This is a genomic window from Streptococcus sp. 2020WUSS084 (genome assembly GCF_044427445.1).
Classification (GTDB): domain Bacteria; phylum Bacillota; class Bacilli; order Lactobacillales; family Streptococcaceae; genus Streptococcus; species Streptococcus suis.
The window spans coordinates 1-57,671 of sequence record NZ_JAOTGC010000012.1; the positions used below are offsets into that span (position 1 = coordinate 1).

Genomic DNA, 57,671 nt, shown 5'->3' on the forward strand with positions numbered 1-57,671 from the left:
AGAGTAGAACAATTTCTAGTTTCTCAGAGACAGACTTTGGACTTCTTTTGGACATAATAAAACTCCCTTTATAGTTTCTAGTGAAAATTTTTGTTTTTTCACTGTCCACTATAAGGGGAGTATATCACAGCGCTACAGGTATTTTGTTTACTATACTTGTTCTTCTAAACTTGGAAGGGAGATGGTCCGTTTGACCCCATCCTTATCTACAAGTCGAACAACTTTACTTGTTGCATCATATTCGAAAGCTTCAAAAGAAACTTTGTAACGGTCTGAGAGCGTGACCAGACTTTGTTCAAAGGTTTTGAAGTCCATGCCAAACTCTTCTGCTCTTCGTTTTAATTCTTCTGTGAACTCGTCAATTTCCTCAGTTTCTTCAGAAATAATTTCTTCATCACTTTCTTCCGTCTCTGTTTCTTCTGTTGATTCAGATGGTGTATTTGGTGTAAATACTCCCCAGCCATCGTCTGAAACAGGGCGTTCTTGTGGATTAGTCATGTAGTATTTAACCGTTGCTAGGAAATCTTCTAGACTATACCCTTCAGGACTTCTTGCACTACCTTGATCAAACCATTTAAAGGATACATAGTGATAGTGATCTTGATGCGGAATCACTAGAGTCCCGTTGCGTACTTCGGTCGCATAGCCAGCATTGTAGGTCAGTGCTTCGAAAGGAACGACTTTCTTCGCTTCAACTCGGTTGTAAATTTCCTCTGCTGTTTCTTTGGCAACTTGTGGCTGTTCTGGCGTTGTTGTCTCGCCTGCAGTTGTTCCTGTTTCAGTTGGTGCAGGTGTTGACGGTGAACTAGAATTAGATTTCTCACGTTGAGCTACCATAGCCTCTGCTGGGATTAGCTCGCTTAAGTAATTCAAATCACTCTTGTTAATCCGACGGTAACCATCTGTAATCACACGTGGGATGCGATAGTTATCCGTACCTATTTTCACTTTTGGATCTAATAGGTCTGCTGGGTCAAAAATATAGCCGTCTTTCGTTGTATATTTTCCTGCTGCCTTAGCTTCTGCCAATTCTTCTGCCGAGTGAACAATTTGCCAATTTTTCAAACCTGCACGTTTCTCAATTGGTGTGACATTTTTCGCCAATTCTTCAGCATCTCGTTTATCAAGAAGAGTTTGTACAGCTTCCAATTCTTCTTTAGATAAATCTTTCTTGGAAATTGAACGCAGAGAACCACCTGTCGCTCTTGGTAGACTGAATGCTTGACTAAAGACAAAACTTGCTGGATCTAGTACGTCTTCCGCCGAGAAGATATAGCCGTCATTTGTTGCAAATTTCCCTTTTGCACGTGCATTCATGACTTCTTCTGCGGTGTGAATGATTTGCCAATTTTTCAAGCCTAAGCGGTTTGCTTTAGGTGTTGCATTTAGAATTGGGGGAACAAGATCCGTTGCTTCTCCATCACCATGTCCACTTGTAGTCCAAGCAGATGGACGAATTTCAGGATGTTGCATGATATAGCGGATCGTTGCAATTTGTTCCTTACTCAACCATGTGTAAGGTAGGACGTGGATGTGATCAATGTGTGGAATAATAAAGGATTGTCCAGTATCATAGGTCGCATTCGCTCCCTTCATCGGAATTTGATCCATACCGACCAACATGGCTGGCGTAAGATCTCCTTCTGCAAGCGGTGCAATATCAAAGATATACTGCTTATCTTTTTCTGCCAAGGTCAACTCAGCAAAAGAGATCTTCATCAAATCTAGTTCGTCACGACCATACGTATAAGTTTTTCCACCTACTTCCATTTCATAAACAACTTTTCCAGCCAACTTACGTTTAGCCGTTACTTGTTTGTATTCAAATGCAGGGCGGTTTTCTTCTTGAATTGGTTTTACAGGTGTTGAATCATTCCCTTGACTTGGTGTTGTGGGTTTAGCATCGTTTCCTACTTGTTCAGATGTTTTCGGCGGCACTTGTTTGCCCGCCTTCTCATTAACCCATTCCTCTACTTGCTTGATTTCAAAATCTTCGAGTTCGCCAAAACCAACATAATGGAAATGATCTCCATGACTAGCTATCAACCCTTGATCATCAACTGAGGTAATAGAGGATTTGCTAAAGATGTATCCATCACTTGTAAAGTATGCCTTACCATCTAACCCTTTTCCGTAAGCAGGAATTTGACGTCCCATATAGGAAACCACTTTCCCTGTTGACTGCTTCGGTTGTGTTGGTAATACTGGTTGTGTAGGCGATGCCGGTTGCGTTGTAACCGTGCCGATTGGTGTTACTGGACGATTTGGTTGTGTCGGTGTGTGTTGGGAGTGACTTGCTTGTGCGCCAGAAGAAACACCTGCTCCATTTACACCAATCATTCGAGAAATCTTCTCTTCTAGAGGAGACATCTGGCTGTATGGGATAAAGTGATAATGGTCGCCGTGTGGAACGATGACACCTGCTGCGGTTTTCTTCGTAATCGTTCTTGGGTCAAATACCAATCCATCTGCTTCTACATGGCGTTGAGATAGTGGCGTTGCATCCAATTGAGCCAATAAACTAGCCAAATCCTGACCTTGCCCCGCACTAATTGTTGTCTGTTGAGCTCTATTGTTTCTATCGCCATATTGACTACCACTAGCCGAGCTCACACTTCCTTTTTGATTCCAGTAATCTTGAGCAGCCTTCAATTCGGCAGCTGATAAATCTTTTTTAGGAATAAAGTGGAAATGGTCGCCGTGCGGAACGATAAAACCATCTCCCGTGTCTTCAATAACATCTGTCGGATTAAAGACATAGCCATCGTCTGTTCTGTAGCGGCCGTCTTTACTATTTCCTGCTGCCTGATTCTTACTGTCAGCAGAAGAGATTCCTTTTTGCCGCTCCACTTCTTCTTTGCTACGAACATTTTTACGTTTGCTAGGGTCTTTTAGATAGAGATAGTATTTCCCGTCGACTTTTATGACGTAGCCATCCTGGACTTCATTGATGATGTGACTGTCTTGTAAAACATAGTTCGGGTCCTTCATGACCAATTCTTCACTAAAAATCGCATCAAAAGGGACTTTACCATTATAGTAGTGGAAATGGTCGCCGTGTGATGTCACATAGCCTTGATCAGTAATTTTAACAACTATCTGCTCGGCATCAATATTTTCCTTGGCAGAAATTTGATCAGGTGTTAATTGTTCCGAGACCGTGCTTTGTGCACTTTGACTATCTTCAATGTAGGACACACGATTTTTTTGCTCTTCCATCGCTTGGAAACGTCCAAGCTGATAGCTACAGAGACTCATCCCTAAAACAAGGGCAGCTACAGAGCCAACAACTGCTTTTTTCTTCATTTTTTCTCCTTTCGGTCGATAGAATTCGGCCTTTTATTTTAACTCTTGAGCTAATGTTTCTAAAACTTGCTCTAGATTTTCTAGATAGGTTAAATTATTTTCTGGATCTGCTTCAAGAGGATCCAACACTTTTAAGTCCACACCTGTCGAACTCGCCAATGACTTAGCAAGCTTATCTGAGACACCTTTCTCTGTAAAAATTGTTTGTACATTGTAGGTGTCAACAAATTCTTTAATTTCCGCCAACTGTCTAGGGCTTGGTTCCTCCTCTGAAACTCCTGCGATTCCCAACTGCTTCAACCCGAAGCGTTGCGCAGTGTAAGAGAAGGCTGTGTGTTGAGTGACAAATGTTTTTGAAGTGGCTTTTGAAAAGATTGGGCTATACTTGTCTGCCAACTTTTGCGCCTTTTCCTCCAAAGTTGCGGCATTTTGACGATAATAATCCGCATTCTTAGGATCACTTTCTGCTAAAAGTTCACCGATCGCAACAGCTTCCTGACCAACCAAAACTGGATCCAGCCATGTGTGGGGGTCATATAAACTAGCTTCATCAATCCCTTGACCAGCTTCCATGTCTTCTAACCCTGGAACCTTTGTCAGCGGTAAATTAGTCGAAGCCTCCAAAACCTTGACAGATGAACCTTGCAAATTAGGTTCCAAACGTCCTGCCCAGGATTCCAAAATTCGCGAATGATAGATAAAAACATCTGCATCATATATAGCCTTTATGTCTGCAGCTGATGGTTCATAAGAGTGTATACCCTGTCTTGAACCAATCATTCGAACATCATTTTTGCTCCCTGACACTTCCTTAACCAGTGAATAAATCGGGTAAAATGAGGTGACTATTTTCATTCCTGGCTGCACTTGACTCGCTTCCTTCTGAGCCGAGCAAGCCGCTAAAACAAAACCGAATAAGGCCAAAAGACAGGTCCCTACTATTTTCTTAAACATAATTACCTCCTTCTTTAACCAGTTAATTATATAACAAGAACGTTAACTGGTCAAGCATTTTTTTGAGAAAGTCACAGCTATCCGCGAAAACGTGATTTGTATCCCTAGCTATAAACCTCACCTCCAGCGACATCTAAAAACTTTCACCGAACTTCATTCAAGTTAATACTGTGTCATCCCTAACAACTTACTTTTATCTTGTTCTAAAACTGCCAATTCATACAACTTTTTCTTTTGAAATACCTTGTACTACATCAAGCAAAACTTTGAAGAGATGACACATTCTCACACAATAAAAGCACAAAGTCTTCTTTAAGCTCAAGCGAATGAATTGGTAAATCAAGATGATGACTTGCCAATGTTTAGTTATAGACAATATGTAAGATAACCCTTACCAGAGACTACCTCTGTGTGAAATTATAAATATCATCATTTAGTTTTTCTTTTATTACTTCGACGTAAGCCTTGCCTAACTTCAGTTATGCCTGCAGCTCATTGCCTCGTACTAAAAGTAAACTAAAAGACTATAATTAATAATTTGACCCTCGACACATCCCTAATATCGGAATTCTCTTTCCTTTGATACTCATTTGAAATCAAAAATAGCCACCTACTACTCAAAGTGGATATGGAGCGTTTCGATTTTGTTATTTTTTTAGAAGAAAACAGCTACTTGAAATCCACAATCCTCAACTCAAACTTATAAATTAAGGTTTCACATGTTATAAGTAGCTCGGACTTGCTATTTTTGATTTTTGTTGAGTATGACCTTTTTTAAACATTGCAATTAAACCACCAAAAATAAGTTTTATGGAATGGAAAACGAGCAACTCCAAATTGGAATTGCTCGTTTTTTAATATGTAAGGACTAATTTTTCCCTAGACTTTTGAATCAATCTATAAGTCGCCCTCTACGGTTGACAGGAGGCTTCAAAAAGCTTACCCATTCTACTTGCCACTCAAAGAGCTTGATGGTAAAAAATGATCCCCTCTTTTAAAGATACATTGCAAAACGCTTTATTAGTTCTCGTCTTGACGACGTTTTCCGTTGAGTGCAAATGTAGCCACCAACATAGCTGTACCTAGTGTTGCAAAAGCTACTGAGTTATCTTCACCGGTATTCGGCAATTGCGCTTTATTTGTAGAAACTACTGATGTTGGGATGCTGCTATCTTGCGTTGGTGTAGCAGGTGTAGTAGATTTTGGTTTTGAAACTTCTGGTGTTGGAGTCGGAGTGACTGGTTTCAACTCATAAATGTAAACAACTTTTTGTGCTGTCTCAGTAACCTTGCCTGAAACTGGAGCTGAATCTGCTTTGTGTTCCTTGAAGACATAAACATTACCTGCTTCGTCTTTCAATTCAGTTTCATTCTTCGTCTCATAAGCTGTGCCAGTTGACTGGTTTTCGCTAAAGACTGGAGTTCCTGCTTTAAGAACCTTGCCATCTGTCGTTACATGCTCGACTGTGACATTGCCTTTGACTTCTTCGTAAACGAAGGTTACTTTTTGAGTACCCTCTTTGACTTCACCTTTTGGTTGCGCAGAAGTTTTATCAACCTCTTTGTACTTGAAGGTACGACCGTTATCTGTCACAATCTTGTCTTCTGGTTTGGTCTCATATGGGGTACCAACTGGTTCATCTGTCTTAACTGGGGTTTCTTTCTTCAGAACTTCACCAGTTGTTGTAACGTGTTCGACTGTAACATTACCTTTTGGTGCGTCTGGTGTTGGGCTTGGAGTCGGAGTGACTGGTTTCAACTCGTAAACGTAAACAACTTTTTGTGCTGTCTCAGTAACTTTACCTGAAACTGGGGCTGAATCTGCTTTGTGTTCCTTGAAGACATAAACATTACCCGCTTCGTCTTTCAATTCAGTTTCATTCTTCGTTTCATAAGCTGTGCCGGTTGACTGGTTTTCGTTAAAGACTGGAGTTTCTGCTTTAAGAACCTTACCATCTGTCGTTACATGCTCTACTGTGACATTGCCTTTGACTTCTTCGTAGACGAAGGTTACTTTTTGAGTCCCCTCTTTGACCTCACCTTTTGGTTGCGCAGAAGTTTTGTCAACCTCTTTGTACTTGAAGGTACGACCATTATCCGTCACAATCTTGTCTTCTGGTTTGGTCTCATATGGGGTACCAACTGGCTCATTAGTTTTAACTGAGGTCTCTTCCTTCAGAACCTCACCAGTTGTTGTAACGTGTTTTACCGTGACACTACCTTTAGGAACTTCCGAAGTTGGAACAACTTCATAATAGTAGACTGTTCTCCCACCTGGGAAATATGGATTATTAATGTAGAAAGTTGTCCGAGTATTAGTTGATGCAACATCAACTGTTACATTCGCTGTTTGCCCATCTCTCAAGACACCTTTAGCAGGCTTGCCATTAATATCTTTTGCAACGTTATTGTCAGGATCCAGAAGTTCCCAGTCAATCGCTTTTCCATTATCATCATTCATCAGATATCTGATGAAATAACCTTTATCGGTACCTACAGCAAGCGCATCACCCTTACTTACTAGAGGATTGATGAAACCACTTGTATTGGTACCACTATCTTTGATCAACTTATAGGTCACACCATCTGCTGTAATTGTTTCTGGTGCTGCAGTTGTAAATTTGTACCCTGACATTTCTGTTTGTGTCACAGTCGCTAACACTTTGTTAGAATCTTTGACAACATATTCTGTCTTCTTGTCAATCAATCTAGGAACGAACCAGCCATAGCCCATATAACGACCGTTGGTATATCCCAGTGCCTTTTCGTAGTTGGTATATAGCTCATCAAACCAACCATCTGTTGCATTTGAAGTAGATACAGATACGATTGGAAGATTTCCATTATTTGTGATAACTTCTTTATGTTGTATAGTGTACGTAGTAGTTCTACCTAGCCAATTTTTATAAACATATTTAAGCTCATTCTCTTGAAGCTCAGGAACCAAGGCGTCCGACATTAGTAAATTACCGTCGCCACCGTACATATCTACATATACATCTCCCTTACCGTCTCTATCTGTACTAAAGGCTATCTGATGGATGAGCTTCGCTCCACCAGACGATCTTGTCACAACTTCACCATCTTTATTCACATAAAGAGGGCCTGCAGTCCAATCATTGTACTTATCTGTTTTAATAACAGCAAACGTGTAATTTTTAGAATTGTGGTTTACCGTGCCAGTAAAGTTAGGGTTCATTGACTTTACTTCAGGCTCAGTTGTCGTAAAACCATCTGTCGGAATTTCACTAATTGTTTTGATACCTTGTCCTGGTGTTACAACTACTCCTTTAGTATTTGTCGCCGCTGAACGCTCAGTTCCTACAGCTGCTCTAAATTCTTGAGGTGCCTCAGCGCTCTCTAGTGGCGCTAACGAGGCATCCACTCCCTCTTCAATAGGTGCTACTTCTTCATCAGTTGTTGTCACTTTATCCAATGTCTCATCCGTTGGCAAAGCAACATCACTTTCCATTACCTCTTTAGCAGATGAATCTGTATTTGTCGGAACCTGCTCTGCAGCAACTGTAGCCATGTTACCCAAGAATAGTGCAACAAAGACAACGGATGCTACTCCTGTTTTAAACTTACGAATTGAAAAACGTTGACGCTTATCTGGAAACATTTGATTTTTTCCATTGTGTCTCATTATTTTCTCCTTAATATAAATATAGATATTTTTTGTCGCTGGTCGTGAAAACAATATTCATAAGTCTCTTCAAATTGTTCTTTTCAAAACAGAAACATCATCCCCCTTTTGTACTTACTTTTATTGTAAATTTCACTAAAACAACCTTTTAACGATAACTGAAAAATTGAAATTTGTCAAATGTTACATATTACAAACCATTACTTGACCCTTCTCAAAGCAAAAACAAACAAAAGAAAACGATTACAACAAGGTTAGGCAAAAAGTCCGGCTTCGCTTCTCAGAGTTCGTGTCAACATCTCAGCACATCGCATTAAAAAGATGATTAAACAAAAAAACCCGACTAGAGTCGAGTTTTCCAAATAATTATTTTACAGTTGCAGTGCTTGTAATTACTTCTACAGCTTTCTTCACAGCGATGTCGTGTTTAAGCATTTCTGGTGAAAGCAAGCTACGAACTTGTGCCGCTTCCATCTTGTAAGTTGCTGCCAAGTCTTCGATTTCTTTGTTGATTTCTTCTTCAGTTGCTTCGAAACCTTCTGCTTTCGCTACTGCTTCAACAACCAAGTTTGTCTTAGTACGTTTTTCAGCATCTGCTTCGTATTGTTTATGAAGATCTTCACGAGTTGTACCAGTGATTTGGAAGTACATATCTGGTGAGATACCTTGTTGTTGCATACCACCCAAGAACTCATTGATTGCACGGTGAACTTCTTCGTGGATCATTTCTTCTGGCAATTCAACGATTTCAGCGTTTTCTACAGCCAATTCAAGAGCTGCTGATTCAACTGCATCGTCAAAGGCAACTTCTTTTGCTGCTTCCAATTCTTTGCGGTATTTAGCTTTCAACTCATCAAGTGTTTCTACTTCTTCGTCGATGTCTTTTGCCAATTCGTCATCCAAAGCTGGAACTTCTTTTGCTTTTACTTCGTGGATTTTTGTCACGAAGAGGGCTGGTTTGCCTGCAAGGTCAGCTGCTTGGTAGTCTTCTGGGAAAGTCACTTCAACGTTTACTTCTTCACCAGCTGCATGGCCTACCAATTGTGCTTCGAAACCTGGGATGAATTGACCTGAACCAAGTCCAAGTGAGAAGTTCTCACCTTTACCGCCGTCAAATTCAACGCCGTCGATTGAACCTACAAAGTCGATGACAACTGTGTCGCCTTCAGCTGCTGGACCTTCTTTGATGACCAATTCAGCCAAGTTGTTGCGTTCGCGTTCGATTTTTGCATCTACTTCTTCGTCAGATACTTCTTTAGTTGCTTCTACTGAAACTGTCAAGTTTTTGTAGTCACCCAATTTTACTTCAGGTTTTGTCACAACTTCAGCAGTGATTGTCCAGTCTTGGCCTTTTTCCATAGATACAACGTCGATTTTTGGTTGTGCAACAACTTCAAGACCAGCTTCAGCAACTGCTGCTTCATAAGCTGCAGGTAAAAGTGCATTCACAACATCTTGGTAAAGGGCTTCTTCACCAAATTTTTGGTTAAATACAGCACGTGGCAAGTGACCTTTACGGAAACCTGGAAGATTGATATCTTTCTTAACTTTGTTGAAAACGCGGTCCAATTCTGGTTTGATTGCATCTTGACCGATTGTGAAAGTCAAAACGCCGCGGTTTGTTTCTTTTGCTTCAAATGATACAGACATTCTGTCATTCTCCTTAAAATTTTATTGCATACTCTTCATTATACCACAAATGACAAGGATTTCAACGATTTTATAATGGACTTTCGGGAAATGGCAGAGCTGGAAGCTAATCTTCTAATCTGGTTGTTGTCCGTCGTGGGCCAGCCACTTGCAGTCAGTCAAACTCATTTCCGAAAAGACGGCTTCAAAAGAGGAATCTTCTGGCGAGCAGGCATAGATTCCAAAATGGATTTTACCACTGCCTTCATGTAAGTGGCAAATCCGCATCTGCTCAAAATGGACACCGTCTTTAGAGTTTTCGATGCAGAAATCGCTACCCCGTCGGCTCAAACGGTAATAGATTGACTTGACAGAAGCAGGTATCTCCTGAGTTGCCCAGTCTGAAAAGCCGTGATTGGTCACGACACTGCCCAAGTGCTGAAACTCCTCATTTTCATACTCAATCGAGCCCTTAATCCAGTTTTCCGAATCCTGATAGACCACAACACCACACTGGTCAAAGCGGGTATGACTTTTGGAAAAATCTGTCTTAACCGTAAAGGAGAAATACTCTTCCTCCGTATCCATCAAGAGCAGGGGAGCATTGTCATTAACAAAATGGTAATAGGTTTTCTGCCACAAGTCCGTATGAGCTTGGGTTGTGATTCTGATTTCCTTATCTAAAACCTGGTAGTTTTCTGGCTCTCGTACCCAGTAAAAATTCTTTGTGTTCATCTGATTTCCTTTCGTTTTAGATTATTATACAGACAAAAGATAAGGAAGACAAGTAACTCAATCAACTCTTTCAAGAGCAGGCTGGGGTGATTTTGGGGACTTTGCAGGCCTTGTATCGTCAAGATTAGCGGGTACTATTCCTCCAAAAAGTCTATCAAGGCTGTTGAAAATACCTCTGCATTTTGGAAGATAGATCCGTGACCCGCATTTGGATAGATAATCAGTTGGCTGTTTTTGATTTTCTCATGCATGATATAAGAGTTCTCAGTCGGAACTTGCATATCCTTGTCACCGTTGACGATCAGCGTTGGTTGCGTGATAAAGGCCATATCTTCTTGAGGATCTCTCCCCCAACGTTTGATGGCCTTCAACTGGGTCAAAAATCCTGGGACATTCATCTCCTTGTCTGCATACTCGGCTTTTCTTTCTCCCATACGACCCAAAACTTTTTCGGCTTCCAGGCGCCCCGCTTCATCGTGATTGTAGAAGATGTAGCGTTTGGGATCCACACGCTCAAAGCCAGCCTTCAGCATGTAGCGGAAGGTTTTTCCTGTTACCTTATCGACTTCAATACCACCGCGAGGACCTGTTCCTGCAAGAATCAAGCGGTTGACCAAGGGACTGTCAAGACGGACGATTTCTTGGGCGATAAAACCACCCATAGAAAGACCGAGCAGGTTGATTTTCGTATACCCCAAATCCTTGATAATAGCAATAGTCTGCTCTGCCATTCCTGAAATCGTAGAAGCTACCTTGCCTTGACTGGCTCCGACGCCAGGCAGGTCAAGGACGATGATGTGCTCTTTTTCAGCCAGTAAATCCAGCAATTTTGGGTCCCAGTTGTCCAAGGTTGCGGCCAAATGGACCAACATGACCAAGGGCAGTTTGGACTTGCCATTGCCTAGTTCACGGTAGGCAATCTGATTGCCAGCGACAGTAATGTACTGATTTTTAGTTGTGATATAAGACATAAGTACTCCTACTATTCAAAACTGAGGACGGTTTTTCCACGTGAGCGACCGTTGGCGACCTTGTCCAAGGCTACATTGACTTCTTCAAATGGGTAAACGGTGTCGATAGACGGTTTGATTTCGAGCTTGCTGAAAATATCTGCCACTTCTTGTAGCTGTTGGCCATTGCTTTCTACGAAGATGAAATGATAGTGTACGCCGTAGCTTTCCGCCATTTTATCAAACTTGCGACCAACCAAACCAAGCAGGACTTGCTTCCATTTTGGCAGATTCATGCGTTTGGCAAATTCGCCATTTGGCATAGCACGGAGGGAAACCAGCTGGCCACCTTTTTTCATAATCGACATTTGTTTTTCTGTTTCTGCACCGCCAAGCGTGTCCAGTACATAGTCGATTTGGGAGAGGGTTTTGGTGTAATCTTCTGTCTTGTAGTCGATAAACTGGTCAGCACCCAACGCCAATACCCGCTCTGCATTTGCCCCATCACCGTTGGTAATGACGGTCAAGCCCTTGGCTTTGGCAATGGGAATGGCCATCCCGCCGACACCACCTGTCCCGCCTGAGATGAAAATGGTCTTGCCAGCCTCTGCACCCATGAGGTCCAGTGCCTGCATAATGGTCAAGGCAGTCAGGGGAACAGCCGCCGCTTCCACATCCGTCAGATAGGCAGGAACTTTGGCAAGGGCTGTAGCCTCAACCGCTACATACTCGGCAAAGGCACCGATATTGTCGAGAGGAAGACGACCAAAGACACGGTCACCAACTGCAAAATTTGTCACGCTGGATCCGACTTCCTCGACCAAACCAACGACCTCATTGCCAGCTGTTTGCGGCAATTTGTAAGGCACAATCAATTTGACTTCACCACGAGAAATCATGTTGTCCAGAGGATTGACACCTGCTGCAGTCACTTTGATAAGGACTTGGTTGGGTTTAATTTGTGGTTTAGCAATGTCAGTTAGGTTAAGTACGATATTGTTTTTGTTATAAGATGTGTGTTGTGCTGCTTTCATGGTTTACTCCTTTTATTCATAGACTTGTATCTAATACAAGTCTAAGTTGTGCTAAATAGAAACTGACTTGTGAAAGTCAGTTGGATTTTTTTGCCTTTTGATACAAGTTGGCAATAACCTGGGCCAAGCTTTCTTGGGATAATCTATCCTGCAAATCCTGCTCAATGGTCGCAAAGATTGGCTGGACAGCTCCTGCAATGTGCCGACCAACTGGGCAGGCTTGATTAGCATGTTGGTGCTGTTGAAAGAGCTGGATATGCGTGACTTCCTGGGTAGCATAGTAGATGTCCAGAAGGCTGATGTCCGCCGGACTCTTGCTCAACTCATAGCCAGCCTTGCCCTGCTGGGACTGGATGATGCCTGCATTCTTCAAGAGAGCGATGACCTTGCGGATATAACTGGCATTGGTACCGACGCTGGTTGCCAAGGCCTGCGACGTCATGACGTCACTACTCTCGCTAATCATGGTCAAGATATGCAAAGCTACTGAAAATTTGGTATCCATGGAAATCCTCCTTTTGAACTTGTATCAACCACAAGAACAAGTTTAGCAAAAAGAAATCCACTTGGCAAGGATTTTGTTTTCAAAAAAATCACAACCGCTTGGCTGTGATTAATTTTTCCGTATCTGATCTTCTTGATAAGCCGCACGAGCACCACCGATCAATTTTGGACGGCTGGCAAGGGCGGTGACATGGGCCTGGCCGATCTCACGCAAGCTTGGTCTAATTGGCACTTGGACGTGCTTGATATGCATACCGATAGCTGTGTCGCCGATGTCTACACCAGCCTGAGCGGTGATAAACTCGACTTCCACCGGGTCCTTCATATACTTGAAGGCCGCCAACTGACCAGAACCACCTGCATGAAGGGTTGGCAGGACATTGACTATTTCCAAATCCTTCTGGATTGCCAATTCCCGCTCCACCACCAAGGCACGATTGAGGTGTTCACAGCCTTGGACAGCTAGATAGATACCTTTTGGCTCCAGGATCTCCAAGATGGTTTCAACAACCACCTCACCAACTTCCAGACTGGAATTTTTGCCAATATGCCCACCAATGACCTCACTAGAGGACAATCCTAGGACAAAAATCTGTCCCTTTTGAAGATTGCTGAGTTCTAGGACTTCTTGCACAACTTGCTGAGTTTGGTCTTTAATTTCCCTTAATGACATGATTTACTGCACCAATTCTTTCTATTGCCTGAGCCAAGATGTAACCAACTACCAAACCAACTGTGTTTTGCAAGGTATTGCTTAGAACACTTTCAATGGCTTTGAGGTCATTAAAATAAATCCGAGATGCTAGGTAATAGCCCCCCACCATAGAGAGGGTCGCCAAGACTAAACCGAGAATCCGTTTCTTACCTGTCCAACCCGCAAAATAACCTTGAGCCCCGTGGAAGAGCAAACTAAAGAAAGCCCACTGGGGATAGCCCAACAAGAAATCAATCAGAAGCCCTGACAATCCGCCGACAATGGCTCCCTCTTTCTTGCCCAAGTAAAAGGCTGTAAAATATACCCCAACATCCAAGAGCGTGACAAAACCAGTTGCAGTTGGCACATGAATAAAGGCTAATACCAAGCTCAAGGCTGTTAAGATAGCTAATAATACTAATTCCTGTGTTTTCTTATTTCTCATATTGAATCACCCCGTAATCATCTGATTTTTCAATCGCCGCATGGACGAAGTCCTTGGACAGTCTGACTGCCTCGAAAGGTTCTCTTCCCAGCAAAAGCTGACTGGCAATGCTGGACGCAAAGGTACAGCCTGCCCCCACATTGTTTTCTGACAGCAGAGGCGACTGGAGCACCACCACTTCCTGACCGTCGTAGAAAACATCGATCGCCTCTGAGCCATCCAGACGATTACCTCCCTTGATGACCACCGCCTTGGCTCCCAAGTCATACAAGGTCACTGCCGCCTGCTTCATCTCTTCCACCGTTTCGATATCCTTTTGGAGCAATAGCTGAGCTTCTGCCAGATTTGGTGTGATAATGCTGACATAGGGAAGGAATTTCAAGAGTTCATCTCGCAACTGGCTGACCTCGGTATCGTGCGTTTCCTTGCAGACCAAGACCGGATCCAAGACCACAGGAATCTCCGGGTGAGCCTTGATAAACGCCAAAGCCTGCTCTGCTATGTCCACCGTGGGAAGCAAGCCAATCTTAATCGCAGAAAAGGGCACATCCTTCAAACTAGCCAGCTGCTGGGCAAAGACCGCCGCATCTGTCGGAATGACCTCAAAACCTTTTTCCGTCATAGCTGTCAAGCAGGTCACCGCCACAAAGCCATGCAGCTTGTGGACAGCGTAGGTCGTCAGATCCGCATGGAGACCGCCACCGCTGAAAATATCATTGCCAGAAAGCGCCAAAATATACTTAGTCTTCATAGATAATCTCCTTTAGATAGAGGCCGTTGCCTGCCGCAGTCGGTCCCGCCAAACCACGATCCTTTTCTGCCAAAATCCGCTTGATCTGCCCAACAGGCATGCGACCATTACCAATTTTCAGTAAGGTCCCGACCATATTCCGCACCTGCTTGTACAAAAAACCATTGCCCGAAAAAGTAAAAATCAAGAACTGCCGCCGCTGGTCGTACTCCATTGTCGCCGTCGTGATGGTCCGCACCTTGTCCTCGACCGAGGTCCCCGAAGCTGTAAAGCCTGTAAAATCATGGGTCCCCACCAAGTCCTGAATAGCTTCTTCTATCAAGCTCAAGTCCAAATCATAGGGATAAAAGGTCGCATAGTGTCGCATCATGGGATTCTTAGGCCGCCCAATATCCACCAGAAACTCATAGGTCTTGCTGTGCTTGGCATAGCGGCAATGAAAATCATCCGCCACCTGCTCCACCTGGACCACATCAATATCCTCAGGGGTTTGGGTATCCAGGGCAAAGCGGAGCTTCTCCACATCTCGACTGCCAGCCAAGTCAAAGTGTATAACCTGACCGTAGGCGTGTACCCCTGCATCTGTCCGACCTGCACCATGAACGGTTACTGGCTGACCACTATTCAATCTTACTAACGTTTTTTCGATCTCTTCCTGAACCGTACGAGCATGGGGCTGGCGTTGAAAACCAGAAAAATCATGTCCGTCGTAGGAAATAATTGCCTTATATCTTGTCATGTTTTGATTGTAGCACAGGAAAAGTATGTAAACAAGTCATGAGACATCAAACTGTCCTATGACAGATTTCCTGTCTCAAAATTGACACAACCTTCCAAATACACTATAATGAAACTGAATATTGTATCTTAGAATTTTTATAAAATAGTAACGAAAGGAGGAAACTATGGAACTCCATTCTCACCTCAATGCAGAAAACCAAACTGCTTTTGAACACGTCATCCAACATCTAAAAGAAAAGGGTGTACGCATTACCGAAACTAGAAAAGCAGTCGTTGCCTACATTATCGAAAGCGATAACCATCCTAGTGCTGAGATGATTTATCAAGATCTACTACCTAGCTACCCCAACATGAGCCTGGCGACTGTTTACAACAACCTCAAACTTCTATTGGAAGAAGGGTTTGTGACTGAATTGAAACGGACCAATGATAATACTACTTATTACGACTTCATGGGGCACGAGCACCTCAATGTTATTTGTGAAGTCTGTGGAAAAATCACTGATTTCATGGATGTAGAAATCCCGAGCTTGAAGAAGGAAGCTCATACCCAAACTGGTTACAAAATTACAAAAGAGGTGCTATCCATCTACGGCATTTGTCCTGATTGTCAGGGATAAAAGACGAATATCAAAGCGGCTTCCTGTCGCTTTTTTTATTTCCCTTTGAATTATCAGAACAATCTTATTTAGAATAATTCCAAAAAACTTGACTTTCTTTTTTATAATCGTTATAATTAACTTGATTAAATAATAACGATTATAAATAAGGAAACAGCAAACTATGACACTCATATCCAACCTCAAACAACACAGCCACATCATCACAACCGCTCTCTGCTTGGTGCTCATTCTAATGGGTATCCTTTTACTCCAGACTGGACAGGGATGGGCACCTATCTTCTTCATTTCAGCCTTTGTCATCGGTGGCTACCAGTCTGCCAAGGAAGGCATTTCTGAGCTCATTTTCGATAAGCACCTATCTGTTGACCTTCTCATGATCTTGGCTGCTATCGGCTCTGGCCTGATCGGCTACTGGATGGAGGGGGCCCTACTCATCTTCATCTTCTCCCTTTCTTCTACTCTGGAAGAATTAGCCATGGAAAAAAGCAAGAATGCCATCGCAGCTCTGATGAACATGACCCCTCCAACGGCTCGCAAAATCGAGGAAAATGGTGACATCACTGTCTTAGACACCGCAGCCATCCGCATCGGCGACCTCCTGCAAGTTCGCAAGGGTGACACGGTCCCACTGGATGCCACCCTCATCAGTCCGCAATCCATCTTTGACGAATCCATGATTACAGGCGAGCCACTCCCTGCGGAGAAAATGGCTGGTGCGGCTGTTATTGGTGGTACTATTAACCAAGGTCCAACTGTGACCGTTCAAGTTACAGCTGAAAAAGGCGATGCCCTCTTCGATAAAATCGTCCAAATGGTTGAAAATGCCCAAGAATCCAAATCAAAAACAGCGACTTTCATTGAAAACATGGAGGATACCTATGTCAAAGTTGTCTTGGTGGTGGTGCCGCTCTTCATTCTCTTTGCTCATTTTGCTCTGGGTTGGAACTGGTTGACTGCCTTCTACCGTGGCATGATTCTCTTGACCATTGCTTCTCCATGTGCGCTTGTGGCTTCTTCTTCACCGGCGACACTTTCTACCATCAGCCGTGCGGCACGCAAAGGCATGATTATCAAAGGAGGCGACATTGCGGATAACATCGCCAACTTAGAGGCCATCGTCTTTGACAAGACTGGTACCTTAACCATTGGCAAACCTGAAGTTGTGGGAGCGACCTATCTTGGCGATGAAGAACTTATCAAGCAGGTTGTTCAGGCAGTTGAAAAACAATCGAGCCATCCGATCGCCCAGGCTCTCATGACCTATACGGCTGACAGCTCTGCTATTGCCCTCCAAAGCCTAGAAGACTTGACCGGAAAAGGCTTGGTGGCAGGCTATGAGGGCGACAGCTGGAAAATCGGTAAGGCGGGCTTTGTGGTGGATAGTTTGGTGAGTCCCTTGTCTGCTGACTTGCTGGCACAGATCGATGAGGCAGAAAGCACTGGGAAAACCCTGGTCTATGTCAGCCAAAATGATGTGCTGACGGCGATTTTCATGGTGGAAGATAGTTTGAAGCCAGAGAGCAAGCAGCTGATTGCTCAGTTGAAAGAAATGGGCGTGACGCCAATTCTCCTGACGGGCGACCAAGAAAAGACGGCTCGTTATGTGGCGAGTCAGGTCGGTATTGACCGTGTGATTGCCAACTGTCTGCCGACGGATAAGGCTGCTGTTATCCAAGAATTGCAAACCGAGTTTGCGTCTGTCGGGATGGTGGGCGACGGTATCAACGATGCTCCTGCCCTGGCCCAAGCCAACGTCAGCTACGCTATGGGAAGCGGAACGGATATCGCTATGGAGTCTGCCGACATCGTGCTCATGGAAGACCTGACACGGATTCCCTTCTCCATTCGCCTGTCGAAGAAAATGCGGAGCATCATCAAGCAAAATATCATCTTTGCCCTGTCTGTTATTGCCCTTCTTATCATTTCTAACCTCTTCCAGTCTATCAACCTACCGCTCGGCGTGGTGGGCCACGAAGGATCAACGATTTTGGTGATTTTGAATGGGTTGAGATTGTTGTATTTTAAATAGCTTCAAACCGCCAGTTGCTTGGTGGTTTTGCTTTTATTTTTTTAAAAAAACGCTTGCATTTCAGAAATTATTGTTTTATGATAATTTTGAAGATAATATTATCATAAAACAATAATAATTGGAGGTTTGCTATGAAAAAAAATCTACTCAAAACAGCAGAATTGGTTGCTGCATGTGTTCGCTTTTTCTTCTATTTTTTGATTGCCCTTTATACCTTCTTTACATTGGCAGGTTTTAGCGGGGATTCTTTTGTAACACGTTTTTGGGAATACACCTTTAACAAACCCACTGACCAGATTGGTGTTTGGCTCATTCTTTTAACAAGTGGATTGATCTTAATCGTCTTGGCGGCACTCAGTCACATTGCCTACTTGATTCAAAAGCTATGCAAGATATTTCTGGAAGAAGATTATTTCGCTTCAGCGAGTCTGGAACTGTATCAGAAACTCTTCATCAGTTTGCTCGTCCTGACTGCTGGGCAATTTTACCTAACCAGCTTGATTGCCCTGACAAACGCTACTGGACCAACCAACTTCCTCAATCTGCGTTGGTCAGATTTCATCCTCAATGCTCTCTTTATCTTCCTGACTTATTTTGTCTGGACCTTAGTACAAAAGGGGCAACAACTTGAAACCGAGAATAGCGAGTTTATCTGATATGGAAATGATTCGCGTAAACCTAGACAAGGTCCTCAAAGACCGACAAATGACTTCCAAGGACTTGGCGGAGCAAGTCGGCATTACCGAAGCCAACCTATCCATTCTCAAGACAGGCAAGGCAAAAGGCATTCGTTTTAATACCCTGATGAGCATCTGCCGAATCCTAGACTGCCAACCAGGAGATATTTTGGAATATGTCCATGAAGACAACTAAAAAAAGAAAAAGCCTAGGGCTTTTTCTTTTTTAGTAGGTCGCCAAGCGTTTTTCCAAATGCACCTGTCCGACAGCATAAAGGGTACAGATAACCCAATAAATAAGGGCTACACAGATATAAACCGTCATATAATCCGACTTGGCTCCACCGACTATCTTGGCCTTGTTGAAAATCTCTGGTACCGTAATCATGGCTGTCAGAGAGGTACTTTTGACCATGTCTAAGAGGACATTGCTCAGCGGTGGAAGGGCAATCCGAAAGGCTTGGGGGATGATGATTTTTCTGTAAATCACATTGGTCCGCAAGCCCAGGGAACGCGCTGCCTCCCATTGTCCCTTATCAATGGCCGAAAGAGATGCACGAATAATTTCAGAAATGTAGGCACTAGACATGGAGGTAAAGGCGATAATAGATGCGGAGATGGCATCTAGTTGTAGCCCCATAAACGGCAAACCAAAATAAATGAAGAAAAGAAGAACCATAAGGGGAATTCCACGCATGAGAGAAATATGGGCCATAGCCAACCAACGCAAGGGTCCAAACTTAGACATCCGCATGAGGGCTACAAAAAATCCACAGAAAGTCCCCAAGGCAAAACCAATTAGGGATAGGGATAAAGTGTAGGGAAGTCCCTCCAAAATCTGCGGAATAGCCTCTCTTGCAATATCTGCATTAAAAACTGCCTGCCAGTTAATATCCATATCTTCTCCTCTTTCCTAAAAACCAGATAGACCTTGCCAGTCTGTGACTGACAAAGTCTATACAAGATGCATTTAATTTGTTACGAGGTCTTATTCAACTTCGATAACTGGCAATTGGTCTGCATTTTCAACAGGAACTGTCAAATCTTGTCCTGCATAGTATTTCTCAGAAATTGCCTTCAAAGTTCCGTCAGCTTTCATCGCTTCAAGAGCTTCGTCAATTTTTTCTTTCAAGCTTGTGTCAGCCTTGCTCATAACAATACCTTGTTCAGTTGGATTGTATTTTGCATCACCCATTTTTACCTTGATGTCTGGGAAGTTAGCATTTGCCCATTTGATGGCCATGACTTGTGTGTAGTAGTCGTTTGGAATGAAGTCTGTACGACCTGTTGATACATCACGCAAATAAACATCGTTGGTTACGTTATCATAGATAACTGGCTCTGCACCTTGCTTTTCAGCAATTTTCATGTACTGGGTGCCTGCGCCACCACCAGCTTTCTTGCCAGTCCAGTCACTCAAGTCAGCTGCTTCGATTCCTGATGAACCATCTTCACGAACGATGTAGCCGCCAACTGAATACTTGTAAGGGACAGAGAAGTTGTACTTTTCCTTACGTGCTTCTGTCATGTCAAAGTTGTTAACAGAAATATCAACTTTTCCACTGTCCACAGCTGTAAAGGCTTCTGCCACACCGATTTCTTGGTATTCGATTTCCAATTTCAAACGTTTACCAATTTCATTGATCATATCAATTTCATAACCGACCAATTCTTTAGCATCGTTGTAGTAAGAAGTTGGGAAAAGGGTCCCTGGTGTTGCAACCTTCAAGACACCAGCTTCTTGTACTTTTTCCCATTGAGTCTGTTCAGCAGAAGAACTGCTAGTATTCGAACTTGAGCTAGAACATGCTGCCAAGGTCAAAGTAGAAACCAAGAGAGCTGAGGCCAAAACTTTTTTCAACATAAAACAATCTCCTTTGGAAGCCATAGCTTCCTTTTTTACTTTTTCGGTGTTAACCCACCAACTTTTACAGGTTAACATTTTGAAAACGTTTTGGCAAATAATTGAACCGAAAAATAGAGAAATTATAAATGAAGAAGTCCAGCTTGTTCTAACTGGTCTGCCAACTGCAAGAGTAGATCCTCTCGTCCCTTGGCTGCCGTCAATTGGATGCCGATTGGCAGGTCTTGTGGAGTCTTATAAGTTGGCAGGCTAATAGCTGGCTGTCCGGTGATGTTTGCCTGCTGCGTAAAGGGAGTTAGGGCTAGGCTGTCCTCGAACATTTGCCAGATCAGGGCCTGCTGCTCTTCCATGGAATAATTCTGGGTCTGCTTGAGGCGGTCCAGCAAATCTGCTGATAGGTCAAATTGCCCATGCTTGGGCGCTACATCAGCCACCGTTGGCGTCAGAAGCAAGTCGTAATCCTCATGGAAATACGCCATGCTGGCTCCAAACTGGTCCCAGTCCAAGAGGGCCTTGGAGTGCAATTTGGCTGGAATGGTTTGCCCGCTTTGGTAAATAGCCCAGGACATGACTTCCATGTCATCCAAGGTCATCTGGCGCCCAAAAGCTGCTTCGATGTCGTCAAACATCTGGGCAGTGTCCACGCTGTTCATCAGGTAGAAGGATTTCATCAGGGCCACTCCATCCAGAGGATATTCTGATAATTCCACTACTTCATGCCCTAAGTCAGCCAAGTGATGACAGGTTTTTTGAACTGCTTCTACCGCTTCAGGACTGACCTTGCTCCCTACTGGAGACTTGGTATAGTAGGCGATTTTAAGGGGGCGAGACAATTTTCCAAACACCTCCTCTTCGCTCAGCTTGGCAAGGGGAAAGGGGGCTTCCAGCTGATAGTCCTGGAAATGGTAGAGCAGACGCTGGGTATCGCGGACAGACTTGGTCAGGGCAAAATTGACAGATGCCCCCTGCCAGCCACGATAGGACTTGGGTCCAACTGGAATTCGACCACGACTGGTTTTGAGCCCGATCAAGCCATTGAAAGAGGCTGGGATACGAATAGACCCACCACCATCCGATGCCGCAGCAATAGAGACCATGCCTGAAGCCAGTGCTGCAGCTGCTCCGCCACTTGATCCACCAGCATTGCGACTGGGGTCCAAGGGAAGATTGACAGGACCATGCAGGCTGGCATCTGAGATATTTTTGAAGCCGAATTCTGGCGTGTTGGTTCGACCGACAATGATGAAACCCAAGTCCTTCAAGCGTTGGACATAGGTGTCGGTATGACCTGCTGGTCGACCAGCAAGTAGGCGAGAACCTGCAGAAGATGGCTGCCCCTTTTCATTTTGCCCCAGATCCTTCAACAAGAAAGGAACTCCAGCAAATGGCTTGCCAAGGTAGTCTTCTTTTTCAGCTTCTTTCAAGGCCTCTTCATACTGCTTGCTGACAACCGCATTGAGGGTGGGATTGAGCTTTTCAATCCTGTCAATGGTTTCTTGCACCAATTCCTTGGCAGAAACCTGTTTTTGATTGACAGCCTGAGCCATGGCTGTCGCATCTTTCCATGTCATAAGAATCTCCTAGATACCATATTTTTCCATAGACTGCTTGATGGTCTTTCCGAGCGCCATAAAATCAACCATATTGTCCGACGAAGGATAAAAGGTGGTCAGAAAAGACCCGTTTTCAATCAACACACGCTCGATTCGTGTTTTCATATCCTCCACCGTCAAAGCCTGACAGACCAAGTCTGACAGATTGGCCATCGAATCCGGATTTACTTGCGGAAATCTGTCCGATACTTCTTGCGGAGCAAAACTTGCCGCATAAAAATCCGCCACTACTTGCCCACGTTTGACTTGATTGCCTGACACACTGATATAGGCAGAAATGGCAATAGCCTCTTGGTAAATCCGCTGGGCCAATCCAGCAAACTTCCGCCCCTTGATACTAAGGTCGTAGGTCCCAGGACAGTAGGAAGTTGCCACCTCACCACTGACCACCTCGAAGGGAAAATCTGAAAGTGCCTGGGCAATCAAATCCACCATGACCTGATAAGACTCCCGCAAATCAACCTTGTGACCAGCAGGATTTGGCAAAATCAGAGTGACATTTAAAATCCCTTCATCTGCTACCACAGCTAGACCGCCCAAACTCCGAATAATAGGACTGTAGCCTTCCTGACCAATACTGGCTAAGCCCTTGTCCAGCTGGGCAACCTGACTGTCCATCATCCCCAGAATGACCGTTTGGTCCATGGGCCAAAAATGTAAAATCCCTGTATTGGACTGACGATTGACCTCGCGCAAAAAGACCTCAGTCCACACCAGTGGCCCCTGTTTCAAACCCGTCAAGCCAGACCGATCTTCGTATTTCTTTATGGTCACATTCTCAACCCAAGATTTCATTCGTAAGCGTTCTCTTTCAAATTACTATATCTTATTTTAACACAGAGCCTGTGATGCGTCGGAGAAAATGCCCAGAGTTTTTTCTGAAAAAGAAAGGAGACTGGAGTTTCCAGTCTCATCTTAGAATTATAAATCCTCAAAGGCATCTTTTACCTTGTCAAAAAATCCTTTTTTATGGGGTTTGACATCAATGTTTCCTGCTGCCGCGAATTCTTTAAGAGCTGCTTTTTGGCGGTCATTCAAACCTGTCGGAGTGACGATATTTACTGTGACATATTGATCACCAATAGCTCCACCACGAACACTTGGTGCACCTTTTCCTTTGAGTCGGAAGGTCTTACCAGTCTGGGTACCTTCAGGAATGACCATATCCACATCACCGTGAACTGTTGGCACATGAACTGTATCTCCAAGTGCTGCTTGGACAAAGTTGAGGTTCAGTTTATAGTGAATAGTGGTCCCTTCACGTTCAAACTTGTCTGAAGGTTGGACCTGAATGACAACGTAGAGATCTCCGTATGGACCTCCATTGAAACCAGCTTCACCTTGACCTGCCAAGCGAATACGTTGACCAGTTTCCACACCAGCTGGCACCTTGACTGTTACCGTATGGGCTTGTTTTTCATGACCAGTTCCATGACAGGTTGTACATGGGTCTTTGATTTGTTTTCCGCGACCATGACAGACATCACATGTCATCTGGCGACGCATAGTTCCCAACGGTGTTTGGGTGTCTACATTGATAACCCCTGAACCATGGCAACGACCACAGGTGACTGGACTGGTTCCTGGTTTAGCTCCTGTTCCCGTACAAGTCCGACAGGTTGCCTCACGATGGTAGCTAACCTCTTTATCCACTCCAAAAATAGCCTCTTCAAACTTGAGATTAACACGATATTGAAGGTCATCACCCTGACGCGGAGCATTTGGATTGCGACTAGCACCGCCTCCACCGAAGAAACTAGAGAAGATGTCCTCAAAGCCACCAAAACCAGCTCCGTCAAAACCACCAAAACCACCTGCTCCGCCACCGAAGCCACCGTTAGCTCCAGCTGGACCGTATTGATCATAGGCAGAACGTTTTTGTGGATCACTCAGAGTTTCATAGGCCTCTTGAACTTCCTTGTACTTATCTTCCGCACCCGGTTCCTTGTTGATGTCTGGATGGTATTTTTTTGAAAGCTTACGATAAGCTTTTTTTATCTCGTCTTGCGAAGCGCTCTTAGAAACGCCCAGACGATCGTAATATTCTGTATTGTTCATAGTTTATGATACAAAAGGCGTTAAGAAAACCGTATGAAAATAGGAAACTGACGCAGTGTGTCTAACACACTAGGAAGTTTATCTTTTTCACTAGGTTTTTAGCCTGTGTTCGAATAACCGAACTTGTATTCCTTTCTTTAGAATGTTGAAAGTAGCCCGTGTTCGATTACGAACACTTTCCTTTCTGTAAGAGTTGGGTGGGTATTTACCCAAAAACAGAGGCTGGGTTGCAACCTCTGTGATTGGACTATGCTTTAGAATGGATTTTAATTTAGTTTTTTGAGCTATACAAATCTCTCACTTTATTATAGCTAGCAAGTGCTACTAAGATGACATCATTAGCATTGTTTGTATCACTGTTGAATTTAATTTGTTTTGTAATCGAATTGTCATCATCACCAGATGATTCTATTTCACTAAGAACTTCCGTTGGAACGATGGTATTACTGTGAAACTTCACTCTTGTAACTTCATCAGCTTTATTGTAATGAATTTCTAAGAATTTATTACCAAGTTTATTACATAAATAATATAAGGAAGTCTGTTCTTTGTTTCGCTGAATATGAATTTCTAGACCTTGTTTCTCTAATTGAGAAATTAGTTCATCAACCTTCATCTAAATCCTCCTAGCTCGGGCTAAAATAGTCCACAGGACTATTTTACTTTTCAGTAAACTCGCCGTCTACCACATCATCGCCTGCGTTGCCAGCTGTTTGGGCACCTTCTTGCCCTGTGGCTGCTTGTTGTGCTGCTGCGGCTTGCTCGTAGAGTTTCACTGCAAGGGCTTGGGCTTTTTCGTTGAGGTTTTCAAGTTTAGCCTTCATGTCGTCCAAGTTGTTTGCTTCTTGAGCTGCTTTCAACTCGTCAAGAGCTGCTTGGGCTTGGTCGCGTTCTGCGTCGAAGCCTTTGCCTTCAGTTTCTTTCAGCGTTTTCTCAGTCGCAAAGATGGCTTGGTCAACGTCGTTGCGAAGGTCCACTTCTTCCTTACGTTTCTTATCTGCTTCAGCGTTTGCTTCTGCATCTTTCATCATGCGGTCGATTTCTTCATCTGTCAAACCTGAGTTAGATTGGATAACAATAGTTTGCTCTTTTTGCGTACCAAGGTCTTTGGCTTTTACAGAAACGATACCGTTCTTGTCAATGTCAAATGTTACTTCGATTTGTGGAATACCACGAGGTGCTGCAGGAATATCTGTCAACTGGAAGCGACCAAGAGTCTTGTTATCCGCTGCCATTGGACGCTCACCTTGAAGCACATGGATGTCAACGGCTGGCTGGTTGTCTGCTGCAGTTGAGAAGACTTGTGATTTAGAAGTTGGGATGGTAGTGTTGCGGTCGATGAGTTTTGTAAATACACCACCCATTGTTTCGATACCAAGTGACAATGGCGTTACATCAAGAAGAACAACGTCTTTGACATCACCAGTGATGACACCACCTTGTATTGCCGCGCCCATAGCAACCACTTCGTCAGGGTTTACAGATTTGTTTGGCTCTTTACCAGTTTCAGCTTTTACAGCTTCTACAACGGCTGGGATACGAGTTGAACCACCAACAAGGATGACTTCGTCAATTTCTGACAAGCTAAGTCCTGCATCTGAAAGAGCTTGACGAACAGGAACTTTTGTACGTTCTACAAGGTCGTAAGTCAATTCGTCGAATTTGGCACGTGTCAATGTCATTTCCAAGTGAAGCGGACCTGCTGCACCTGCAGTGATGAACGGCAAGCTGATTTGAGTTGACGTTACACCTGAAAGGTCTTTTTTCGCTTTTTCAGCCGCGTCTTTCAAACGTTGAAGAGCCATCTTATCAGCTGACAAGTCGATGCCGTTTTCTTTCTTGAATTCTGCTACCATGTGGTCGATAATCTTTTGGTCAAAGTCGTCACCACCGAGCTTGTTGTCACCTGCTGTTGCAAGTACGTCAAAGACACCATCACCAAGTTCAAGGATAGATACGTCGAAAGTACCACCACCAAGGTCGAATACCAAGATTTTCTCGTCTTTGTCAGTCTTATCCAAACCGTAAGCAAGGGCTGCTGCAGTTGGCTCGTTGACGATACGTTCTACTTCCAGACCTGCGATTTTACCAGCATCTTTTGTTGCTTGACGTTGGGCATCGTTGAAGTAAGCAGGAACAGTGATAACGGCTTTGGTTACTTTTTCACCAAGGTATTCTTCAGCGTAGCCTTTCAAGTATTGAAGAATCATAGCTGAGATTTCTTGTGGTGTGTATTCTTTACCGTTTGCTGAAACTTTTTCAGAAGTTCCCATTTTTGATTTGATAGAAATGATTGTATCTGGGTTAGTTACCGCTTGGCGTTTTGCCGCGTCACCAACGATGATTTCACCATTTTTGAAAGACACAACAGACGGTGTTGTGCGGTTTCCTTCTGGGTTTGCGATGATTTTTGATTCAGTTCCTTCAAGAACTGCAACTGCTGAGTTTGTTGTACCTAAGTCAATACCGATAATTTTGCTCATTATAAATACCTCTTTTTATTATTTCTTTTTGTGATACTCTCCTTAAGTGGCGTCGCCGTCAGAGCCCGCTTTTGCGGTCTCTTTGACTAAAGTTTGAGCCAATTGTCTCAAACTTTGCGTATCTAGCGCCACGGCGGAGAGTATCAAATGGGCTCACGATGTTCGCCAGCCTACAAACCTAGGGCTTGTCTTTGTTTACAATTTCATAGTTTAACGACTTTTCGGTCAAGTTTTTTATTATTTTGGAAAATAGCAGAGCGACTATTCAGATACGACTACCATAGCCGGTCTCAACAGACGTTCATGCAACTTGTAGCCTTTTTGGAAGACTTGTGCGATGTGTTCTGCTGGACAGTCATCTGTGGCTGGAACGGTTTGAATGGCCATGTGGAGATTTGGGTCAAAGACATCTGTTGCGACTTCTTCTACCCCTTCTTCTTTGAGAGCTTGAATCAAGCTTTCCTGTACCATTTCCAAGCCTTTTTTGACATCTTCTGTCAAACCTTCGACTTGAAGGGCACGCTCCAAGTTATCCAAGCTCGGCAAGATTTTCTTAGCCAAGTCTTGCGAACGGTAACGTTGAATGGTTTGGCGTTCCTCGTTGGCACGGCGTTGGATATTTTGCATTTCAGCATGGGCACGAAGGTACTTGTTTTCAAATTCCTCTGCACGCTCATTTGCCAAGTCCAATTCTGACTTTTCAGGCGTTTCCACAACTTCTTCTGTTGTTTCAACCTCTTCTACGATTTCTTCGTTTTTGATTTCTTCTGACAAGTTGTTCACCTCTTCATTTTCTATTATTACTTTGACAAATAATAAATTGAGTTCGAGCTAGAAACTCAGAAAAAAGATAGATTTCCTTGTGTCTGATGACACCGCGTCAATCTCCTATTTTTCAATCGTTTCCTTCACGCCCTCACATCTTAATTGACCTCATAATGATTACTACTTAAGTATCGGTAATAATCGGTTAATTTCATAAATAGGACGCGGCTAATGATGTTGATCAAACTCATCTGCCTGCGGTAGTTCATGTCAACAGGACCAAGCAAACTCATCTGGGCCATGCCCCGATAGGGGATTGGAAAGCGATGATGAATGACCGTCACATCTGCAAGAGCAGGTTCTCTATGTTCCGCCACTGCAATGCTGGTCTGCTGGTCTGGCGCCAAGCCCTGCCGCAATTCTGGGGCTAATAGCTGAGGACTATCCAAGAGTTGGTAGGTAGCGAGATTGCCATAGGTCAGCGAAGCGACTTTTCCACTGATAAAGACCGATTCTTGGAAGAGATTGGAAAAAATATAGTCCATGAGATCCAAGACATTGTCCGTCGTGGTAAAGTAACGCTGCACCACCTGGGGAATCTCCGTCCGCAGCTTGTAGTGGATTGCCAAAACCGTCTGTCCAACGAAGCGTTCATCCACCAAGCGTTTGAGCACCTCCAAGTCCCTGGTCAAAAAGTTCTTGGGAATGGCAAACTGGACGGTAACAGGTTTGGACTGGTCCAGGGTTAAAACTGCCAAGGCATCGTGGCTACTGAGCTGCACGATGTCAAAGGAAGTCAACTGCTGACTGGTCGGCTCCACATCTAAAATGACCGAAGTGTAGCCTGTCAAGTCAGCTAGGACTGTACTGGCTCGCTCCAAGATGTCTTCCAGCTTGAAGGCTTCAAAATCGAAGGCCTTGACTACCTGATAAACATCTTCTTCATTGATGTGTTCCAAGTTAAGCGAGTGGTTGACAAAGTATTGAAAACCAGCCCGACTGGGCATCCGTCCGCTTGATGTGTGGGCCTTTTCCAGCAAGCCCAACTGCTCCAGCTTAGCCATATCATTACGAATGGTCGCTGAACTAGAAGCAATCATCTCCTGCAAGGCCTTAGAACCAACTGGCTCATGATGGCGCGTAAACAATTCAACAATCAGATTCAAAATATCATTTTGACGTTGGGTAATCATCTCCGCTCCTTTCATGAACACTGTTTTAGTTACGCTCAATGAAAATCGACAGTAGCCTAGGAAGCGAGGCCGAATGTAGAACTGTGGTTCACAAAGGCAAGCTGACAACGGTTAGTGTTGATTTTCGAAGAGCGTTAGCACTCTATGATGTCGAGTGCTAACCTATATACTCCCATTATACGCCGAAAAAATGGATTGTCAAGAGAAAAAACCAAAAAATTAGCACTCTTTTGCTTAGAGTGCTAAAAATCAGTCTGAGGACCTAGTTACTCTTTTACCATACGATAAAAACGGATGCCTAGTAATAATAAAAGCGGAATATAAATGATAGAAATACCTAAGATAAAACCTGGACGCGAACGCAAACTTGTTCCCAGTAGAATGCCGTACAGTCCCAAAGATGGCAAATAGCGTCTTTGGAAGATTGTTTTCACAAACTCCACTTTATTTTCTCTATCACCATATAATTCAAGCTCTCCCATCTTCGCAGGTTTCCTAAAAATATTGAAATTTTGGCAGGATACGACAAACTCCCATCCATATTCCTCGTACATATGCAGATAGTTTTCTCTATCTTTATTTTTTGCTTTCTTGAAATCAACCTGATACACAACCCCTTCTGGCAGGCATTTTTCAAAATGATAAAACAAGAGCCAGCTAATCTTAACTAGTTTCCACCCTTGCTGATGCATCTCACTGAGATAGTCTGCTTGCTGACTGAAATCTGTGATAAAAAATACCTTGAACTCTGTCCTAGTCTCCATCATTTTCTCCCTTGCTATTTCGATAGAGCCGTTCAATCCGAGCCAATTCTATGTCTAGGATTTCTCGACCTGTTTCTGTTATCCGATAAAACTTCCGCTTATCTTCTTCCCTGACAAACCGAATCAAGCCGTCCTTTTCCATTTTCGACAGGGTGCCGTACATGGTTCCAGGGCTAATCACGACTTGCCCTGCCGTGACTTCCTTAGTCTTCTGTGTAATATCGTAACCATGTCGTTCTTTCTGTAAATGAAAGAGAATATAGAAGGCTGTTTCTGTCATGGGAACATAGACACGTTTTAACTGGTTCTGTTGCAAAGTTTTAAATAAAGAATAAAATCCCTTACGGTATCTATGATTTAAGCTGGGATTCCCAATAATACCTTGATTTCAGTACAGACCGAAAACCCGAAGAGAGTGCCTTCTTTTCGGGTTTTCTTATATAATCCTCGGATGGCTTCCATACCTTTAATCGTGGTAGAGGCAGTGCGTAAACTTCGATAGAATTTATTGCGTCTCTTTACTGGACGATGGTCTTGTTCAATCAAATTATTCAGGTATTTAATGGTACGATGTTCTGTCCCTTGATAAAAGCCGTATTCTTTTAGTTTCTTAAAGGCACTTGTAATAGAGGGGGCTTTATCTGTGACTACAACCTTCGGTTCATCAAACTGCTTCACTAACCGCTTAAGAAAAGCATAGGCTGCTTGTGTGTCCCGTTTTTTACGTAACCAAATATCCAAGGTTAAACCATCTGCATCGATGGCTCGATACAAATAATGCCATTTTCCTTTAATTTTGATGTACGTTTCATCCATTTTCCATGAATAAAAGGATTTTTTATTTTTCTTTTTCCAAATTTGATAGAGTCGTTTGCCATATTCTTGCACCCAACGATAAATCGTGGTATGAGAAACGTTAATGCCACGATCATATAAGATTTCTTGAACTTCACGATAGCTAAGGTTATAACGAAGATAGTAGCCCACGGCTACAATAATCACATCCTGCTGAAATTGCTTTCCTTTAAAATGATTCATCGTCATTCCTCCTGCTATCTTTTTCTATTATTCTACCTTATTTGATAGTAGATTTAAAACTTTGCAACAGAACCCTCTTATCTATCCAACAATTATCAAAGCAATATGGAAAACAAAAGGCAGTTCATCAGGTTTCTTTAACGATTAATAAAGGAGAAATCTGTGGTTTAGTCGGTGAAAATGGTGCTGGGAAGACAACGCTTCTCAGAATGTTATCGGGTCTCATTTCCCAAACTTCAGGTACCATTACTAGCTCAAAATATTGTCGTATTGGAGCTTTAATTGAATCCCCTGCTCTACAACCTAATTTATCTGCGATCGATAATCTTCGTTACATGGCTCTGCAATTAAATCTCAAGCAAGCGGACGAAAAAATCTTAGAGACATTAGCAATTGTCGGTTTAGAGGATGTTGATCCTAAGAAAAAATCCAAAGATTTTTCACTGGGAATGCGTCAACGTTTAGCCATTGCCTTAGCTATCCTAGATGACCCTGATTTTTTAATCCTAGACGAACCGATTAATGGTCTTGACCCTGTTGGAATCAAAGAGATGAGAAGCATTATTTTAAATCTTCGAAATCAATATGGGATGACCATCCTTATCTCCAGTCATATCCTATCAGAGCTTGAGATGGTGGTTGATCGCTACATTATCATGCATAAGGGTCTTATCGTCAAAGAATTCTCAAAGCAAGAGCTTGAACAAACCCTAGAAGAACAGCTCTATCTACAAACGAACAACCATCCTAAGACCTTTACTATCCTTGAAGAGCAGGGCATCGCTTACAAAATAGATAAGGATTATATCAGTCTGCCATCAAATACGAATGTTATGAGCCTCATTCATCTCTTGATAAACCATGAGATTGAGGTCAAAGAAATTTTTAAACAACAAATGTCATTTGAAGATTATTATCTGACATTGCTTCAAGAAGGAGAAGAGCATGATACATTACTTTAAAGCTGATTTATTTAAGATTCAAAAAGAACAGAGATTAACGATTTCATTGGGAATATTGGCTTTACTGTCCTTTTTATCCGCTTTTTTGTTGCATGGCAACGAAGACTTCACTAGCTCTCTTATTCAATTGCTTTCTCAATTTATCACACTATTTTTTATCGTCCCGACAAACCTATTCTTTGGAGAAGATTTTACTTACCGTACCATCAATCATATTATTATCAAGCAACAAATAAGAAAAGGAGTATTTTTCTATAAAGTCTTAGCAACCCTTGTGCTAGATCTCGCTTATATCCTTCTAGCCTATTTATTGAGTAGCAGTATTGGCTTACTTCTGGGTGCCCCTGTTGATGTTGCAGTGATAATACACAGTTTCATTGCTCAAACACCTTTATTTATCTGTATCTCTCTGTTATCCATCCTGATATTTGTCAAGTCCAATAAAGTCAATCAAGCCTATCTTGCCTTTAGTTTAATTAGCCTTCTTTTTGACAATGTCACCAACCTTATTACTAGTAACCTACTCCATATGACATTACCAACAGATTATTTTCTATTTCTTTCGCTTCAACAGGGGGAACATATTACACAGCTATCCATGGGTGTTAGCTTCATATCTGCTATACTATATCTCTATCTGAGTTACTTTATTTTCAGCAGGAAAGAGTTAAAATGATGTAACTTAGATTTCATATATAAAAAACATGTATGTCACACATCAGAAAAAACGTATGACATACATGTTTTCATTTCACATTTATTCCCCTTGGGCAATCAATTCTGCTCCGCGTTGGCGGTAGGACATATCCCCAACCGACTCAATCAAGAGCTTACCATTTTCATATTTGAGGACGGTGATCGAACCGTTATCAAGGAAAATATTAGCCCCACGTTCTGGCTCTAACAAATGAGCCAGGGTTGCAATGGTCATACCGTGGCTGACCACAAGGGCGTTGCCTCCACCTTGTTTTTCCAAGTCTTGGGCGATGGATTCAAAACCTGTTAAGATACGATTGCTCAAGACCTCCCAAGATTCTGCCCAGCCAGCGGTGTCTGCTTCTTGGATACCTGCTGCGATTTCCGCAAAGGACATACCCGTCGCATCAACTGTCCCTTTCAAACGAGGTAGGACACCTTGGAAAAGTTCGGCATCATACATGCCCTCAAAACTACCAAAACACCATTCACGGATACGCTTGTCTTGGTAATAAGGAATTTTTCCCAAAATCCCCAACTCACGCTGAGCAATGGTAATGGTCTGGACAGTCCGTCCTAGATCACTGGATACCGCAACCTTAAAATCAAGGCCCGCATCCTTTAGCCCCAAGCCCAGTTCACGAATTCCTTCCTCACCAGCCTTGGTCAGCGGCGTATCACACCAGCCCTGCACGCGCCCAATGGTATTGAACATGGTTTTCCCGTGACGAGAAATATATAATCTTACATCTGCCATTCCTTTTTCTCCTTGTCATTTCTTACTATTAGTATAACAAAAAACCGACTACTTGTGGCAATCGGTCTACGTTTTTTAGTTCTTAAAGCTATGAATCGGTGCTGGAATTTGTCCACCACGATTGATAAAGTCCACAGACGAAGCCTGATTGACCTTCATGACAGGAGCTGTTCCAAGTAGTCCACCAAATTCGATCATGTCCCCTTCTTTTCCAAGAGGAATAATACGAACCGCAGTGGTTTTCTGGTTGATAACGCCAATAGCTGCCTCATCCGCAATCATGGCAGCAATGGTTTCAGCTGGCGTTGTTTCTGGAATAGCAATCATATCCAAACCAACAGAACAGATGGCCGTCATAGCTTCCAATTTTTCAAGGTTAAGGGAGCCATTTTGCACCGCCGCAATCATGCCCTCATCCTCAGATACAGGGATAAAAGCACCAGACAAACCGCCGACCTGGTTACAAGCCATTACCCCACCCTTTTTGACTGCGTCATTGAGCAGAGCAAGGGCAGCAGTCGTTCCGTGCGTACCAACGGTTTCTAAGCCCATTTCCTCCAAAACCCGTGCCACTGAATCGCCAACCGCTGGCGTTGGAGCAAGGGACAGGTCCACGATACCGAACTTGACCCCCAGGCGTTCACTGACCATATTGCCGACCAACTGACCGATACGGGTAATCTTGAAGGCGGTCTTCTTGACGGTCTCCGCCACCACATCAAAGCTCTCACCACGCACTTTTTCAAGGGCACGCTTGACCACACCAGGCCCAGATACGCCGACGTTGATGACCACATCCGCCTCACCGACACCATGGAAGGCACCCGCCATGAAAGGATTGTCCTCAACCGCATTGGCAAAGACTACAAGTTTAGCCGCACCCATATCAGAAGCTTCCGCCGTCTCCTTGATGATCCGCCCCATGTCCCGCACAGCAGTCATATTGATACCCGTCTTGGTCGAGCCGATATTGACTGACGAGCAGACTTTTGTCGTTTGGGCCAATGCCTGCGGTATAGAGTTGATGAGGATTTCATCTCCTTTTTGGTAGCCCTTTTGAACGAGAGCTGAAAAACCGCCGATAAAATCGATACCGATCTCATGAGCCGCCTTGTCCAAGGCATGAGCCAAGGGCAGATAATCCGTGGCATCTGTCGCCGCACCAATCAAGGCAATAGGCGTCACCGACACCCGTTTGTTAACGATAGGAATACCTAGCTCTGCCGCAATCTCATCGCCGACCGCTACCAAGTTCTTGGCCTTGGTGACAATTTTGTTATACACTTTCTGCGCAGCCTTATCTATATCCGAGTCAATACAGTCCAAGAGGGAAATTCCCATGGTAATGGTCCGAATATCGAAGTGCTGCTCCTCAATCATCTCAATGGTTTCTCTAACCTGTCTAATATCCATGAAACCTCTCCTTACAAGTTGTGCATAGCATCAAAAATGGCTGCACTTTGAATGTTGATTTTCACGTTCATGGACTGACCAAAGGCATCCAACTCCGAACGCAACTGAGTGAAATCTTTCTTCTCATCTGATGATACCACTGCCATCATGGTAAAATATTCATCCAAAACTGTCTGGGAAATATCATCAATATTCAAACCCAACTCCGCAATCTTAGTCGCAACACCCGCAACAATTCCTGACTTGTCCTTACCGACAACTGTAACAATAGCCTTCATATACATACCTCTTCTAAATTTTCATTTATTTTATCATAATTATACAAAAAAAGGTAGAAATCTTTCCATTTTCTACCTGTTTCGAATATTATTACTTCAGCTGTTGCGACCGACGGGCATAGGCTTTCCAATCAATCCCACGCGCCTCGCACCAGTTCTGGACATTTGGAGCCAAGACCACATCTTTCTTGCGAAGGTCTGCAATATTCTTAGCACCCAGCATGGTCATGATTTCAGCCATCTGCCATTGGAAGGTTTTAATAGCCTGCAAGCCATCGTCAAAACGATGCCCCTTACCATCCTTGACATACTGGAGGAAATGATTGGACATTCCAACAAGGTCTGCACCGAGTGCCAATGATTTGACAATATCTAGCGGCGTTTTAATGCCACCAGAAGCAATCAAACTTGGACGGATATCTTCAGGAACAGACATAGCCTCCACCAAGGAAGTCACGGTAGACTGGCCCCAACCTTCTAAATAGGCATAATCATTGAAAGTCCGACGGGCATTTTCAATCTTGGCGAAATCCGTCCCCCCAGTACCAGACACATCAATAGTTTGCACACCGACAGAAGCCAGCTGGGCTACTGTTTCACGGCTCATGCCAAAACCAACTTCCTTGACAATGACAGGCACTTCCAGCTCCCGCACCAAAGTTTCAATATTCTTCAACCACATAGTGAAATCACGATCTCCCTCAGGCATGACAATCTCCTGGGGTGCATTGACGTGGATTTGGATGGCATTGGCCTCCAACAAATCCACCGCCCGTTTGGCGTTCTCAACACTATGATGGGCACCTAGATTGGCAAAAATAATGCCATAAGGATTTTCCCGACGCATAACAGAGAAGGTTTCAGCAACAGACGGATCCTTGATCGCCGCACTAACCGAACCCGAAGCCAGAGCAATCTTCCCAAAATGCCCCATAATCCCCAACAGACGGTTGATTTCGCGGGTCTTCTTGCTTCCACCGGTCATAGCATTGACAAAGAAAGGAAAGGCAAAGTCCAAACCAGCTACACTGGTCGAAATATCCACCTCATCCACCTTGGTCTGAGGTAGGGAATGATGGACAAACAAGGTTTCTGTGAAGTCCTTGGCCGGTGTGGCACTGTATTGCTGGTTGGCCAAGCCAACGTGTTGATCCTTGCGGTCTAAACCAAATTCTCCTAGATAAAACATAGGGTTCTCCTTATTCTCTACTTGTGATCTTTAGTTGGAGTGGAAGAATGCCGGCTTCTTGCCAAGCCTTCTCAATCGCTGCTTTTTGTTCCCTACTGTCTACCAAGCAAATGCCGCAGTCACCACCACCCGCACCAGATGACTTGGCCACCGCTCCATAAGTCTGAGCCAGGTCACAGAGTTGACTCAGTTGAGGGGTTTCAATGACCAAACCCATTCCTCTCGCAAAGTCCTGTAAGAGCTTGCGGTTTTGAGTAATAGCCTGTCTAGCTGATACTGAATCATTTGTCTGACAGGCTACTATCAACTGTTCTACACAGGTCTTGGAGTCGGCTAGAAACTGGCTATGAATTTGCTCTTTTTCAGCCTGACTTTTTTGGTCTTCCATCTGGGAAACTAGCCTGTCCGTCGAAGCCGCCGATCCTGTCCATCCCACCAAGAGGTCTAAGCCTTCAGGTAACTGAATAGGGCTGATAGACAAACCTTGCCAATCACTTTCCACCAGATCCAGCAGAGACAGCTCTGCCATTTTCCCTAAAAGCCAGGAACGGTCCAGGGAATGATAGGCGATCAAGCCACCGAAACTGGAAGCCGCCAAATCCCCAAAGGAGCCCGTCATACCTAGCTTGGTCTGGGTCAGAGCTGCCAGCTTGTAGGTCAAAAGGGCATCCGCTTGATGACCGTAGTAGGTCAACAGGGCCTTGACTGTCGCAACCGTTACAGCACCAGAGGAACCCAGACCATACTTGGCACCAGAGGCTTGGTCATCTAGGTCGGACTGAACAGATAGGCTATAGGTTCCATGACAAGCATAGCCCTTGGCCCTCAGATAGGCTTCTGTCACCTGCATGGCTGTCTCAATCAGGGCATAGGGATGGCCATCTTGGATGAAAATCTCATTTTCCTTACGCTCCCAGGTCAGATAGAGGTCTGCCTTTTGACTAGAATGAAGACTGCCTTGGTCACTTGTTTCAATGGTGACAGTCAGGTACTGGTCAACCGCCGCAATCACAGCAGGATAACCGGCCTCAACAACTGCATATTCCCCTGCTAGAAAGAGTTTTCCTGGTATCTTTACTTGCACTTTCATGCTAGATTCCCTTTTCAAACGCTGCTTGCGAAGTCTGCCAATCCTTCTCACTGAGGACGTAGGCAGCAGGACCAGGCTTGCTGGTGATGATTTTCTCTCTTGGGAAGACTTTGGACAATTCAGCTACTAGCTCATCCATCTGACTTGCTCGGCAGAGGATCTTGACATTTGGTCCCGCATCCATGGTCATGTAGGCTGATAAGCCAGTTGCTTCACGAACCTGACGGACTGCCTCTTGAGCCACCAGGCTATCGGCTGACCAGTAGGTAAAGGGTGGATTGGCAGAGAGCGTTGTTGCATGCATTTTCATGCCATTGTGTTCTGTGATTTGACCAAGTTTTTCAAAATCACGGCTGGCAATAGCTGCCTTGATGTCCACCAAGTCTTGCTTAGCGGTTTCTACCCAGGCTGAGTAGAAAGGCGAAGTCGCGACCGTATGGTCCATCCCCTCTCGACTGGCAATCTTTTTCGGTCCGGTATTGACCGCCAAGACGACCATTCCGATATCCCAATCCGCATCGTCAATGGGGTGAGCCATAGAATCTTCCGAACCAGTTCCCATGTCCCACTCTACAAATCCACCGAATAGGCTACGGGTGCTAGAGCCAGACCCCCTGCGAGCAAGGGTTGATAGGGTGGCTGGTGATAAATCTAAATCCAAGGCAGTTGCGGTTGCAAGTGCAAGGGCTGCGAAGGCTGATGCTGAGCTGGCCAAACCAGCTGCAGTCGGAACAAAATTTAGACTTTCCACTCGGGCAAATGCCCTTTCACCTATATATTCGCAAAACAAATCCAAAAATCGAGAAATTTTTAAAATTTCTTTTTCTTTTTGTAACATTCCGTTGAGATAGAACTCATCGGCAGTCAATTCTGGGTCAAAAACAACCTTGGTATCCGTATAAAATGCGTCAAGGGTCAGGGATAAACTGGAATTCATGGGTAGGAATAATTCCTTATCTCGTTTTCCCCAGTATTTAATCAAGGCAATATTGGTATGGGCACGGGCAATGCCTGTCTGTTTAGTCATTGGTTTCTCCTAAGTACTGTATCCAGGTTTGGCGGGCACCTGCTTGGTAAAGGATGTGTGCAAGTTTTTGGGCATCCTGGGCTGTTCTTGCCAGGGCAATCATGCAACCGCCACGACCACCACCGGTTAATTTGGCTCCGAGGGCTCCATTTTCTTGGGCAAGGCTGACTAGCTTATCTAGGCTAGGATCAGACACGCCTAATTCTTGCAGGAGGGCATGGGCTTGGTTCATTCTGCTGCCTAGAAGCTCTGCCTGGTCTGTGGCTAAATCTTCCTTGGCCTGTCGGGTCAAGTTGCCTAGTTCTTCTACTAGCTTGATAGCCTCTGGCTTTTTCTCCAACAAATCAGCCACGTCTGAAATGGCTTCTAGGGTATTTCCCGTCACGCCTGTATCAGCCACCACCAAGTGGGCGTGGAGTTTCAGCACCAAGGGCTCGATGGGCTGGTGCTTGATAAAAAAGACGGGAGACTTACCACTGGTGGTTGCCGCATCAACGCCCGAGGGATTGCCGTGGGCAATTTTTTCCGAAGACTGTACAATGTCCCAGAGCTCACTGTCTATCAGCTCTTTTTCATAGTAGGCAAAGAGGGCGCGGGCAACGGCTACTGCCACCGCAGCACTGGAGCCCATACCTCGCTCGGCAGGAATGGTGGAACTAATCTCGATATGAATAGCTGGGTCTGTCGGTGCTCCAATACGATAGAGCGAGAAGCGGATGGCATGCTTGAGGCTTTCCCAGATTTTTGGCATCTTGTGCACTAAGCCTTTATAGAAGTCACAAGCAACAGTCAGCGCTTCCCCTTGAGCAGTTACCTGAGCAATAATTTCAACAGCAGAAAAAGGCATAGCAATTGCTGGTTGCCCATAGACCACCGCATGCTCTCCCATCAAAATGATTTTTCCATTCGCTTTTCCTACTACCGACATACTTTTCTCCTTATACAATCACTACTATTATACCATTTTTACATAAGAATAGAACACACGAAAACAGCCGACCGCGGTCGACTGTTCTCTAGGAGATTATATGAAAAAGAAAGTTGTTCGCTATTTCTAGCTTGAATATAGTATATAGCTACTAACTTAAACGAAACTGAAAGATTTCTTAGATTTTTCTAAAGCAATTTCTCATACTTATTTTCTTAAAACTTAACACGAAAACAGCCGACCGCGGTCGACTGTTCTCTGGAGATTATATGAAAAAGAAATTCGCTATTTCTAGCTTGAATATAGTATATAGCTACAAACTTAAAAGAAACTGAAAATTTTCTTAGCCTTATCTTAAATTGATTCTTGTTTTGAATACCTATACTGAAAAAATAGCACCCCTGCTCGGAAGGCATTATCTAAAATCGTTGCAATCCAAATGGCTGACAAACCGATTTTAAAAAATGTTACAAGTAAATAAGCTATGCCAATCCGCACTAGCCACATACCGATAGTTGTGGCATAAAAGGGTAATCTAGCATTTCCCAAACCTTGCCAAAGAGCTGTCATAATAAGAGTGCCTGCTGTAAAGGGAACTCCCAACATGGCATAAAATAATACTGTTTGACTAGCTTGTGCTGCTTGAATATCCTTAGTATAAAGGTCGATTAGGAAAGGCCCCGCAAAATAAGTTATACTAGCCACCAAAAACATAAACAGCAAAGAAAGGCCAAAGCTTGTTCGAAAAATATGTCGAACCATAGCCTTATCCTGTCTGTGTTTTGCTGTAAGGATGATTGTAGCGGTAGCAATCCCTAAAGCTGGCATATAGTTAAACTGCGTCAGGGTTTCTCCAATCGCATTTCCAGCTACCGTCGCTGTTCCTAAGCTGGTAATCAAAGCTACGACTACCACATCTCCCACCCGCATCATCAACCGTTCACCAGTTGCTGGCAGGGCAAGTCTAAGCAGTTCTTTATCAAAGGACCAGGTCCATGGTTTTAAAGAAATTGGTAAGCGAGACCAAAGCAGGCTACAACCAATCAACCGCGATAAGACCGTGCCAATCGCAACTCCAGCTACACCTGCATGAAGCACAAAGACTGCAAATGCTGAAAATAGTGCATTTAGAACATTTGAGAGCAGGCTGATATACATAGGAAAACGTGGTTCCCCCAAGGTTCGTAAGATTGCACTCAAACTTGTCATAAGTCCCAAAAAAGGTGCTCCCCCACCAACCAATATCAAATAAAGACCTCCAGCCTGTACCACTTCTGACTCTGCCCCCAAGCTAGTAAGTACTATTGGACCTGCCAGAACTGAAAAAATTCCTAAAAGGAGACCGGTAAAAACTGTAAACTTGACACTTTCACTAGCAGTTCCTCCAATGCCTTCTGAACCCCCTTCACCCAAAGCCTGAGCCAAACGAGAAGACACCGCTGCTGCTAGGGCAATAAAAACCGCCTGATAGACGGCTAAAATATTATTAGCAAGGGAAACTCCAGACAAGGCTACGATGCCAATACTGGCTACTAGATAAGAGTCTACTACCCCCATTAACATCTGGAGAAGGTTTTCCCCCATGGCTGGAAAGGCAATGGTTAAAATTTCTTTATAGGTTTGTTTGTTCATAATCTCTATTTCAACTGTTTAATATCTACTATTTTATCACAAACCAGATTCAATAGCTCTTCATCGTGAGAAATTAACAAAACCAACTTATTCTTCATTTTTAAGTCTACTAAAGCGGAAGCAACTTGCTGCATTCGTCTCAAATCCAAGCCGCTCGTCGGTTCATCAAAAATGAAAATTTCCTTATCTGCCAGTAAGCTAGCCACTATCATCACGCGCTGTTGTTCACCGCCCGATAAACTGACCGGATGTCTCTCCAACAAATCCGATAGACCAAAACGAGCCACCAAATGTTCATCGACAGCTCTATTTTTCCTTCCAAGAGTAAGTTCTCGCTCAACACTTTCCGCAAATAGTTGGAGTCGAACATCCTGCATAACAAAGGCTGTTTTTTCCAATCTCTGGCGACTAGATAAGGTTTGACCTTGCCAAGAAATCCTACTCTTCTTATCTTCCGCTAAACCGACCAGATAACGAGCAAGGCTTGTTTTTCCAGAACCATTCGCTCCAACCAGACCCACCACCTGTCCTGATGCCAAGCAGAGTTTTTTCAATCTCGTAGAGAGTATTCTCTTTCTGACTTACCGATAAATTTTCAACAAGTAAACCCTCTTTATCATTAACAAACTGGTCTGCCAGCTCTGCTATTGCCCGCCCATAAGGCTCCGAGTCATAACAACGCAGTCCCATATCCTGACGGCATTCTTCTGTCCGACTTAAAAACTCATCTGCTAGATAATCCGTCACCACTTGCCCATCTTGAAAATATAAATAGCGATCTGCCAACTGACTGAGATAAGACAGTCTATGCTCGGCAATAATAATGGTCTTGCCTCGGCTTTTTAAAGTTTTCAAGATGTCCTCTACAATCGCAATCCCTTCCTGATCTAGGTTGGCAGTCGGCTCATCTAAAACCAAGACATCTGTCCCTTGCATAGCTGCAACGGCCAAGGCTAGACGTTGTTGCTGCCCACCTGATAGACTGGAAATCATTCGCTGGCTAAGAGAAGCCAAACCAAATAATTCCATAACCCAAGCCAGGCGATTCTCGATTTCTTCTCTTGACAAACCCTGATTTTCACAAGGGAAAACCAATTCCTGCAAGACCTGACTATGAAAAAATTGAGTAGACGGATGCTGAAAGACTGAAGCAATGTGCCGGGATATTTCTTCCAGACTAGATTTTTGTAAATCCAAGTCCCCTAAGAAAATTTGTCCCGAAAGCTGAGCAGGATAATATTCTGGCGTCAAACCATTTAACACCTTGAGAAAACTAGACTTCCCAGAGCCACTCTCCCCACATAAAACAACACACTGGCCTTCTGGAATGGTCAAATTCTCTATCTGCAAGGCTGGTTTATCTGCTCCTGAATAAGTTAATGCTACATTTTTTACCGTCACAGCCGGACGAGAATCAGAAAACCGAGACAACATAAACAAAGACTCCAATCTAGCACGGTCCAAGACGACCGAATATATGCAGGTGATTTTGTAGATACAGCCAAACCTTTTGTCAGACTAGCTACTGTCAATTCCTGAGCTGTTCGCAAGAGAGACATCATCAAGGGAACCAAGAAAAACTCCATGTACTGGAGTGGCTTGCAAACCACATCTCTCTTCCTTAAAAAAATTCCTCTAACCTTCAAAGAGGCACAAATCGTACGAGCATCCTGTTTAATGGCAGGTAGGAAACGAAACATTACTCCCAACGTCAAAAGAAATACCTCTGGCAGGTGCCATTTCCGCAAGCCATGAATGAGTTCGTAACCACTTGTCGTCATCAGTAATAGATGTCCTGCCAAAAGCGGAGGCCATGTATAGGTCAATACAAGCAACAAATGCGTCAGCCATGCTGGTAAAAATGTAATATAGGATAACAGACAAAAAATAGAAAAGGCTATCGGACTCATTATAGCCATTTTCCGCTTTCCAGAAAACCAGAAAAGCAGGCTAAGGCCTAAGACCAGCACTGCATTTTCTAATATTGTAAGCCTCATCCCATAGGTAAAACTAGTGAAGATGACGAGAATAATTTTTGTACGAGCATCTAATTTCATGAAAGATAACCTGATTGTTTAAAATAGCGCTTAAGCATATATTGACCAAACAAACCACTGATAAGAGCTGTTAAGATAATGGTCGTTGATAACCAGAGGACATTGGCTGGCGTGAAATCTAACATGACACGGGCTATATATTCTGCTGATTTTCCACGTGCCAAAAGATTGGCCTCATAGGCATCTCGCATGAACCACATAAGAATAATAGGTCCCAAGTTTCCAAAAGAGAAAATGACATAGCTAAGAAGATTGGTCCATTTTTGTTTGTAGCGACCTGACTTCGCTACCATTTCTGCCAAAAAACCAAAGGTCAAACTTGGGAGAAAGGCCGCTGTCATATAGCCTGATAGGAAAAAGAAACAGGCCATGACTGCTCCAACCAGACTAATTGAACCAAATTTACCAACCTTGGCTACCAATAACATATAAACAGGTCCTGCCAAAAGGGCTGCTCCAGCAGGTGCATACATCATATTACCCGAACGATCAAAAACCAAGCTCAACAAGGTTCCTAGACCAACACAAACAAAGTAGAGGGCAGCAAAAGCCCCTGTTACCATCAGATCTTTTACTTGTAATTTCTTCATTTATTTTTCCTTTACTAATTGTCCGTCTTCCAAGCGGAAAATGGTATCCGCACAAGCCATGGTCGAGCTTCTATGAGAAATCAAGAAGACCATGCCCTGGCAGTGTTCCTTAACCAGCTGGATAAAGCGGGCTTCATTGAGCGAATCTAGGTTACTAGTTGGCTCATCAAAGATATAGCAATCCGCATTTTTGAGCAGGGCTCGCATGAGTTCCAAGCGTTGCCCCTCTCCTGCTGAAAAATCACTGGCCTCCACAAGCGTATCCAAGCCCTGCAGTGCTGCCAAAATCCGTTCTTTCATGTGGCATTTTTCTGCCAAGTCCATGATGGTTTCATCCGATATATCCGTACGACCCAAGACAAGATTTTCCCGAATGGTCTGGCGGAAGATTTGTGGCACCTGTGGTACATAGGCAAAAGCCCCCTGCAAATGAGCCTTATCTACCTGCCGACTATCCAAGCCAGACAGGCGGATTTGGCCTTGCTGCCAGTCATACCACCGCATGATTAGTTTCATCAAGGTGGATTTTCCTGCACCGGACTCACCGACCAGACCAATGATGCCACCCTGTTCAAACTGGACAGACAGATTGCGATAGAGCCCTGTTTCTCGGTCATCATAGTCGAAGTCCACTTGCTCAATAGCAATATCCGTCACGCTGACCTCTACCAAGTCACCTGTTCGCTCTGCTTCTTTTTCATCCAAAAGAGCATAGATGTTCCGACCAGCATTCATAGCCCGCTTGAAACCAAGAGGCAGACGGCTGAGCTCCAAGAAGGGAGCAAAGGAACTGGTAAAGGAAACCAGAAGAGCCACTCCTGTCGCTAGTTCCAAGTTTTGACTGCCGACCAAGTCGAAGGTCAGCCAGGCAAAGCCCATGATAGACAGACCCACCACCAAAAAGGAAACGGCATACTGCATAAAGTTGGTCTGGGCAACCTTTCGCTCCTGACCGTTGACCTCCTGACTTTTCTGCGTCAGAGTGGCAAAACGAGCATCTGTCTGCTGGAACTGCATCAGGTCCTTCATGCTCTTGAGACTTTCAATAAAGTAGGAAACATAGCCCTTACGGCTAGCATTTTGCTCTTTGAGCAAGGGCTGCAGCTGCTTGGCAAACCGATTTGGAATAGCAATTGCCAAAAGGGCATAGGTCACCAAAGCCAGAAGGGCCAAGCCCCAGCTGGATAGACCAAAATAGACTGTCAAACCAAGAGCCACTAAAATCCCTGTACAAATCGGGGCAATGGTATGGGCAAAGAAAACCTCCAAGGCCTCAATGTCCTCACCAATCATCTTAAGCAGGCTACCGCTGTCCTGCCGGTCCAATTTCCCAGGAACCAGGGCCCTCAATTTTGCGAAAATCAAACGACGATAGGCCGCCAGCGTATGAAAGGCCACATAATGACCAAAGTAATGCTCACCATAGCGGAAGGCACCACGTAAAAGAGCTAGGAGAATGAGGGTTCCCAAAGTCCATAGCGGAGCGGGATTGCCAGCAAGGGCATCAAAAGCCAGGTAGACCAGGGTTACTGGAATCGCAATGGTCACCACCTGTCCCAAGACTGCAAAGCAGACCGCCACCGCAATCCGTGGCAAGAGGTGTTTCATCGAGCCCAAGAGTCTCGGAATCAGCACCCGTATCGGCATTTCTTTCTTATCCATAAACGGCTTCCTCCAATTCTCTTTGTTGGTCGACCAGCTGACGATAGGCCGAGCTAGTCTGATAAAGTGTAGCATGACTGCCTGTCACAGCCCCCTCCGCAGACAAGAAGAGAATATCATCTGCCTGTTCCACCTGCTTCATCTTATGGGTAATAATGATGACAATGGCATCTTTCGCCACCAGGTTTATCAAGTCGTAAATCAAGCCTTCATTGTCCTGATCGACGCTAGACGTCACCTCGTCAAAGATATAGAGCGAGCGTTTGGCCAAAACCGCACGGGCACAGATGACCTGCTGACGTTGACCAGGTGACAAGAAAGCACCGTCATCGCCCACAATCGTGTCTAGACCGTCTGGCAGATGCTTAACAAACTGCAAGACTCCACGCTGATCTGCCCAAGCCAAGATGTCTTCCTTGGTCCAATCACCAGCCATACGTAAATTCTCATAGATCGACTGGTTGAGCAAGGTTGACTGGCCCGACACATAGAGGACCTGCTCATTCAGAGATACCTGACTGACACCTGAAATCTCCTGCTCACCCAAGTATATCACTCCCTTATTCGCCCGCAAACGTCGCAAGAGCAACTGGGCCAAGGTCGTTTTCCCCTGCCCTGACTCACCGGCCAAGGCATAAACCTTGCCAGCCATCATGGTCATGGAAATATCTTCTAGGACTGGCTTTTCTCCGTAGGCAAAGGCCAGATTTTCCAGTTTCAGACTGTCAAAAGCAGGCACATGGGCTGCATTGATTTCCTGCTCCGCTGTCATGCTGTCCAGGAAACCAAAAAATGCGATCCGCCATCTTGGTATTCATCATGACCAAGTGCATACCGTAGCCCTGCTCCCGTATGGGTGCAAAAAACTCCGTCGCAATGAGGACAAAGAAAAGCATACTAAAGAGGGAGAGATTGCCTGCCGCTAGGCTATTGACCGCCACAAAACCAGACAGACCAATCCCCAGATACATGACCGCATCCATGTAGCCCACCGCTTGCAGCTGGAAACTGAGCAACTCCATGGTCGCATCGCGGAAGTCCTCCGCCTGCTCATTGAAGGTCTTTTCATAAGCCGCGTCCGCCTGGTAGGAATAGAGGGTATTGAGCCCCTTGAGGTCGTCCAAGAAAAGATTGCCCACATCCATGTAGGAGCCCCAGTAGCGATTCATGATCCGCTTGGACCGCTTCTGCATCGCGATAATGGAAATGGGAATCAGAGGCAGGGCCAGGATGAAAATGACTGCACCTAGCGGGAAAATCAGAAAGACCAGCAAGAGAACAGTCGCACAGTTGAACTGGGTCCGCAAGGAAGAAGCCATGTAGTAGGAATAGTAGGTATCCAGACTGTCAATCCCTTGCGAAGCGATGTTAAAGACATCTGCCGCTGTCGCTTTTGATGCAAACTGACCGTCCTTGGCCAAGAGGGCCTCAAAGAAGGACTGCTTGAGCGAATCCCGAGCAAACTGGGAGCCCAAGCCCTGCAAACGCTTGGCGATCAAGGCCACACCATATCCAAAAGCATTGAGCCCCAGCAAGATAAGGACAAACCTTACTAAATCAACCTGACCACCCTCATAGTAGGTCACAAAGCCCTTAGCAATCAGATAGAAGGAAATAATCCGCATCAAAAATTGTACCCAGGATAGAAAGGCTGCCAAATAGACCAGCTTCATCTTGGGCTTGATACGTTCTTTGAGCCGCTTCAAGAGGGCTTTTTTCTTTTCACGAGAAATTTTTTCTTCTTGTGCCATTGTTTACCTCTCTAAAACATATTCCATTATAGTATATCATTCTTTAAATTATCTGTAAATTTTAATTTTAATGATAATAAAAAACAAACTGCTCAAAATAAGCAGTTTGTCATCAGTCATTTTTTATTACACACCCAAATAACGTTCTACTTCAACCTGCATATCTGCAGCTGCAACAACGGTATTGTGGCGGACAGGTGCCGTTTCCAAGCCGTCCACAGCTGGTGGCAGGGCTACACCTGAAATCTCATGCAGTTTGGCAAGGGCTTCAAAGTCAGTCAAGCCTGACTGGCCTGTCACAGCTTCAACCGCAACCACTGGGAACTTGTACGGACTTGCTGTAGAAGCAATCACTGTCGGAGTTTGGTCCCCTGTTTGCTCCACATACTGTTTATAGACAGCTGAGGCAACAGCCGTATGTGGATCTTCAATGTAGTCTGACTCCTCATGGACACGCTTGATTTCCGCAGCGGTTTCTTCTTCCGTCGCAAAGGCGGCAGCAAAGAGAGATAAGATGTCCGCGTCAGCTCCTTGAATGTCATACTGACCAGCTGTGTTCAAAGCTTCCATCAATTCAGCTGTTTTTGCAGCGTCATTGCCAAAGAGGTGGAAAATCAACCGTTCCAAGTTAGAGGACACCAAGATGTCCATGGACGGACTGGTGGTCACGCGGAAGGTACGGTTCTTGTCGTAAACGCCTGTCGAGAAGAAGTCGGTCAAGACATTGTTGTCGTTGGACGCACAGATGAGCTTGCCAACTGGCAGACCGATCTGCTTAGCGTAGTAAGCCGCCAAGATGTTACCGAAGTTACCTGTCGGAACGGTGAAGTTGACCTTGTCACCCGCCGCAATCTCACCAGTCTTAACCAACTGAGCGTAGGCATAGACATAGTAAACAATCTGTGGCACCAAGCGGCCGATGTTCATGGAGTTAGCTGATGAAAATTGGAGTTTCTTAGCCGCCAACTTGGCACGAAGAGCCTCATCGTTGAACATGTGCTTGACGTTGGTTTGGGCATCGTCAAAGTTTCCATCAATAGCCACCACGTGAGTATTAGCCCCTGTCTGCGTGGTCATCTGCAATTCTTGGACCTTAGACACCCCGTCACGTGGGTAGAAAACAATGATTTGCGTACCAGGAACGTCTGCAAAACCAGCCATGGCTGCCTTGCCCGTGTCGCCTGATGTCGCGGTCAAGATGACAATCTCATTTTCCAAACCATGCTTTTTAGCCGCAGTCGTCATCAAGTAAGGCAGGATGGACAGAGCCATATCCTTAAAGGCAATGGTTGAGCCTCGGAAGAGCTCCAAGTTGTACTGACCTTTTAGCTTGACAACTGGGGCAATAACTGGCGTGTCAAACTTGCTGTCGTAGGCATTGTTGATACAGTAATCCAGCTCGTCTGCCGTGAAATCATCCAAGAAAGCCGACAAAATCAGCTTGGCAACTTCTTGATAAGAAGCGTCTTTCAAAACAGAAAAATCCAAGTCAACTGCAGGAATAGAAATCGGTGTGAACAAACCACCGTCGGTCGCCAAGCCCTGTAAAATCGCCTGACTAGCCGATACAGTATTTTTAGCATCGCGTGTTGATTGATATACTAATGTCATGGTATCCCTCATAAAAAATCTATTTTTTCTATTCTACCATAAATTGACAGAAAATTGTGAAAGATAAGCCAAAAAACCGAACAGATGTCCGGTTTTCTTAGTCGATACTTCCACCAATCCCCTTAAATTTTTCAACCAAGGCACTGATTTTTTGGAAAACAGTCTGCTTCTTCGTATGATACTGAGGATTTAGGGGGCTCATCTTTGGCAAGGTTTCGTTGAGAGCATTCCCATTTTCACTGGCATATTCCCTCCTCAAAGAAAGTTGAATATACCGCTTGGCACTCTCTTCATTCAAGCCTTCTTGCTGAATAAGCTCGGCAACTTCTTTTTTCTGTTCCTTCCGAGCAAAGAGGAAGAATTTTTCGATAATGTCCGTCTTATCCACAAAACTATCCAAATCACTTCGACGAATAAACTTCACAATCAAGTCTTCCTTGGCTCGATTACCAAGACTGGCACGAATTGTCCGTATGATTTCTTCTACCAAAGCGTCCTTGTCCGATACTGTTTTATTGGTTTCAAAAATCAATTCCAAGATATAATCTAGATTGATCTCTTGTGATTTCAACAACTCGACCTCAAAGACCACCGAATCCCAGTCTACTGTTGATTTGCTGTCTTGCTGATTCTGGCGTTCTCGTGTATACCAATCTCTGATATCATTGTAGGCAGAACGATAGTCCTGAATTTCCCGAACTGTCGGTATAGGGAGCTGAGCCAGCTTTTCCATCGTTTCAATATCCATCTGGTATTTGGCTTGAAAAGCAGCTACTTCCTCAGGATTTTCAAAATCAAGCATCTGAACAGCCTGTAAACGCACAAAGTCATCGTAGTTCTGGAGAATATTATCCAGCTTCAAAAACTTCCCAAACAAATCTACAAAGGCTTTCTTATCACTTTCTTTGACAATCTCTCTTGGATCTGGAAAACGCTCCAGGAGCTCCTGAGCAACAGCCAAATAGCCTGCTTCTTGTTCACCAGCATCGACATAACCCTCCAAGTAATCTTTATAGGAGCGTTCCAACAAGACCTCTGCTGTTTCCGTTTTTCCAAAGAGCTTGATAGCATCTGTCGTCGCCTTCTCCAAATCTCGAAATGTTACGATATTGCCAAAAGACTTGGTCGCATCATAAATCCGATTGGTTCGTGAAAAAGCTTGGATAAGACCATGATAGCGGAGATTTTTATCTACAAATAAGGTATTCAAAGTAGGGGCATCAAAACCTGTCAAGAACATTCCCACTACAATCAATAAATCGACCTCACCCGTCTTCACTCGCTTGGCTAAGTCACGGTAATAATTCTGGAAATCATTGCCGTTGATTGTGTAATTGGTTTGAAACAGCTGATTGTAATCATGCACGCAACGACTTAAAAATTCCTTACTGCTGAGGTCTGGTAAGTCATTCGGAGTAAAATTCTCATCATCAATTTCCCCAATCGCAGCCTGGGCCTCGTTAGCCGCAAAAGAGAAAATCGTCGCAATTTTTAGTGGCTTTTCTCGCCCTGCTTGCTGCTCCTGCAATTCCTGGTAATAGGCTTTGGCAGCTTCAACACTCGAAACGGCAAACATAGCATTAAAGCCTTTTCCTGACTGGCGATGTGTTTTTTGATTGAAATGCTCCAAGATATAGCTGGAAATTTCTGAGATGCGAGTTGGGTGTAAAAGAGCTTTCTTGGGCTCAGCAGCACTCAACTTTTCCAAATCCTGCTCTGTTTCATAGGCCTTGAATTGTGGGCGGACATCATTGTAATCCACCATGAATTTCAAGACCTTCTGATCCCGTATGGCATCAGTAATAACGTAAGAATGGAGTTCTTTTCCAAAGACAGATTGAGTGGTTTCTGCACCTAAAGCATTCTCCACCTTAATCGGTGTCCCTGTAAAGCCAAATTGACAATATTTCTTGAATTTTTGCTTCAGGCGTTTTTGGGCCTCCCCAAACTGCGAGCGGTGACACTCATCAAAAATGAAAACCACTTGCTTGTCATAGATTTCGTGCTCCTGCTCACTTGTCATGAAATGATTGAGCTTTTGAATGGTGGTCACCACAATTTTATTGTCATCTTTTTCAATGTTTCGCTTGAGCCCTGCAGTACTGTTGGAGCCATTGACCGAATCTGGAGAGAACCGCTGGTACTCCTTCATGGTCTGATAATCCAAGTCCTTGCGGTCCACCACGAAAAAGACCTTGTCCACTTCGGCCATCTCCGTCGCCAAGCGTGCCGCTTTAAAACTAGTCAAGGTCTTTCCAGATCCAGTCGTATGCCAGATATAGCCACCTGTTTCCGGTCCACTCTTGATTTTTGAAGCAATAGCAGAGCGAATTTTCCAGATAATCCTCTCAGTCGCCGCAATCTGATAAGGACGCATGATTAACAAGGTATCACTGGTATCAAAAACGGAATAATTGATCAAGACATTTAACAAGGTCTGCTTGCTTAAGAAAGTTGCTGTGAAGTCCTTCAAATCCTTGATCGGATTATTATTCTTCAAGGCCCAATTCATAGTGAAATCAAAGGAATTCTTATTCCGCTTGGTCGTATTGGCAAAGTAGCGGGTATCTGTCCCATTTGAAATAATAAAGAGTTGCAGGTACTTGAAGAGGGAATTTTCTTCGTTAAAACTTTCCTTGCTGTAGCGATGGACCTGGTTAAAAGCCTCCCGAATGGCAACTCCGCGTTTTTTCAACTCAATCTGAACCAAGGGCAAACCATTGACCAAGAGGGTCACATCGTACCGATTGGCACTCGTACCGGTCTGCTTCATCTGGTTAATGATCTGCAATTTGTTTCGACTGATGTTTTTCTTATCCCACAGGTAAATATTTTGAATATGCCCGTCATCAAAAATAAAGTCATAGACGTGATCATCATGAAGCTTACGCGTCCGATCAATCAAGCTCTCGCTTGGTTTATTCAAATACTCATCCAAAAACCGTTGCCACTCCGCATCCGTAAAACTGACACGATTGAGCATTTCCATCTGCGTCCGAAGATTCCCTAGCAATGCTTCAGGAGTGGTCAGGTAGTTCAGATACTCATAACCTTGCTGCTGCAAATCCGCAATCAGCTCCTTCTCCAAATCAGCTTCTGTCTGATAATGACCTGGCTGTACTGACTTCACATACTTGTCCAAAACGATGAAATTGTTGGATTCGATAATTGGGTCTGTTTGAATGAATTCGGACATAGTTACTCCTCTTTATAGAAATGATATCGGTCAATAAAATCATGAAATAAGTATACCAACATTTGCTTGTGGGTAGAATTTAATTCTGTCGTTTCTTCCGCTGAGTGCTTAGAGTGACTAGAAAAGTCTAAAATACGCTTCTTATAGGCTTGTCGCACATCATCAGTAGCTTCTTCTGGAAATAATTCCTTCCAGTCTTTATATCCCAGAAATGTTGAAGTTTTTTCATATAAGTTGCGAAGAAAATTGAAATGAAATTTTTGAATACTATCCTCAGCAATCGCTTTAGAAATTTGTTCACAAAGAAATAAATGGTAGGCAAAAGGAGAGTCCTTACGCTGAGTGTGCAGTTGATATGTACCATCTTCCAGCTTTTCCAATCTGTACTTACCCGCATTTCCAAATTCATTATGTAGGACATTATAAAACAGCGGATTATGAGTTGTAATAATAAATTTCAGACCTAACCTTTCATCATTGCTCTCTTTTATTAATCCTGCAAGATTCGATGCTACTTCTATTAAATGATTTTCATCTAACGAGGAGACTGGGTCGTCTATAAAAATGTATTCAAGATTATCAAAATCTCTAGTGCTTCGCTCTTCCGCTTCAGCAATTTTTCTCTCACTAATAACCAACTCTAGTAATGTGTAAAAGATAGACCAAATAAAGTTGCTTTCCTCACCTTTAGAAAGTTTGACTTGCTCACGTATCTCTTCATTTCCCCTTTGAAATATAAAAATAACTTGATTATTCACCAAATCAAAACTAGGGTTTAATTTATCATCTGTGTGATGCTGAAAATTTTTAATAATATTTTGATCCTGGCCTTGCTCTTCTATAATCCAAGTCAAGAATGAGTTCGGTTGTACCTTTAATTTATAATCTTTGTTATTTTCTAAATCATTGTCCCAGTAAAATAAGTCTTCGGTAAAAGCACTATAATAAATAATTTTATCTCTTGTAGGACTATCATCACCTTGAACTATATTTTTAAATGCTTTTGATAACCGAGTTTTTCCAGTCCCATTAAAAGCATATATCAACTGGACTGTTTTAGGAGATTGTCTCAATTCCTCTGCAATTTCTTCTAGTCTTTTTCCCATACTATTTCCCTAATTTAAAATGTCAATAATTTATCTCTAAAATACTCATACTGCTTCTGACGCAGTTCAATTTCCTTTGGCAAACCGTGAGAAATTGAGGTCGTCAACTCATCGAACTTGTCGAGAATAGAAACGATGTGGGATTGTTCGGAGAATGTCGGCAAAATAAATTGATAGTGCAAAACGGCTCCCTTATCTCCACGAGGCATTTTCGATCCTTTAGCATTCTGCATATCAAATTCAAAAAATCTATCATTAGCCAAAATATGGTAAATATAACGGTTTACCAGACAATCTTTCACTTGATTTTGGATAACCAAAACATCTGGACTTGCTCCACCTGAATTTGTCGCAAACCAAATCTTCTTCAAATATGGTCTAATATTACCAATCAGAATATTTCCTTCTTCGTAAATATTAACTTTTACATTTTCAGGAAGATAAGTTGCATCCAGTTTTCCTGCTCTATTTTGCAAAAGATTGTCTACACCAATATAACTCTTAGAAGATAAGTCGCCAGTTGATATTTTTTGGTTGCCGTATCTCGCCACAGCCCCCAACTCTATCCGTATAGTTCCAAAGACCCACTGCAAGAGGCGAATTAGGTCGGACGCTCCCCGCTCACTGTCCACTGTCCACTGTCCAGGATACACGCCTTCGGCGGTGAATGTCAAGAGTTTTTCTCTAAAATATTCATACTGTTTTTGGCGTAGCTCAATCTCCTTGGGCAGCCCGATATTAAGGTCGTTACAAACCGCATCAAAGTTATCAAGAACCTGAACGATGCGTTGTTGGATAGGGAAAGAAGGAACGGGGATGGGGATTTTATTCAGAATAGCTTGGGTCAAACTTAGTCTTGTTGGATTTGTTGCCATACTCTCCAAATCAATGGTAGTTAGGTAATAATATAAATATCTTGGCACAACCTGGCTTTCATCAATTTCAGTATAATAAATCGTATCAACATTCCAAAAAGGCTTTTCGAGATAAAATAAATTAGATATAGACCCCTTTCTAGGAATTAAGACAGTCGGTTTGTCATACGCATATTCTGAGACAAACTCTCCCATCGCACCACCACTACCATAGACCGGAACATCACCAACAGAAAGACTTTTCCAATCTTTTCCATTTTTCAATTTTGCAACATCCTTAAGCGTCTTCCATTCCACCTGATAAACTTTATTGTTCGCCCCCCCCCGAATTATTACTATCAAAATTCAACAAATAATCTCTAAAATAATTATATTGCTTCTGTCGGAGGGTCAATTCTGCGGTCAATTCTGCGGTCAATTCTGTAACATATTCCGTGAATTTGTCAAGTATTTTCACAATTTCTTCCTGAATTTCTAGTGAGGGGATGGGAATTTTTATTTTCAATATTTTATCTTTCGATATTGAATATGGGACTGCTGTTCGATTTGAAATCGAGTACAGATACTCTTGTTTATTAGATAGCACATAATATAAGTATTTATTTACCAGAATATCCTTCGGGTAGACTGAAAAACATACATCATTTGCCCAAAACTTTTCTTTTTGCATATTAACATAACCTGCTGTACCATACTGGGCTATAGTGATGGTACCTGCTTCTCTGTTGTAATTATCAGTATATCCCATGTAGCCTGTCCCGCCACTGACTACTGGATACCCACTTGGTAAGAGTTGATTTTTTGTAATTCTCACCCCTCGCTGGATTTCACACACTTCCCCCAACTCTTTCCACTCTATACCATTATGGCAGAGTTCAGCTATCATTTCTTCTATTTTGGTCATTTTTTCTCCCCCTCTTGAGCTGTTTTTTCTAGGTGTTTGATGTGGGCTAGGTAGTCTTTTTCAACTTGACTGAGGGTCTTGGCTTTATATTTTCGGTACTCTTGACTGACTTTTTCCGTCATCTGCTCGCGGGATATAGTTCCTGCATGGGTCAAGAGGTCCTCACCCGTTGCCTGTAATATCCGATCTACGTGCTGAATCCAGTCTGCCATGGTCATGACAATCTGACGTTGGGCCTGCCTCTCAGCAAAATCCAAATACCCCGATACCAACTGATTGAGACCTTGCAACTCTTGCTCGGTCAGATAATTTTTGGCAACTGTAGCCTCCGACAAAGTTGGCAAGTCACCCTTGAAGGTCGTCAAGCCCATAAATTCCTTCTCACTATCTACTCTAGTGTAAATCAGTTCACTTGCGGTATGGTGATGAATGGCGTAATGCAACTTATTCTGCACCGTTGCAAAAAATTGCTGGGCTTCACTACTTCTTGCATTATAGTCACTTGAGGTCGCAAACAAGTCTAAAATCTGACGATAAAACACTTTTTCGCTTGAACGAATGTCTCGAATGCGGTCAAGGAGTTCCTTGAAATAAGCTCCCCCACCCAAATTTTTCAAACGGTCGTCGTCCATAGCAAAGCCTTTGATCAAGTACTCTTTTAAAACCGTTGAAGCGTAGTTCCGAAATTGTACCCCACGAGGTGACCGTACTCGGTAGCCGATAGCCAGTATCATATCCAGATTGTAGTAAGCAGTTTTTCGGCTCTGGGTTTTGCCTGCCATTGCCCCGTGTTGAGTGGTTGTCAACTGGTAGTTGACAACCACTTTTTCATCAAGTTCTCCGTCCTCAAAAATAGCCTTAATATGCTTGCTGATATTCTGCTTGGAAGTCTGAAAAAGTTCCGCTAACTCCAACTGGGTCAGCCAGACTGTTCCATTGTCCAGATGAAGTTCGATTGATGCATTGCCGTCATCTGTTGTGTAGATGATGATATCATTGGTCATGACTCAACTCCTCCACAATCTTGTCAATCTCAGCACGCAGACGGTCAATATTTTTCACAGTTTCAGCGATATCTTTGTTCAACTGAACGATGTCAATCTTCTCTCGCGTATCTTCCTTTTCTACATAGGTCGAAACAGACAGGTTGTAATCATTTTCGACAATCTTCTCATGTGATGCAACTGAAACAAAGTATTCCTTATCTTCTCCCTTGTCAAATCCATCTAAAATATTCTGGATATTGTCTTCGGTTAAGATGTTATTATTGGTTTCTTTTTTAAATTCCCGACTGGCATCGATAAAGAGTGTATCTGTCGTATTCTTATTTTTAGCCAAAACAAGAATACAGGTGGCAATAGAGGTTCCAAAAAAGAGATTGTCTGGTAGCTGAATAACAGCCTCCACAAAGTTTCCGTCTACCAAATACTTCCGGATTTTTTGCTCCGCACCTCCGCGATAAAAAATACCAGGGAAGGTCACGATGGCTGCTCTGCCTTTTGACGAAAGATAGGAAAGACTGTGCATGATGAAGGCAAAGTCAGCCTTGGACTTGGGAGCCAAGATCCCAGCTGGTGCAAAGCGATCATCATTGATTAAGGTTGGATCATCGCTGCCAATCCACTTGATAGAATACGGTGGGTTGGACACGATGGCATCAAAAGGCTTGTCGTTGCCATGTTTGGGGTCCAGCAGGGTATTGCCACGCTCAATGCTAAATTTATCATAGTTAATGTTGTGAAGAAACATATTCATCCGAGCCAGGTTATAGGTAGTCATATTGATTTCCTGCCCATAAAACCCATCTTCAATAATGTGCTCGGTAAACTGCTTCTTGGCCTGAAGCAAGAGAGAGCCTGAACCACACGCAGGGTCGTAGATTTTGTTAATCTTATTCTTCTCATCTTTCCCCAGCATGACAATCTTAGCCAGCAACTTGGACACACTTTGAGGGGTGAAAAATTCCCCGCCTGACTTACCAGCATTTGAGGCATAGTTTGAAATCAAGAACTCATAAGCATCACCAAAAAGGTCGATTTTGTTGTCCTCGAAATCCCCAAAATCAAGATTGGCAATCTCTTCTAAAATATCCACCAAACGCTGATTTCTTTCTGCAACGGTATTTCCCAGGCGGTTACTCCGCGTGTCAACATCATCAAAGAGGCCCTTGATATCATGCTCACTATCATAGCCAACCGCACTATCCTCAATGGCATCAAAAATCTTCCTCAACTCCGTGTTGAGATTTTCGTTACCTCTAGCCTGTTTCACCACATTTGAAAATAACTGCGACGGATAGATAAAATATCCCTTGGTTTTGACTGCATCATCCTTGATGACATCTGTAATCTGCCCCTCTGGAAAATTAGCATAATCTACATCTGGATCTCCACCCTCGATGTAATTTTTAAAATTCTCACTGATAAAACGGTAGAACAGAATTCCCAAGACGTACTGTTTGAAATCCCAACCATCTACTGCTCCTCGTACCTTATCTGCAATCGCCCATATTTTCCGGTGAAGTTCCTGTCTTTGTGCTTGCTCTGACATCATCATTACCTCAATTTACTAAAAACTAGTATTAGTATACCATTTTTTCAATTGCTAGAGAACCCTGTCCCTATGGATATTTTCTCCCCCAACATACAACACAACTTCAAACGCATAAATTACCAATATAGACTAGTAAAGTCAGATTTCGCAATGACCTTTACCTTATCAACATTTATTAATCAACTATTCATGCACAAAAACACCAACCTACTCACGTAAGCTGGTGTTGAGAAAGTTTTGGAGGCTAGTCCAATTGTTTATACAATAATTATTAAGAAATGATTTGTTAACAAACACTTGCATGTTCATTTTGAAATCAGTTTTTCCTAAGAGAGTCTAGGTGGCGAAGGCGAAGCTAAATCACCAAGGGATGATTTTCTAAACGAGACAAGGCGAACGACCGAAATAATTCTAGTCCTAAGTCTTTCTAGGCAGATTGACGAAGGTAGAACTGAAGTTCACCAAGGAAATCTAACGACGAAAGACGACGGAATAGGATTATTTCAAACGACCTGGACGTTCTTTATAACCGTAGTAGGCGTCTTCGATGATTTCTTGCATGTGGTCAACCATTGCTAGACGTGGGTTAGCTGGTGTACATTGATCTTCGTAGGCAAGAAGAGCCAATTCGCGAGAGTGTTCTTTAAGTTCTTTCTCGTCGATACCTTGTGCTTTCAAGTTCATTTGGATACCGATACGTTCACCGAGGTCGTAAACTGCTTGTGCGTATGCAGCAACAGCTTCTTCTGGTGTTGAACATGGCAAGCCTAGAAGACGAGCGATGTCTTGGTATTTTTCATCTGCTTTATAGTAGTTGTACTTAGGCCATGTAGCTGTTTTAGCTGGACGAGTACCGTTGTAGCGGATAACGTATGGAAGCAAGATAGCGTTTGTACGAC

Annotated in this window: 50 protein-coding genes and 2 pseudogenes (1 of these 52 running past the window's edge); 6 read left to right on the forward strand and 46 right to left on the reverse strand. The window is 43.7% G+C overall.

Annotated elements, in window-relative coordinates; all coding sequences use genetic code 11:
- Positions 1-150: 150 nt before the first annotated feature.
- From ODU50_RS07490 to truA, 12 genes are all read right to left on the reverse strand, one after another.
- Positions 151-3,306, reverse strand: a complete 3,156-nt coding sequence (locus ODU50_RS07490; protein WP_053866863.1) for a pneumococcal-type histidine triad protein — start codon at positions 3,304-3,306, stop codon at positions 151-153.
- A 33-nt stretch (positions 3,307-3,339) separates the two neighbouring features.
- Entirely contained in the window at positions 3,340-4,260 is a 921-nt protein-coding gene (locus ODU50_RS07495) for a metal ABC transporter solute-binding protein, Zn/Mn family (protein WP_053866862.1), read from the reverse strand.
- A gap of 1,020 nt (positions 4,261-5,280) precedes the next feature.
- The gene (locus ODU50_RS07500) at positions 5,281-7,905 is read right to left on the reverse strand and encodes a MucBP domain-containing protein (protein ID WP_398581383.1); all 2,625 of its coding nucleotides are present in this window, start codon (positions 7,903-7,905) and stop codon (positions 5,281-5,283) included.
- A 366-nt stretch (positions 7,906-8,271) separates the two neighbouring features.
- A complete protein-coding gene (gene tig / locus ODU50_RS07505) occupies positions 8,272-9,555 on the reverse strand; it encodes a trigger factor (protein ID WP_105121540.1) in 1,284 nt (427 codons plus the stop codon).
- 114 nt (positions 9,556-9,669) lie between these two features.
- Entirely contained in the window at positions 9,670-10,269 is a 600-nt protein-coding gene (locus ODU50_RS07510; protein ID WP_053867105.1) for a DUF1349 domain-containing protein, read from the reverse strand.
- Between the two features lie 134 nt (positions 10,270-10,403).
- The gene (locus ODU50_RS07515) at positions 10,404-11,240 is read right to left on the reverse strand and encodes an alpha/beta fold hydrolase (RefSeq protein ID WP_053867108.1); all 837 of its coding nucleotides are present in this window, start codon (positions 11,238-11,240) and stop codon (positions 10,404-10,406) included.
- A gap of 11 nt (positions 11,241-11,251) precedes the next feature.
- The gene (locus ODU50_RS07520) at positions 11,252-12,253 is read right to left on the reverse strand and encodes an NADP-dependent oxidoreductase (protein WP_053867507.1); all 1,002 of its coding nucleotides are present in this window, start codon (positions 12,251-12,253) and stop codon (positions 11,252-11,254) included.
- A 76-nt stretch (positions 12,254-12,329) separates the two neighbouring features.
- Complete coding sequence (locus tag ODU50_RS07525; RefSeq protein WP_024384690.1) at positions 12,330-12,758, reverse strand: Rrf2 family transcriptional regulator; 429 nt, start codon at positions 12,756-12,758, stop codon at positions 12,330-12,332.
- 108 nt (positions 12,759-12,866) lie between these two features.
- The gene (locus ODU50_RS07530; RefSeq protein ID WP_105153362.1) at positions 12,867-13,430 is read right to left on the reverse strand and encodes a TIGR01440 family protein; all 564 of its coding nucleotides are present in this window, start codon (positions 13,428-13,430) and stop codon (positions 12,867-12,869) included.
- On the reverse strand, positions 13,411-13,896 hold the full coding sequence (locus ODU50_RS07535) for an ECF transporter S component (protein ID WP_105153363.1): 486 nt from the start codon (positions 13,894-13,896) through the stop codon (positions 13,411-13,413). The genes ODU50_RS07530 and ODU50_RS07535 overlap by 20 nt, the downstream gene beginning before the upstream one ends.
- The gene (locus ODU50_RS07540; RefSeq protein WP_105153364.1) at positions 13,886-14,647 is read right to left on the reverse strand and encodes a bifunctional hydroxymethylpyrimidine kinase/phosphomethylpyrimidine kinase; all 762 of its coding nucleotides are present in this window, start codon (positions 14,645-14,647) and stop codon (positions 13,886-13,888) included. The genes ODU50_RS07535 and ODU50_RS07540 overlap by 11 nt, the downstream gene beginning before the upstream one ends.
- Positions 14,637-15,386 (reverse strand): tRNA pseudouridine(38-40) synthase TruA, encoded by a 750-nt coding sequence (gene truA, locus ODU50_RS07545; protein WP_105153365.1) that lies wholly within the window; start codon positions 15,384-15,386, stop codon positions 14,637-14,639. Before truA ends, ODU50_RS07540 begins: the two co-directional genes overlap by 11 nt.
- Positions 15,387-15,552: 166 nt before the next feature.
- On the opposite strand from truA, the gene ODU50_RS07550 reads away from it, so the two are divergent.
- The 4 genes from ODU50_RS07550 (at position 15,553) to ODU50_RS07565 (ending at position 18,913) form a co-directional block, all read left to right on the forward strand.
- Complete coding sequence (locus ODU50_RS07550) at positions 15,553-16,008, forward strand: Fur family transcriptional regulator (protein WP_105153366.1); 456 nt, start codon at positions 15,553-15,555, stop codon at positions 16,006-16,008.
- Positions 16,009-16,171: 163 nt separating this feature from the next.
- Positions 16,172-18,040 (forward strand): heavy metal translocating P-type ATPase, encoded by a 1,869-nt coding sequence (locus ODU50_RS07555; protein WP_105153367.1) that lies wholly within the window; start codon positions 16,172-16,174, stop codon positions 18,038-18,040.
- A gap of 131 nt (positions 18,041-18,171) precedes the next feature.
- Positions 18,172-18,696: a hypothetical protein gene (locus tag ODU50_RS07560; protein WP_105153368.1), complete on the forward strand. Its 525-nt coding sequence runs from the start codon at positions 18,172-18,174 to the stop codon at positions 18,694-18,696.
- Between the two features lies 1 nt (position 18,697).
- Positions 18,698-18,913: a helix-turn-helix transcriptional regulator gene (locus tag ODU50_RS07565; RefSeq protein ID WP_014637449.1), complete on the forward strand. Its 216-nt coding sequence runs from the start codon at positions 18,698-18,700 to the stop codon at positions 18,911-18,913.
- A gap of 30 nt (positions 18,914-18,943) precedes the next feature.
- On the opposite strand, the gene ODU50_RS07570 is transcribed toward ODU50_RS07565, so the two are convergent.
- From ODU50_RS07570 to ODU50_RS07625, 12 genes are all read right to left on the reverse strand, one after another.
- Positions 18,944-19,615, reverse strand: a complete 672-nt coding sequence (locus ODU50_RS07570) for an amino acid ABC transporter permease (RefSeq protein WP_105153369.1) — start codon at positions 19,613-19,615, stop codon at positions 18,944-18,946.
- A 90-nt stretch (positions 19,616-19,705) separates the two neighbouring features.
- A complete protein-coding gene (locus tag ODU50_RS07575) occupies positions 19,706-20,581 on the reverse strand; it encodes a transporter substrate-binding domain-containing protein (protein WP_105153370.1) in 876 nt (291 codons plus the stop codon).
- Between the two features lie 122 nt (positions 20,582-20,703).
- Positions 20,704-22,152, reverse strand: a complete 1,449-nt coding sequence (locus ODU50_RS07580; protein ID WP_105153371.1) for an amidase — start codon at positions 22,150-22,152, stop codon at positions 20,704-20,706.
- Between the two features lie 9 nt (positions 22,153-22,161).
- Positions 22,162-22,989, reverse strand: a complete 828-nt coding sequence (locus tag ODU50_RS07585) for a lipoate--protein ligase family protein (protein WP_105153372.1) — start codon at positions 22,987-22,989, stop codon at positions 22,162-22,164.
- Positions 22,990-23,115: 126 nt separating this feature from the next.
- Positions 23,116-24,252 (reverse strand): molecular chaperone DnaJ, encoded by a 1,137-nt coding sequence (gene dnaJ, locus ODU50_RS07590; RefSeq protein ID WP_105153373.1) that lies wholly within the window; start codon positions 24,250-24,252, stop codon positions 23,116-23,118.
- 271 nt (positions 24,253-24,523) lie between these two features.
- Positions 24,524-24,868 carry a hypothetical protein gene (locus ODU50_RS07595; RefSeq protein WP_024412472.1) on the reverse strand — a complete coding sequence of 115 codons (345 nt, stop codon included), beginning with the start codon at positions 24,866-24,868 and terminating at the stop codon, positions 24,524-24,526.
- Between the two features lie 43 nt (positions 24,869-24,911).
- On the reverse strand, positions 24,912-26,735 hold the full coding sequence (gene dnaK, locus ODU50_RS07600; protein WP_105153374.1) for a molecular chaperone DnaK: 1,824 nt from the start codon (positions 26,733-26,735) through the stop codon (positions 24,912-24,914).
- Between the two features lie 261 nt (positions 26,736-26,996).
- Complete coding sequence (gene grpE, locus ODU50_RS07605) at positions 26,997-27,518, reverse strand: nucleotide exchange factor GrpE (RefSeq protein WP_256527794.1); 522 nt, start codon at positions 27,516-27,518, stop codon at positions 26,997-26,999.
- A 140-nt stretch (positions 27,519-27,658) separates the two neighbouring features.
- Complete coding sequence (gene hrcA / locus ODU50_RS07610) at positions 27,659-28,693, reverse strand: heat-inducible transcriptional repressor HrcA (protein ID WP_398581384.1); 1,035 nt, start codon at positions 28,691-28,693, stop codon at positions 27,659-27,661.
- Positions 28,694-28,959: 266 nt separating this feature from the next.
- Complete coding sequence (locus tag ODU50_RS07615; RefSeq protein WP_029175623.1) at positions 28,960-29,457, reverse strand: DUF2812 domain-containing protein; 498 nt, start codon at positions 29,455-29,457, stop codon at positions 28,960-28,962.
- Positions 29,447-29,737, reverse strand: coding sequence for a PadR family transcriptional regulator (locus tag ODU50_RS07620; protein WP_050573140.1), 291 nt, complete (start codon positions 29,735-29,737; stop codon positions 29,447-29,449). Before ODU50_RS07620 ends, ODU50_RS07615 begins: the two co-directional genes overlap by 11 nt.
- A 77-nt stretch (positions 29,738-29,814) precedes the next feature.
- On the reverse strand, positions 29,815-30,495 hold the full coding sequence (locus ODU50_RS07625; protein WP_014293938.1) for an IS6-like element IS1216 family transposase: 681 nt from the start codon (positions 30,493-30,495) through the stop codon (positions 29,815-29,817).
- Positions 30,496-30,536: 41 nt separating this feature from the next.
- On the opposite strand from ODU50_RS07625, the gene ODU50_RS07630 reads away from it, so the two are divergent.
- Together ODU50_RS07630 and ODU50_RS07635 are read left to right on the forward strand one after the other, a co-directional pair.
- Positions 30,537-31,457, forward strand: coding sequence for an ATP-binding cassette domain-containing protein (locus ODU50_RS07630; protein WP_398581385.1), 921 nt, complete (start codon positions 30,537-30,539; stop codon positions 31,455-31,457).
- A complete protein-coding gene (locus tag ODU50_RS07635) occupies positions 31,441-32,133 on the forward strand; it encodes an ABC transporter permease (RefSeq protein WP_105118423.1) in 693 nt (230 codons plus the stop codon). The genes ODU50_RS07630 and ODU50_RS07635 overlap by 17 nt, the downstream gene beginning before the upstream one ends.
- A gap of 81 nt (positions 32,134-32,214) precedes the next feature.
- On the opposite strand, the gene ODU50_RS07640 is transcribed toward ODU50_RS07635, so the two are convergent.
- From ODU50_RS07640 to adhE, 22 genes and pseudogenes are all read right to left on the reverse strand, one after another.
- Positions 32,215-32,910, reverse strand: coding sequence for a histidine phosphatase family protein (locus tag ODU50_RS07640; RefSeq protein ID WP_398581386.1), 696 nt, complete (start codon positions 32,908-32,910; stop codon positions 32,215-32,217).
- 75 nt (positions 32,911-32,985) lie between these two features.
- The gene (locus ODU50_RS07645) at positions 32,986-34,323 is read right to left on the reverse strand and encodes a PFL family protein (RefSeq protein ID WP_398581387.1); all 1,338 of its coding nucleotides are present in this window, start codon (positions 34,321-34,323) and stop codon (positions 32,986-32,988) included.
- Between the two features lie 11 nt (positions 34,324-34,334).
- Positions 34,335-34,601 (reverse strand): ACT domain-containing protein, encoded by a 267-nt coding sequence (locus tag ODU50_RS07650; RefSeq protein ID WP_172080815.1) that lies wholly within the window; start codon positions 34,599-34,601, stop codon positions 34,335-34,337.
- 91 nt (positions 34,602-34,692) lie between these two features.
- Positions 34,693-35,790: a type 2 isopentenyl-diphosphate Delta-isomerase gene (gene fni / locus ODU50_RS07655; RefSeq protein WP_398581388.1), complete on the reverse strand. Its 1,098-nt coding sequence runs from the start codon at positions 35,788-35,790 to the stop codon at positions 34,693-34,695.
- Positions 35,791-35,800: 10 nt separating this feature from the next.
- Positions 35,801-36,880 (reverse strand): phosphomevalonate kinase, encoded by a 1,080-nt coding sequence (locus tag ODU50_RS07660; RefSeq protein WP_398581389.1) that lies wholly within the window; start codon positions 36,878-36,880, stop codon positions 35,801-35,803.
- Between the two features lies 1 nt (position 36,881).
- The gene (gene mvaD, locus ODU50_RS07665) at positions 36,882-37,907 is read right to left on the reverse strand and encodes a diphosphomevalonate decarboxylase (RefSeq protein WP_398581390.1); all 1,026 of its coding nucleotides are present in this window, start codon (positions 37,905-37,907) and stop codon (positions 36,882-36,884) included.
- Positions 37,900-38,835 carry a mevalonate kinase gene (gene mvk, locus ODU50_RS07670; protein ID WP_398581391.1) on the reverse strand — a complete coding sequence of 312 codons (936 nt, stop codon included), beginning with the start codon at positions 38,833-38,835 and terminating at the stop codon, positions 37,900-37,902. Before mvk ends, mvaD begins: the two co-directional genes overlap by 8 nt.
- A 354-nt stretch (positions 38,836-39,189) precedes the next feature.
- Complete coding sequence (locus tag ODU50_RS07675; protein ID WP_105153391.1) at positions 39,190-40,467, reverse strand: MATE family efflux transporter; 1,278 nt, start codon at positions 40,465-40,467, stop codon at positions 39,190-39,192.
- Positions 40,468-40,472: 5 nt separating this feature from the next.
- Positions 40,473-41,006 (reverse strand): ATP-binding cassette domain-containing protein, encoded by a 534-nt coding sequence (locus ODU50_RS07680; RefSeq protein ID WP_228381359.1) that lies wholly within the window; start codon positions 41,004-41,006, stop codon positions 40,473-40,475.
- Positions 40,915-41,901 carry an ABC transporter ATP-binding protein gene (locus ODU50_RS07685; RefSeq protein ID WP_238145663.1) on the reverse strand — a complete coding sequence of 329 codons (987 nt, stop codon included), beginning with the start codon at positions 41,899-41,901 and terminating at the stop codon, positions 40,915-40,917. The genes ODU50_RS07680 and ODU50_RS07685 overlap by 92 nt, the downstream gene beginning before the upstream one ends.
- On the reverse strand, positions 41,865-42,524 hold the full coding sequence (locus tag ODU50_RS07690; RefSeq protein WP_105105573.1) for an energy-coupling factor transporter transmembrane component T: 660 nt from the start codon (positions 42,522-42,524) through the stop codon (positions 41,865-41,867). Before ODU50_RS07690 ends, ODU50_RS07685 begins: the two co-directional genes overlap by 37 nt.
- Complete coding sequence (locus tag ODU50_RS07695; protein ID WP_105105574.1) at positions 42,521-43,114, reverse strand: MptD family putative ECF transporter S component; 594 nt, start codon at positions 43,112-43,114, stop codon at positions 42,521-42,523. Before ODU50_RS07695 ends, ODU50_RS07690 begins: the two co-directional genes overlap by 4 nt.
- Positions 43,115-44,776 carry an amino acid ABC transporter ATP-binding/permease protein gene (locus ODU50_RS07700; RefSeq protein WP_105153392.1) on the reverse strand — a complete coding sequence of 554 codons (1,662 nt, stop codon included), beginning with the start codon at positions 44,774-44,776 and terminating at the stop codon, positions 43,115-43,117.
- Positions 44,769-46,527: pseudogene (locus tag ODU50_RS07705) on the reverse strand (ABC transporter ATP-binding protein/permease). The gene ODU50_RS07700 and the pseudogene ODU50_RS07705 overlap by 8 nt, the downstream one beginning before the upstream one ends.
- A 126-nt stretch (positions 46,528-46,653) precedes the next feature.
- Complete coding sequence (gene thrC, locus ODU50_RS07710) at positions 46,654-48,138, reverse strand: threonine synthase (RefSeq protein ID WP_105153393.1); 1,485 nt, start codon at positions 48,136-48,138, stop codon at positions 46,654-46,656.
- 97 nt (positions 48,139-48,235) lie between these two features.
- On the reverse strand, positions 48,236-51,334 hold the full coding sequence (locus ODU50_RS07715; protein WP_044681746.1) for a type I restriction endonuclease subunit R: 3,099 nt from the start codon (positions 51,332-51,334) through the stop codon (positions 48,236-48,238).
- A 2-nt stretch (positions 51,335-51,336) separates the two neighbouring features.
- Complete coding sequence (locus tag ODU50_RS07720; RefSeq protein ID WP_029752364.1) at positions 51,337-52,440, reverse strand: AAA family ATPase; 1,104 nt, start codon at positions 52,438-52,440, stop codon at positions 51,337-51,339.
- A 14-nt stretch (positions 52,441-52,454) separates the two neighbouring features.
- Positions 52,455-53,093 carry a restriction endonuclease subunit S gene (locus ODU50_RS07725; RefSeq protein ID WP_398581392.1) on the reverse strand — a complete coding sequence of 213 codons (639 nt, stop codon included), beginning with the start codon at positions 53,091-53,093 and terminating at the stop codon, positions 52,455-52,457.
- A pseudogene (locus ODU50_RS07730) lies at positions 53,088-54,201 on the reverse strand (restriction endonuclease subunit S); the annotation flags it as partial. The pseudogene ODU50_RS07730 and the gene ODU50_RS07725, both read right to left, overlap by 6 nt.
- A gap of 14 nt (positions 54,202-54,215) precedes the next feature.
- Positions 54,216-55,223, reverse strand: a complete 1,008-nt coding sequence (locus ODU50_RS07735) for a virulence RhuM family protein (protein ID WP_105153395.1) — start codon at positions 55,221-55,223, stop codon at positions 54,216-54,218.
- A complete protein-coding gene (locus ODU50_RS07740) occupies positions 55,213-56,769 on the reverse strand; it encodes a type I restriction-modification system subunit M (protein WP_105153396.1) in 1,557 nt (518 codons plus the stop codon). Before ODU50_RS07740 ends, ODU50_RS07735 begins: the two co-directional genes overlap by 11 nt.
- Positions 56,770-57,270: 501 nt before the next feature.
- Positions 57,271-57,671 carry the 3' end of a bifunctional acetaldehyde-CoA/alcohol dehydrogenase gene (gene adhE / locus ODU50_RS07745; RefSeq protein WP_074391397.1) on the reverse strand. Its footprint extends 2,251 nt past the window's final position, so only the last 401 of its 2,652 coding nucleotides appear in the window; the start codon falls outside the window, past its right edge — the gene reads right to left on this strand; it ends in the stop codon at positions 57,271-57,273.

Excerpts from the sequence above, each read along its gene's own strand:
- ODU50_RS07490 (WP_053866863.1), bottom strand. The coding sequence starts at position 3,306 with ATGAAGAAAAAAGCAGTTGTTGGCTCTGTAGCTGCCCTTGTTTTAGGG.
- ODU50_RS07495 (WP_053866862.1), bottom strand. The coding sequence starts at position 4,260 with ATGTTTAAGAAAATAGTAGGGACCTGTCTTTTGGCCTTATTCGGTTTT.
- ODU50_RS07500 (WP_398581383.1), bottom strand. The coding sequence starts at position 7,905 with ATGAGACACAATGGAAAAAATCAAATGTTTCCAGATAAGCGTCAACGT.
- tig (WP_105121540.1), bottom strand. The coding sequence starts at position 9,555 with ATGTCTGTATCATTTGAAGCAAAAGAAACAAACCGCGGCGTTTTGACT.
- ODU50_RS07510 (WP_053867105.1), bottom strand. The coding sequence starts at position 10,269 with ATGAACACAAAGAATTTTTACTGGGTACGAGAGCCAGAAAACTACCAG.
- ODU50_RS07515 (WP_053867108.1), bottom strand. The coding sequence starts at position 11,240 with ATGTCTTATATCACAACTAAAAATCAGTACATTACTGTCGCTGGCAAT.
- ODU50_RS07520 (WP_053867507.1), bottom strand. The coding sequence starts at position 12,253 with ATGAAAGCAGCACAACACACATCTTATAACAAAAACAATATCGTACTT.
- ODU50_RS07525 (WP_024384690.1), bottom strand. The coding sequence starts at position 12,758 with ATGGATACCAAATTTTCAGTAGCTTTGCATATCTTGACCATGATTAGC.
- ODU50_RS07530 (WP_105153362.1), bottom strand. The coding sequence starts at position 13,430 with ATGTCATTAAGGGAAATTAAAGACCAAACTCAGCAAGTTGTGCAAGAA.
- ODU50_RS07535 (WP_105153363.1), bottom strand. The coding sequence starts at position 13,896 with ATGAGAAATAAGAAAACACAGGAATTAGTATTATTAGCTATCTTAACA.
- ODU50_RS07540 (WP_105153364.1), bottom strand. The coding sequence starts at position 14,647 with ATGAAGACTAAGTATATTTTGGCGCTTTCTGGCAATGATATTTTCAGC.
- truA (WP_105153365.1), bottom strand. The coding sequence starts at position 15,386 with ATGACAAGATATAAGGCAATTATTTCCTACGACGGACATGATTTTTCT.
- ODU50_RS07550 (WP_105153366.1), top strand. The coding sequence starts at position 15,553 with ATGGAACTCCATTCTCACCTCAATGCAGAAAACCAAACTGCTTTTGAA.
- ODU50_RS07555 (WP_105153367.1), top strand. The coding sequence starts at position 16,172 with ATGACACTCATATCCAACCTCAAACAACACAGCCACATCATCACAACC.
- ODU50_RS07560 (WP_105153368.1), top strand. The coding sequence starts at position 18,172 with ATGAAAAAAAATCTACTCAAAACAGCAGAATTGGTTGCTGCATGTGTT.
- ODU50_RS07565 (WP_014637449.1), top strand. The coding sequence starts at position 18,698 with ATGGAAATGATTCGCGTAAACCTAGACAAGGTCCTCAAAGACCGACAA.
- ODU50_RS07570 (WP_105153369.1), bottom strand. The coding sequence starts at position 19,615 with ATGGATATTAACTGGCAGGCAGTTTTTAATGCAGATATTGCAAGAGAG.
- ODU50_RS07575 (WP_105153370.1), bottom strand. The coding sequence starts at position 20,581 with ATGTTGAAAAAAGTTTTGGCCTCAGCTCTCTTGGTTTCTACTTTGACC.
- ODU50_RS07580 (WP_105153371.1), bottom strand. The coding sequence starts at position 22,152 with ATGACATGGAAAGATGCGACAGCCATGGCTCAGGCTGTCAATCAAAAA.
- ODU50_RS07585 (WP_105153372.1), bottom strand. The coding sequence starts at position 22,989 with ATGAAATCTTGGGTTGAGAATGTGACCATAAAGAAATACGAAGATCGG.
- dnaJ (WP_105153373.1), bottom strand. The coding sequence starts at position 24,252 with ATGAACAATACAGAATATTACGATCGTCTGGGCGTTTCTAAGAGCGCT.
- ODU50_RS07595 (WP_024412472.1), bottom strand. The coding sequence starts at position 24,868 with ATGAAGGTTGATGAACTAATTTCTCAATTAGAGAAACAAGGTCTAGAA.
- dnaK (WP_105153374.1), bottom strand. The coding sequence starts at position 26,735 with ATGAGCAAAATTATCGGTATTGACTTAGGTACAACAAACTCAGCAGTT.
- hrcA (WP_398581384.1), bottom strand. The coding sequence starts at position 28,693 with ATGATTACCCAACGTCAAAATGATATTTTGAATCTGATTGTTGAATTG.
- ODU50_RS07615 (WP_029175623.1), bottom strand. The coding sequence starts at position 29,457 with ATGGAGACTAGGACAGAGTTCAAGGTATTTTTTATCACAGATTTCAGT.
- ODU50_RS07620 (WP_050573140.1), bottom strand. The coding sequence starts at position 29,737 with ATGACAGAAACAGCCTTCTATATTCTCTTTCATTTACAGAAAGAACGA.
- ODU50_RS07625 (WP_014293938.1), bottom strand. The coding sequence starts at position 30,495 with ATGAATCATTTTAAAGGAAAGCAATTTCAGCAGGATGTGATTATTGTA.
- ODU50_RS07635 (WP_105118423.1), top strand. The coding sequence starts at position 31,441 with ATGATACATTACTTTAAAGCTGATTTATTTAAGATTCAAAAAGAACAG.
- ODU50_RS07640 (WP_398581386.1), bottom strand. The coding sequence starts at position 32,910 with ATGGCAGATGTAAGATTATATATTTCTCGTCACGGGAAAACCATGTTC.
- ODU50_RS07645 (WP_398581387.1), bottom strand. The coding sequence starts at position 34,323 with ATGGATATTAGACAGGTTAGAGAAACCATTGAGATGATTGAGGAGCAG.
- ODU50_RS07650 (WP_172080815.1), bottom strand. The coding sequence starts at position 34,601 with ATGAAGGCTATTGTTACAGTTGTCGGTAAGGACAAGTCAGGAATTGTT.
- fni (WP_398581388.1), bottom strand. The coding sequence starts at position 35,790 with ATGTTTTATCTAGGAGAATTTGGTTTAGACCGCAAGGATCAACACGTT.
- ODU50_RS07660 (WP_398581389.1), bottom strand. The coding sequence starts at position 36,880 with ATGAAAGTGCAAGTAAAGATACCAGGAAAACTCTTTCTAGCAGGGGAA.
- mvaD (WP_398581390.1), bottom strand. The coding sequence starts at position 37,907 with ATGACTAAACAGACAGGCATTGCCCGTGCCCATACCAATATTGCCTTG.
- mvk (WP_398581391.1), bottom strand. The coding sequence starts at position 38,835 with ATGTCGGTAGTAGGAAAAGCGAATGGAAAAATCATTTTGATGGGAGAG.
- ODU50_RS07675 (WP_105153391.1), bottom strand. The coding sequence starts at position 40,467 with ATGAACAAACAAACCTATAAAGAAATTTTAACCATTGCCTTTCCAGCC.
- ODU50_RS07685 (WP_238145663.1), bottom strand. The coding sequence starts at position 41,901 with ATGTTGTCTCGGTTTTCTGATTCTCGTCCGGCTGTGACGGTAAAAAAT.
- ODU50_RS07690 (WP_105105573.1), bottom strand. The coding sequence starts at position 42,524 with ATGAAATTAGATGCTCGTACAAAAATTATTCTCGTCATCTTCACTAGT.
- ODU50_RS07695 (WP_105105574.1), bottom strand. The coding sequence starts at position 43,114 with ATGAAGAAATTACAAGTAAAAGATCTGATGGTAACAGGGGCTTTTGCT.
- ODU50_RS07700 (WP_105153392.1), bottom strand. The coding sequence starts at position 44,776 with ATGGATAAGAAAGAAATGCCGATACGGGTGCTGATTCCGAGACTCTTG.
- thrC (WP_105153393.1), bottom strand. The coding sequence starts at position 48,138 with ATGACATTAGTATATCAATCAACACGCGATGCTAAAAATACTGTATCG.
- ODU50_RS07715 (WP_044681746.1), bottom strand. The coding sequence starts at position 51,334 with ATGTCCGAATTCATTCAAACAGACCCAATTATCGAATCCAACAATTTC.
- ODU50_RS07720 (WP_029752364.1), bottom strand. The coding sequence starts at position 52,440 with ATGGGAAAAAGACTAGAAGAAATTGCAGAGGAATTGAGACAATCTCCT.
- ODU50_RS07735 (WP_105153395.1), bottom strand. The coding sequence starts at position 55,223 with ATGACCAATGATATCATCATCTACACAACAGATGACGGCAATGCATCA.
- ODU50_RS07740 (WP_105153396.1), bottom strand. The coding sequence starts at position 56,769 with ATGTCAGAGCAAGCACAAAGACAGGAACTTCACCGGAAAATATGGGCG.